This window comes from Enterobacter cloacae complex sp. SHL021, assembly GCF_049237765.1.
Taxonomy (GTDB): domain Bacteria; phylum Pseudomonadota; class Gammaproteobacteria; order Enterobacterales; family Enterobacteriaceae; genus Enterobacter; species Enterobacter cloacae.
The window spans coordinates 1-57,671 of the sequence record NZ_JBMKJG010000012.1 but is presented as its reverse complement, the minus strand read 5'-3'; the positions used below and the strand labels follow the sequence as shown (position 1 = coordinate 57,671).

Sequence of the window (57,671 nt, the reverse complement as noted above, 5' to 3'; positions counted from 1 at the left end):
CAGACATTCTCCTTGTTTTTCATTTACCCTTTGATGTTAAAGAGCATACTCTTGCATTACCACCTGTTATTCCAGCAATTTATCTTAAGCCTCATTAGTTGGAAGAGACAGGGTTCAGCACCGACACGCCGGTCACGGTCAGCGTGGAGCAGGAACGACTGGTGATCGAGCCGGTTAAGGGCTGACGGGTAAAAAGAAGATCCCGCTACTAAAGGCGGGATCTTCTTTTACTGATTTAACAATTTTCTCTTAGCCTCATTTAACGCATTCTGAAGCCAGTCAAAGTTTACTGAATTAATATTAGATGCAAATTCAACCTTTAGATCATCCACACCATTTTCTTGTTGTAAAAGAGCAATAAACTCGTCATTCAGATAAATCTCAGCTATTAGATTCTCATAATCGACATCACTCGCAATTACTATTTTTAAACGATCTTTACTATTCATAATTAAGGCTCCAAAAATCCACGGAAGTTACCTTGAGGGTCGAATCTGGCGCCACGCCCATCAGGGGCGATGACATCAAACCCTCCAAAACGATTTCCTTCTTTTACAGAAGCTCCTGGCGCTTTAACTATCTCATCTAATATTTTCTGCCCCTGCTCATTCATTTGAGCAGGAGTGCCTTTAGCAGCAGGATAAGCACTTCCTTCGCGGCTACCGTGTTTTTGTAATGCCCTGCCTGCAACGGTGAAATTGCCAGACTTAGCTGCTGAGTCAATATTAGCTCCAGTTTTAGAAAGCGAATTTAATTCAAGCTGACCAAACTTACCGGCATTAATTTTTCCAATATCTGATGAGAGATTTTTCGCTGCATTAGCCGCTAACGCTTCGGCTTTCGCCGCCGTCGCCTCCGCTACCGACTTACCGATGCCTACCGCACCGCCAGCACCAACACCACCCGGTACGATAGCTTCTGATACCTGTATTCCGGCGCTGTTCAGACACAGCACAACATTTCCAGCGCAGGCCTGTATTGCAGCCTGAGCCGCTGCCGCTATTTCCGGCGTTGCTGCTGCCAGTACTCCACCGCCAAGACCTGCCGGAAGTGCCACCATCAGCGCATCATTCATCGCCAGGCCTTTTTGACAGGATGCTGAACCGGGATCAGTGCTACAGGATGCTATATTCTTGCCATGCTCCTGCACAAACTTCGTCTGGGTATCTTCGTTACCACCCAGAAGATTATTCTCAGACGAGTTCTTCCCGGCCTGCCCCCCCGCCATCGCCGACGCCGTGCTGTTTCCAGCAAGCCCGCCAGCCATCCCGGCCGATATCGTTGCCAGTGCACTGACCGTCTGCTTCTGCTCCTCGCTCAGGTCGCTGACCGCTTTACCCGGATACAGCATACCCGCTATCGCGTTCGCCGCAAGCTCTCCCGTCGCCGCGCCCGCAGCCCCCGCTGCTGCATTGTTCCCCTGCAGCGCCGCAACCGCACCGCCCAGGATGGCATGCGCAATGGTTTTCGCTGCCGTATTGTCATCGATCCCCATGCCGTGACCAATACGGTATGCCAGCTCCGGTGCCGAGGCCCCCGCCAGCGCTGCCTTCAGGTCGCTGCCCGCCAGCCCCTGAAGCGCTGCCGTCGCCGCCTGGATACCCCGCTGCAGGTCGCTGCCCGTGCCGTATTTTGCCGTCGTGGTCTTGTACGCATCGCTCCCGCGCAGCGCATCCTGATAGGCTTTTTTCAGGGCGTCGCTGGCATCCGCGTCCGGCTCAGTCACGCCCTCTTTCGCCAGCGCATCCCGCGCCGCCTTAAGCCCTTCTGTCTCTCCATAAGTGTTCGCGATATCCACCGCCTGCGAGCCAATCTCACCAATCAACTGCACTTCCTGCAGGCGCTGCTGCTCCTTCTCCTTGTCAAATATCGGGCTGATGCTGCCGTTCGCATGCTCCGCATCGCGGCTCAGGTCAGCCACATCCTGCTTCTGGTTCTCCTTATCACGGATGATGAGCGTCCCTTCGCTCACCGCCGCCTGTGTTGTCCCTTCCGCGTGACCGCTGTTACCGCCTCCGGCCAGCAGAGCGTTCGCCATATTCCCGGCAAACTGCTTGCCGATGCTGCCGCCCGAACTGATACCCGCGCCCTGATGCTCCGTCTTAAAATCCGCCTGGTTGTGGATATCGCTAAAGCCCAGCGTGCCCGTATCTAGACGGTTTTTATCCGCCGTCGCCGTGGAGGCAATCACCCCGCCGTCGAGCTGCGTATGGTTGCCCACCGTCACGTCAAACCCGCCGTTGCCTGCAAACAGCCCGCTCTGCTCCTGCACCGAGTCGTAGTCGCTGGTCATTTTGTCGCGGCTGACATTGATGCTGCCGGAGAAACCGCCTGCACCAAAGGTGTAACCCGCACCGCCGCTGACGCTGTTCTGCTTGCTGTTGTAGTGATCGCTGTCCTGGGTACTGGCAATCGTCAGGTCGCGCCCGATATCCGCCACCACGGTTTCGCCGCTCACCTGCGCCCCGGCGATCGTCGCGTCGCGCCCGGTGTTGATGGTCACGCGGTTACCCGCATCCACCGTGGTCTCGTTCTGCCAGACACCGTTGCCCTTCTCGTGCCCCTTGCTGCTGTTTGCGTTCGCCGAGATGCTGATGCCCGCCCCACCGGAACCGACACCCACTCCAACACCCAGGCTGCCACCGCTGCTGCTGTTTTTACCCGTTGTCTGCTGCGTGTCCTGCGAGGCAATCAGGTTGACGTCCCGTGCTGCATCAAGCGTCACGTCCTTCCCGGCCTTAATCTGGCTTCCCGCCACGGTGATGTCGCTTCCGGTGGCTTTTATCGTGACGTTATTGCCTGCACTCAGGGAGCTGCCCGTGGTCGTTTCGCTCTCCATGTGCGATGAGGATTTGGACGACTGTGACCCAATCGACGCGCTGACGCCGATGGTGTTGTTATTGCGTTTGTCAGAGTCGCCCTTCACCTGGTCCAGCGCCACGGCCTGTCCGGCCTGTACGCCTGACAGCGCCGCCTGCGTACCCTGCAGTGCCGCCAGACGTGAGTCGCTGCTCTGCTTCGCGCTCTGGGCCGTGGTGACCGCGTTATTCACCGCGCTCCCCGCCGCCCCGGACAGCGCCACCGTCAGTCCGCTGCTCTTCTGCTCAAATTTCTCATCGCGGGTGCGTTTGTCATGCCCCGGATCAATCACCACGCTGTCACCGGTCAGGCTGATATCCTTCTGCGCGATGATATCTGCCCCGCCGATATGCGCCTGTTTGCCCGCTGCAATGCTGACGTTGCCGCCCGTCGAGCCGACGGTGCTGAAGCTCTCGCTCTGGGTGGTACCCTGCTCGCGAAGATCGTGGGTGGACTTGCTGCTGCCGATGGTGAAGCCAATGCCGCCCGTGCCCATCAGGCCGGACTTTTTGGTCTCCTTAAAGCGCCAGGCCGTGTCGGTGTTGGTCGCCGCCACGATGTCCACATTGTTGCCTGCGGAAAGGGCCACATCGCCGTCGCCAGCGACCGCAGAACCTAACACCCGCAGGTTGTTACCCGCCGACACCGTCACATTATCGCCGCTCAGCAGCGAGCCTTTCTCCCGTGTCGCGCTGTCTTCCTCGATGGTGTGGGTGGTCTTTTTGCTCAGGAAGCCGCTACTGGTTTTAGTTTGTTCCCGATAGCGGTAATCGCTCTCCGTCGCCGTCGTCAGATTTACGTCGCGGCCTGCCGCCACGCCAATATCGCCCTGCGCTGTCACGTCAGCCGCCTGCGCGGTTACGTCGCGCCCTGCGAGGATCACCGTATTCCCCCCGCTGGCAATCTCCGTACCCTGCTGACGTATAGATTCGTCAATGGCGGTTTTTTTCTTCGCCTGGCTGCTGGAGCGTTCCATCGACGCTTCCGCCAGCAGGTTCACATCCCGACCGGCCTGAATGCCCACATCCCCTTCCGCCGCTATCGCTGCCGCACGGGCATTCACATCGTTACCTGCCTGCAGGGTGAGGTCATCGCCCGCGCTCAGGGTGCTGCCCTGATGCGTGACGGACGCCGTCTCCGTGGTCGCGCGGTTGCGCCCGGCGCGTCCTTCGCTGGTCGCGATCTCGTTGGCGGTGATGTTGATATCATTCCCCGCCGCCATACCCAGGCGGCCACCCGCCGACACGTTTGCGCCGGTCACGTTGATATCCTGTCCGGCGCGCATCGTCAGCCCGTCGGTGGCGGTGATGGAGGCCGTCTTGCCGACATCGGTGCCACTGAAATGCACATTTCCCGCATCGACATTCCACTGCTGTGCGCGGGTGATGTTGTTAATGCTGCCCGCGACGCTCTCCAGCCCTACCGTTTTGCCGCTGATGGTGGATCCGATGTTATTGATATCCCCCAGCGCGCTCAGGTTAAGCCCGCCGCCTGCGCTCAGCAGTCCGGCGTTGAGGTTGCTCAGGCTGTTGCTGCTGTCGATTGAGAGCCCATTCTGCGCCGCAATTGTGCTGCCGCTGTTAATGACGTTCCCGCCCGCCAGCTGGACGTTATTGCCGCTAATCACGCTGCCGCTGTGAACGGTGACATCCTTCGGCGACAGATAGACTTTCGGGATCATCACCGTCTGACCATTGATGGTCGCTGACTCCCACCAGAGCATGCTTTTATCGAGTGCAGCAACCTGCTCAGCCGTGAGCGCCACGCCGAATTTCAGCCCCAGCGTTTTTTGTTGCTCTGCGGCGCTGTCCATCAGGTAGCGCATCTGATCGAGATCGGAGCCGATGCCGTTGATATAGCGGCTGCCGGTCTGGTTCAGAATCGCGTTGCTGACGTAACGGGTATCAAACGCCGCGTCGCCGAGGAACCGGTAGTCGCGGTCCGGGTTCAGCCCCAGACGGTCAAGGAAATAGGCCGAGCCAAGGAACTGGTTCCGATCGGTATACGCGCTGTTGGTTTCACGCGGTGTGGCATCGGGTGTTATGCCAAGCAGGTCATACAGTCCATTAAACAGGCTGTCGTCCATGTTGCCGAGGTCATCGAGCTTTGGGTTCACCGTAATCAGATACGGGCTATCGGGATCGGTGGAGGGAACAAAATAGCCGTTGTTGCCGGACGGCAGTGGATAGTTACCGCTGCTGCCGTTTTGGTCGGAGAGCGATGAACCGCCGGAGATATCTTTCAGGGCGTCACTCACCGCATCACGCCATTGCGGGGTGGTGATGTCCTGCGCATCCGCTTCGACAAGGGACTGCGCCTGCTCGCCGCTGATAATGGACTGGTTGCTGAGCGGGGTCAGCGTAGGGGCGGCAATCGTATTGCTAAAGCCATCCGTGTTGGCGGTGACGAGAGTGTTGCTGATGTCGTTGGTGAAGGTGGCAGAGACATTACCGCCTGCCTGTATTACAGCTCTGACAACATTAGCGGTATTTTCTGATTCGGCCTCACGCCCAGTCAGAATATAGGTTACACCACCGGCATTAATGGTTGATGCCGTGTAGACAAGATATTCAGTCTCAGAACTCGCCTGGTAGCTTTGGTTGTTGAGCTGCTCACCTTGTAGGCTAATATCGCGATTAGCAAGTATATTGCTACCGCTATTGTCGAGATAATTGGCAGTGATATTGAGATTATTAGCTGATGCGATGCGCGCTGCATGGCCAGTACTGGTTACATCAACCTCAGTTCTTTTAATCGCAAAACGTTTGGTTTGACCCGAATCATTAATCCGATAAGAAGTGGTAAAGAAAGGCTCATCCATGCTGCACGCACCTGGATAGGTTGGAAAACTCATGCAGCTTCCTACCCAGACATCCGTACGATTTTTTACTGTTGAATAACTTCCTTCCTCCATATCATCCAGGCTTACGACAAAGGATGATTCACCAACCCAGGAAGGGTTATCCAAATCAGTTATCTGTGTATTCGAATTACTTCCATCCCGCTCATTTAATAAGTGGGCTGTATTGATCGTAATATCACCCTTCTGCGTCTCTATATTCCCGGACGTATTCACCACTTCACTGTTCGCCGCACCCGCCGCATTTTTCTGCATCCACAGGCTATTCCCTGCCAGAATATCGCCGTAGACGTTATGAATACGGACGGCAAAGAGCTGCATATTATTCGCGGCATAAATCAGTGCGGTATTGAGCAAGGTGCCCACAGCATTCATCGTCAGGCTGCCAGCCGTACCGGTAAAGCCATTTACGGTTATGTCACTCAGGCTGTTAAATACCACGTCGCCGCCTGCAGAGAAGCTACCGGCTGCATTGAGCACAATACGTTGCGCGCTGAACGTGCTGTCACCCTTACCTGCAGTGAACTGGCCGTTGTTGGTTAATACTCCACCCGTGCTCAGAACGAGGCTGTTTCCCTGTAAGGTGCCATTATTGGTGATATCCCCCTGAGCGGTGAGAGACAGGGTGTTGCTGGCGGCCAGCGTTCCACTGAACTCAAGCGCATTTAACAGATGAAGCGTGACGTCTCCCAGCGCCACAATCTGTCCGGAGTTTTTCAGCGTGCCGCTGTTGAGCGTGAGGTTACCCGCGCTGAACAACTTACCGCTGATGGTATGGGTAATCTCATCGCCCTTCACCGTAAGCGAACGGGTACCGAGAGCCGTACCGTTGTTACTCAGTTTTTGATAATTAACCAGCAGGTCTGCACCCTGCAGCATGCCGTCGTTGGTCAGCGTCGTTCCCCGTAGCTCAGCGTTGTCAGTGGCGAGTATCCGCCCACTATTTGCCGCGTTCACCACATCCAGCAGCAACCTCACCGCCTGAACCAGCCCGCTGCTGCTGTTCGCCAGTTCCGGTGCGGTCAGTGTGAGTTTGCCACCGGAGAGCATTTTGCCGTCGTTCTGTACGCGGGTGGTGGCCTTCACCGAAGATTCCCCACCGCCCTGCAGCGTGCCCTGATTGTTCAGCGTGGCTGTCGATACAGTCAGCGCATTCTCGCTCAGCAGCACACCGCTGGCGGTATTGTTCAGCGCGCCCGAGGCATTCAGCGTCAGCGCTTCTCCCTGAAGCCGTCCGCTGTTAATGAGTTGACCGGCGGTAACCGTGGTCGCTTTCCCCTGGATTTGCCCGGCGTTCGTTGCATTTTCCACATCAAGCGTCAGCGCGCCTGCGCTGAGCAGTTTTCCTCCGGCCTGGTTATTCAGCTGCGTAAGGGCGACCGAAAGCGCAACAACGCCGGTGATCTCACCGCTGTTGTTCAGGGTACTGGCCCCCAGCGTGAGGTGTTTTGCAATCCACTGCCCGCTGTTTGCCAGCGTCAGCGCTGAGAGCGCCAGTTCTCCATTGGAGGTGATTTTGCTGCCCGCTGTCCCGGTAAAGGTGCTGTCGATTTGCGCATCCAGTAAATTTTCTGCCTGGATCGCACCGCCGTTCGTAAGCGCCTGCGCATGAATAAGAACCCGTTTCCCCTGCCATTGCCCTGCGTTACGCAGATCGCCGCCTGTCACGGACAACTCACCCGCGGTCAGCAACGATCCCGACGCGTCATTCACCAGCGTCAGTAATGGCGCCGCCATCTCCAGGCGGGCGGCCAGCGTCAGGGCGGCAATCCCGGTCAGCGTTCCGCTGTTCGTGATGGTGTCCTGATGCGCGGTGACGCGATTCCCCTGAAGCGTACCGCTGTTGCGCAGCGTCTTTCCGTTAAGCGAAAGGTCACCGGCCGACAACATATTGCCGCTGTTAACGGTATTGACCGCATTCAGCGTCCCGTTGCCCTGGCTCATCAGTTCGCCGGTATTACTGAGTGTTCCGGCGGTCGTAACATCAAGTGAGCCGGTCGCGAGGGAACTTCCGCGGTTAGTCCAGTCGTGGGAGCGGATACTGACATCCTGTCCCTGGATCTGCCCTGCGGTAGTCAGCGTGGTACCTGAAAGGCCGAGCGCTCCGCCCGTCAGCGTGCGGGAGCCTGTCAGTAAATTCAGGATTCCGGCGGTCAGTGATAATGCGCTATCGCCCTGTAACAGACCGGCACTTTCCAGGCGATCGGCATTCAGCGTCAGGGTGTTGCCCACCATGCTGCCCGCACTGGACACCGACTGTGCCGTGATGCGGTTTGCCCCTTGAGCCAGCAGCATCCCCTCCGCGCTGTTCTTCAGCGTCTTGTAATCAATTGCCAGTGAAGTCCCGCTCAGCTCGCCGCTGTTGGTCAGATTTGAACCAGAGAGGGAAAGCGCCGCGTCGCTGGTGATAATACCGGCGTTGTTCAGTTCAGAGAGGGAAAGTGACAGTGCCGCCGGGCTGTACAGCACGCCGCTGCTGCGGTTATCCAGCAGACGGGTAACCAGCGACAGCGTTTGTCCGGCGTGGATCAGACCACCGTTAATGACCTGAGGGCTGTCGATTACAAGCGCGGAGGCCGTCAGGGTTCCACCGTTGCTGAGATGGCCGGTTTCAACCTTAAGTCCTGAAGCTGATGATTTCCCCGTATGGTTGAGACTGCTGTCAGCCTTCAACGTCATGTTGCCTTTGGCAGCCTGAGTTCCTTCAAGTTTTGCGTTTTGCACGGCCACGCCGACGCTGTTGCCCTGTGTCTGTGCCGTGGCCGTGGTGTTGAGGCTGCGGCCCTGCACGGTAACGGCTCCACCGGCACTGGTTTCACCTGCAAGCGTGGTATCGGTATTGTTCAGCGCCACATCCCCGTCGCTGTGGGTCACTGACGTTGCGCTGGCGGTGAACGTCTCCGCTGAGGTGGTGAGCCCCCGGACACCGGAAAGCGTACCGCTGTTGTCGATCTGCGCCGCGTTCAGCGTGAGCGTGTCATCGCTGATAAGCGTGCCGCTGTTGTTCAGATTGCCGCTCGCGGTTACGGTGGTTTTCCCTTTCGCACCGGTCTCACCGGAAAGCGTGGCATTGTCTGCGCGGATATCCAGCGTGGAGGCGCTCTTCAGCGCGCCGGAGCTGGTGATATCCGTCCCGGAGACGGTCAGGCTGTTGCCCTGAACGGTGCCGGTATTGCTGAATATACCGGTGTTAATCCGGGTATCCGCCACGGCGGCTAATGCGCCATGGTTCGCGAGGCTGCCCGCGCTGACGGCGAGAGATTGCCCGGCGGTTGTGCTGCCTTTCAGTTGGCTGTGGCCAGACGTGGTGAGCGTGATGTTCCCGCTGGCATTTGTTGTGCTGCGGCTCTCCTGCGTCAGCGTCTGCGCGTTGAGGGCAATCTCGGAAGCACTGAGATTTCCCTGCTGCACCAGCTCGCCTCCTTTGACCAACAGCTGCTGACCCGCCACAACAGAACCGTTAAGCGCCGCGTTTTTCTCAGCATTTACGGCAAGATGACGACCCGCGCTTGCCTGGGCATCTGCACTCTGGATCAGGGTGGTCGCGGCAAGCGTAGCGTCATTTGCTGCCGTGAACGCACCGCCGTTTTGCGTCAGCGTGCCGCGGGTTGTTAACTGAAGGTTGTTATCGGCGGCAACGTGAGCCTGGTCAAGCGTCAGCGCCGTCTGGCCGGAGACCGTGACGTTGCCACCCGCTTTATGGTCCCCGCGTAACGTTACGTCCGCCGCGCTGACCGTGGTGCTACCGCTGGCAAGGGTATTTTTCAGCACCACTTTTCCCGCGCTGCTGAGCGCAATATCCCCCTGTCGCGCATTAAGGTTGCCCAGGTTTACGCCCACCCCCGTTTCACTGGAGACCAGACGGATCCGGTTTGCGTACATGCCGCCCAGCGCGCCGGTGTCTACCGCGACCTTCGGGGCTGTACCTTCACCTTTTAACGCACTAACGCTGCCATCCGCCGCTACGCGGTTCGCCCCTGCAACGACACGTAAATCTTTCGCATGCAGTTGCGCGTTGATCTCCGTCGCACGGGAGATGATCGACACCGCATCGCTCTGCGAGCCATTGAGGCCCGCGCCCTCGATGGTGACCGCCCCCTGGGTTACATCAAGAGATTGCAGCTTACCGCTGGCATCAAGCACCGGTTTACCTGTGGTGAGGGTCACATTCGGCGTGTTGATAAATCCGCAGCCGTTACAGGTGATACCGTAGGGATTCGCCACGATGACGTTCGCCGCCTTGCCGGCCACTTCGGTATAGCCCTGCAAATTTGAGCGGTTAGCGCCGGTGACTTCGTTGATGATGCCTTTGGCTTCCTGCCCGGCCTTCAGGTTGGGGTTATTCTGGATAAGCCCGCCAAGCTGAGTCTGGTTAAGCTGCCCGGTCGCGTTATTGAGGATCAGCCCCTCTTTCCCGACGTTGTAGTCGTTGTATTTGTTATGGGAAATACCGGACTGGTTCGGCGTGGCGATATTCACCACCGGCACGCCGTTAGCCGCCTTATCCATCTGCGTATTGCCGGACGGGGTGATGGATGCCGCCACCGCGGGTAACAGCGGCTGCGTCGCCAGCAGAACGCTCAGTAACGCGCTCAGCGCGCGCTGTGAAAAACGAACCTGATCCTGTTTCATCATCCCTGTCCCTTAGAAAGCCACTGATACGCGGTAGTAAATCGTGAGGTGATCCGGTGCCAGCCAGTCCGGATACGCCATCGGTGTGCCAACGGTAAACTGGCTTGAATAGCCGCGATGAGCCGTCGTCAGACCAAACGCGGCGCCCCACAGCGTGCCGGAGGCGTAACGGTCAAATCCGTCCTTCTTCAGCCAGCCACCGTCAACTGCTGCCAACAGGCCAACATCCCCCACCCACGGCAGCGTAAAGAGCGAATAATTGAGTTCATTTCGCCAGTAACCGCCGTTATCACCGGAGAGGTACTGCTCTTTGAAGCCGCGCACGGAGGTCTCGCCCCCCAGCGTCAGGCGCTCGCTGCCGTACAGCCGGTCCGGCGACCACTGAAAATAGACGCTGGTCAACCACCACAGCCCGTCAGCAACCGGGCGCTGAAAACTGCCGTTGACGCTCCATTTGCGGAACTCGGCTTTCGGCACATCGCCATGTTTGTCGTTATCATCTTCGGCGCCAAACCACGGCACACCCTGAGTGAAGGTCGGGTTCAGGGTCGCCACGCCGGAGGCAATTTTTTGCGTGTGGTTAAGGCCCAGGGAGAAACTTGAAAGTTTGCGGCTGCTGGTAGCCAGCAGAACATCGTCGAGATAGTTATGGTTGATGCGGTGGGTGATGCCCGCCGACACGCCGGTTTTGATATCGCCATTGCGGAACAGGACCCAGGAGCCATTCAGACGGTGGGTTTCGGTGTCGCCCGTCGAACGCCAGAGCCAGCCGTTATTATTGATGGTGCTGAGGTAGTTGCTCCAGCTGTAGCTGTAGTCCAGCAAGCCGTAGCCGTAAGGCACGCTGACCCCGGCGGCAAAATTCTGAGCATCATGGCTGTTCGAAAAATCGCTGCTGCGCCCGCCGCTGATAAACCACTTATCCGCCAGCCCCAGCAGGTTATTGCCGTACAGCGCGCCATTGAGCTGTCCGGTACCGGTACTCTTTTGCCCGCTGTTATCGAAACTCACTGAACCGCTGAGCGGGAATTCAGGCGAAGCCGTCAGATTGACGATTGAATAGCCCTGCCTGTCACCAGGCAAAATTTCTATTTCAACCGGCGTCTGGCGCACGCGATTAAGCTGCTCCATGCCCTGTTCGATATCGCGCAGGTTAAGAATTTTCCCTTCGAGGCCAGGGAAGGTCATGCTCAGCGTGCGGGTGGGAACCCCTTCAAGCCGGATTTGCTGGAGTTTGCCTTCCAGTACCGCGAGATGCAGTACGCCACCAGAGAGATCCTGCTCGGTTAAAAATGCGCGGCTGGTGATATACCCCCGGATGATATACCAGTCAGAGACGGCGTTGGTCAGGGCGTTGAGACGCGCCATATCAAGACACTGGTTCACCCACGGCGCAACCAGGCGATCTTTGGCTAACGGAGAAAGAAGGGTGGTACCCGTCAGCTCAATGCGCGAGATAACAAAACAGGGACCTTGCGGAGTCGCAGCACTGTCGGGCTGAACAGGACGCGGTAATACCACGCTGCGCTCCAGCTCTTCACGCTGGCGCTGGTTTTCATCCAGCAGCTGCTGCTGTTGCTGCTGAATAGTATTACGGTCGGCCGGAGACAGGGGGGCCGCCTGCGCAGCACCTGCCAGCAAGGCCATGCCAGCCAGCACCTGTAGTATCGACGTTTTCCCTGTCATCACTGCCACTCCTTGCTAAAAGTCCGTTTTCAGACTTGCCTGTCAAAAAACGCGCAACTTATGTCAAAAAGTAAACAGTGTAAATACACACATTTAATTTAAGGTCTATTTTGCTGCATTTTCAGAATTTAGCGGGTGACACTGCGTAAATCTAAAGAAATCCCCCATCGCGCCGATCATCATCCGTGTGTATTATTTCCTGTAGCGTTTCCAACAACTAACCTTAACTCAAATACTTAAGCGCCAAAGCGAAAGGCATCATGAGCACACCGATCAAACGGCTAGAAATCATTAAAAATGCCATTGAACTGGAAGATGACGACATCATTCAGAGCCAGCTAACCCGGCTGAAAAATGAAGCGTTTGACGATGAGCTACAGGCAATCGTCGTGGCGCTTGAGCAGAAAAACTACACTGCGGCCATCGCCGCGATCGTCGCGTGGCTACAAAGCCAGCGTGCCGTGACGCCATGGCGCGATCCGCAGGTCGCCGCGAGTAAACTGGAACTGAAAGCGCTGGAAGAGCGACTGCGCGATCTGATTGACCGCCGTAACGCGCGCGTACAGCAGCTTGATGAGTTCAACGATCTCTATTTCTCCCGCCTGGGCCCGCTGATGCAGCAGATCCTCGCCCTGCGTAAAACGCTGGCTGAGCTGAACCTGCGCCGCCAGCAGGCTGAGGCGCGTCGTCGCGAGGAAGACTACCGCCGCTGTCAGCGCTACATGGCCCAGGCCGTGGAGGTGCTGGCAACACTCACCCAGCGCTGGCGCGAACTTCCTGCCGATTCCGTACAGGCAGCCGAGGCGCGTAAGCATCTGCAGCAGCAAAGTAACCTGATTGCCAACCTGCTTGCCGAGGCGCTGGAGCTGGAGAGCGGCTTAACGCGTGAGGAAGAGCCTGCGCGTCAGGCGCGTGACGAGGCCAACGAAGAGTATGAGAAATACCGCGAGCAGCATCAGGATGCCGAAGTGCGTCTGCGTAAAGGGAAAGATCTTTCACAGGAGGATCGGGACGAGCTGAAACGGCTCTGGCGGCAGGCGAGCAAGCTGTGTCACCCGGATCTGGTGGCGGACGATTTGAAAGAAGAAGCCAACGCGATGATGGTGCAGCTCAACCAGGCTAAACAGCGTGGAGACGTCAAAGCCATTCGTTCTCTGGTGGCGCGCCTGCAGCAGGGCTTCGAGCCGCTGATGGCCAGCGACAGGCTGAACGATCTGGAGCGCATCCGCAAAAAAATGGCTCAGGTTCGCGAGCAGATCGACACCTTAGTGAACGAGCTGGCAGAACTGGAGAAAGAAGAATCCTGGCTGCTGGTGTCGTCGCTCAGCAATATGGAAGCGTACTTCGCTCAGCAGGAAAAGGCGCTGAACGAGGTCCGCGCCTCGCTCGAACATCAGGTGAGCGAAGCGCAGCTCGATTCAGCAGCGTAATTATTTCGCGTGCCAGTACGCGCTGGCACGCACCAGCTGCTGATCGATAACCTCAGTCTCAAACAGTCGGCTCAGGTTTTTAACTACCTTCCCTTCCCCGGTCAGCCAGATAAAGTAATCTTCCGCCGGAACGTTCAGCGACGCCAGCTGCTCAACCACCGCCTGCTCGCTGTGGCCGATCACCCAGGTGATGTTGAACGCGCTCAGGTGCGCCAGATAATCCTTGTATGATTCATCCCCGACGGTGACCACCGCGTGAAGTTCCGGGCGTTTCGGCAAGCTGGCGATGCCTTCCAGGCGGCGACGCAACGCCGGCATCCCGGACTCATCGCACACATACAGCTGCCAGGCGTAATCCTCCGGTACCACCAGCGAACCGCGCGGGCCACCAATCGTCAGCCTGTCGCCCACTTTCGCCTCTAGCGCCCACTGGCTGGCAACGCCACCGTCATGCACGAAGAAATCGAGTGCCAGCTCATGCTTCGCGGCGTCGTACAGCGGCGTGTAATCCCGGCTTTGCGGGCGCACGCCGTCGCCCCAGTCAATGCCCTCGTCGGTGACCACCGGTGGCACAAACGTCGTTCCCGGGGCCGGGAAAAACACTTTGGTGTGATCGTCGAAACCGCGGGAGCTAAAGCCCTCCAGCGCTTCGCCGCCTAAAACTATGCGCTGAAAACCAGCGCTTACGCGCTCAACACGGAGCACGGTCAGTTCACGAAAACGCAGTTCGTTACGCACGCGTTGTGGATAGCGGGTGGTTGCCATGTTAAGACCCTTCTCAGGTGAATACGATATATCTAAATTGATTTTAAATGATAATGATTGCTAATCAGCAAGAATGCAAGATCTTTTAGATTGCATCTGAATATATCTTAGATATAGTTTAGATATATCAATTTACGAGGCACACTATGCGACACGAACATGATGGCGGCGGACGTCGACCACGCTTTTTTGGTCACGGCGATCTGCGGCTGGTGATTCTGGATATTCTGACCCGCAACGCGAGCCACGGTTACGAGCTGATCAAAGAGATTGAGAACCTGACCCAGGGGAACTACACCCCGAGTCCTGGCGTGATTTACCCGACGCTGGATTATCTTCAGGATCAGGCGTTTATCACCATTACGGAAGAAGAGAATGGGCGTAAGCGCATTGCCATCAATGCGGCAGGACAGCAGTGGCTGGAGGAAAACCAGGAACAGCTTGAGCAGATTCAGGCGCGTATCAAAGCCCGCGCGGTCGGTTTCCAGCTACGCAAAAACCCGCAGATGAAGCGGGCACTGGATAACTTCAAAGCGGTGTTAGATCTGAAGGTGAATCAGGGAGCGCTCAGCGACGCGCAGCTTAAGCAGATCGTTGGCGTGATCGACCGCGCGGCGCTGGAGATCTCCCAGCTGGATTAAGCCGGTGCGTGCGCGCTCACGCGGAAGACGCGTACCAGCTCTTTCAGGTGCATCGCCTGCTCGTTGAGGGAGGCCGCCGCGGCAACAGACTCCTCCACCAGCGCGGAGTTTTGCTGGGTGGTGGCATCAATCAGGCCAATCGCGCTGTTAATCTGCGAGATCCCCTCCGTCTGCTCGTGGCTGGCCTGGCGGATCTCACGCAGGATCACATCCATCTCTTCCACGTTGCCCACCATGCCGTTGATAAGCTCGCTCGCCTTCTCGACCAGGTTCATCCCGTCCTGCGTCTGGCTGGTGGAGCTTTCAATCAGCTCACGGATCTCACTGGCTGACGAAGCACTCTTCTGCGCGAGCTGGCGCACTTCACCAGCCACTACCGCAAATCCACGACCGTGCTCGCCCGCCCGGGCCGCTTCCACCGCCGCGTTCAGCGCCAGAATATTGGTCTGGAAGGCAATGGCATCGATCAGGTCGATGATGTCGGACATCCGGTTCGAGGTCTCGTTAATCAGGCGCATTTTGCTGGTCACCTGCTTCATCATCTCACCGTTGTTTTTGACCACCTTCGCGGCATCTGCCGACAGGTTGGTCGCTTCTCCGGTATGCGAAGCGGTGTTTTTCACCGTCGCGGTGATCTGCTCCATCGAGGCGGCGGTCTGTTCCACAGAGCTGGCCTGCTCTTCCGTGCGCGCAGCCAGATCCTGGTTCCCGGCGACAATCTGCGCGGCGGCGCTGGAGATATTCTCCGAGCCGGTCTGCACCTGCTGCACAATGTCCAGCAGACGCGTTTTCATCTCCATCAGGGCATGCAGCAACAGGCCGGTTTCGTCTTTACCGTGCGAGGTGATACTGCCGGTGAGATCGCCATCCGCAATCGCCGCCGCAAAGTCCACGGCCTGGCCCAGCGGACGGGTAATGGAACGCACGATAAACCAGCCAATCAGGCTGCCTGCCGCCACGCTGAAGAGGGAGATGAGGATGAGCAGCAGACGGTTGCTCCTGAAATCACTTTCCACCTGCACCCCGGCGTTCTGCATCTCAGTGTTCTGAATCGCAATCAGCTGCTGCACTTTGGCTTTATAGGCCTGCTGCAGTTTGAGGGTGTTGGTCATCATCTCCTGAAGCGCCCCGGCGCGATCGTGATTCTGCACCGCCTGCAAAATACGATAGCGCGAGTCCAGATACTGCTGGCGCACGCCGCGTATCTCGGCGAGCACCTGCTGCGATTGCTGATCCTGCAGCACGTTGTTCAGCTCACCGAGGAGCACCGTGATGTGCTCACTAATCTCTTTAAGATGCTGCTGCGACTGCGCCGTGTACGTTCCCTGTTCATCCAGCAGCATGAGCTGCTGAGTGCTAATAAATTCCTGGAAGTTATCGATTAACTGGTTCGCTTTTACCGTGGTTGGATAATCACTGGTAATAATGGATTGCATCCCGTTGTTTGCCCGGTTCAGACTCATTAAAGACAAACTCGCGCTCACCACCATCAGGACAATAAAGAATCCAAACGCCAGAAATAATTTCGTGCCGATTTTTACGTCATGTAAGAACATATTTACTCCATCGATGTGATTATTTCTCAGACGATCACCGTTATCGGTAACGAAACCGCTAACTTTATGACTTTGATCGTTTTTTTATTTCATAACCATCACAATGGATAGGCAGAGGCTATTAATATAGCCGTATCGATCGTTACTCAACCACCAGACGGGGCATTTATGAAATAGCATCGGGGAAAAATGACTTAGGCAGGGATAAATAACTGAGGCACTTTCTTTAGTTACTTAATATAAAATTAACAATAAATCGCAGGAATAATTACAAATGAAGCGACGAAAGCCGTTTACGCCTGGCAGAATAAACGGCTTTTCTGGAACATTACAGACTCAATGGAGAACCGTCACTGCATCCTGAAGACGTCCGGCCCGGTGTTTTACCATCGCGGAGATCTGCGCACTCTCTTCAACCAGATCGGCGTTTTTCTGCGTGATGCTGTCCAGTTCAGCCACCGCGCGGGTTAACTCCGAAAGCCCGGTAGCCTGTTCAGAGGTGGCATGGCTAATCTGCGCAATCAGCTGAGTGACGTTTTTCACCTGCTCAACGATATCATCCATGGTGCGTCCTGCGGCGTGTACCTGCTCGGAGCCGGACTGTACCTTGCTGGCGCTGGCATCAATCAGCTTACGGATATCATTGGCGGCGTTAGCGCTGCGGCTGGCAAGATGGCGAACTTCCCCTGCCACCACCGCAAAGCCTTTGCCCTGCTCACCGGCCCGTGCCGCTTCTACCGCCGCATTCAGGGCGAGGATATTGGTCTGGAAGGCAATATCGTTGATCAGGGTGGTAATGGAGCCGATACGCTGGGTACTGTCGGCGATATCGTCCATGGTTTTGACTACCGTCTGCATCGCGTTCCCGCCTTTGGTCGCCGCACTGCTGGCGGCTACGGAGAGCTTATCGACCTCGGTGGCGGTTTCAGAGTTACTCTGAACGGAGGCCGCCATCTGGTTCATCGTCGCCACGGTCTGCTGCACGTTTGCAACGGTCTGACGCGTGCGGTCGTTCAGATCCTCATTACCCTGTGCCAGCTTGTCGCTGCCGTCGCGCACGCTCACCACCTGGCTTGATACGTCATTGATTAGCCAGCGACACATCAGCCCCAGTTGCCCCACCGCGCGAAGGGTCAGGCCCAGTTCGTCGCTGCGGTTCAGGTGCTGCACGCTATTGCGCTCGCCGGTTGCCACCTTCAGCGCCTGTCGCGCCACGTTCTCTACCGGCCGGACAATCTGCTGTTCAAACAACAACGTGCCCAGCAGCATCATTATCGCTGCTGCGACCAACGACACCCAGCCTGCTGAGGTTGCCACCAGCGTAGCGGCGAGCGCGCCAAAGAGCACCGCCATCACGCCGCGTACCCGCCAGCGCAGCGGCATTGCCGGTAGTTTTCCGAACCAGCCCTGACGCACCACCAGCCCTTTATGGATCCGTTTAGTACAGCGTCCGGCATTCAGGGCCTTATAGAGTGGCTCCACGGTAGCGATCTCTTCTGCCGTCGCTTTGGTGCGAATCGACATATAGCCGGTGACCTTCCCGTGGCGCACCATCGGCACCGCGTTGGCGCGCACCCAGTAGTGATCGCCATTTTTACGGCGGTTTTTGACAATTCCGCTCCACGGCTCGCCCTGTTGCAGGGTGTACCACATATCGGCAAAAGCGGCTTTAGGCATATCAGGATGGCGCACCAGATTATGCGGCTGACCCATCAGCTCATTAAGCTGATAGCCACTCACCTGAACAAAGGTGTCGTTAGCATGAGTCAGATAGCTGTGGACGTCTGTGGTAGACATTAAGGTGGTGTCATCGTCCAGAAGATATTCATTCTGGGTGACATAGGTTGGAGAGGACATCGTGAGCATCCCTTGCAGGTTATTTGAATGTTAATTTTGTGGTTTATTGTTTTTTCGGCGGTAAACAATTTATCTTTAGTTGTTAAACTTGATGGAGATCGCAGATTTCACTTAAACCGCACTTTTTGTGAGATTTTATAATTGATTGATTTTAAATACTTTCACAATGAAATTACCTGCAAAGGATGATCTGTTAACGCCCACTTAAGTCGCACCGCCTGCACCCCCCTGGTGCAATTGACCCCATCCACGTCTTCCTGCCCCCGTTTTCCGTACCGCTAAATCCCGTCTGGAAAACATCGGCATGATTAAATATTGCGCAACATTATTTTAACCTGGCGTTTATCCCGATTTTCGTTAAGTCCGCTGAAGTGGCGTAATCCCTGCAATACTTAACGCAGTATCATGTGATACGCGATCCCCGGGAGCATATTTTGAACAGGTTACCTTCCAGCGCCTCGGCTCTTGCCTGTACCGCGCACGCACTGAATCTCATTGAGAAGCGAACGCTTGATCATGAGGAGATGAAACAACTTAACCGAGAGGTCATCGATTACTTTAAAGAGCACGTCAATCCAGGTTTTCTGGAGTATCGCAAATCTGTTACCGCCGGCGGGGATTACGGAGCCGTAGAGTGGCAAGCGGGAAGTCTGAATACGCTTGTCGACACCCAGGGACAGGAGTTTATTGATTGCCTGGGTGGTTTTGGCATTTTCAACGTGGGGCACCGTAATCCAGTAGTGGTTTCCGCCGTACAGAATCAACTCGCGAAACAACCTCTTCATAGCCAGGAACTGCTCGACCCGCTTCGCGCCATGCTCGCGAAAACGCTGGCAGCCTTAACACCCGGCAAACTGAAATACAGCTTCTTCAGCAACAGCGGCACGGAATCGGTCGAAGCGGCGCTTAAGCTCGCCAAAGCGTACCAGTCGCCGCGCGGGAAATTCACTTTTGTCGCCACCAGCGGCGCGTTCCATGGTAAATCCCTGGGCGCCCTGTCTGCGACCGCCAAATCCACCTTCCGCAAACCGTTTATGCCGCTGCTGCCGGGCTTCCGCCACGTGCCGTTCGGCGACATTAATGCCATGCGCACCGTGCTCAGCGAATGCCGTAAAACCGGCGATGACGTAGCTGCGGTGATCCTGGAGCCAATTCAGGGCGAAGGCGGCGTGATCCTGCCTCCACAGGGCTATCTGCCTGCCGTACGTCAGTTGTGCGATGAGTTTGGTGCGCTGCTGATCTTCGACGAAGTGCAGACCGGCATGGGACGTACCGGCAAGATGTTCGCCTGCGAGCACGAGAATGTTCAGCCGGACATTTTGTGTCTGGCGAAAGCGCTCGGCGGCGGCGTAATGCCGATTGGTGCGACGGTTGCCACCGAAGAGGTCTTCTCGGTGCTGTTCGACAACCCGTTCCTGCATACCACCACCTTTGGCGGTAACCCGCTGGCCTGTGCGGCCGCGCTGGCCACCATCAACGTGCTGCTGGAGCAAAACCTGCCTGCGCAGGCGGAGCAGAAAGGCGACATGCTGCTGGACGGTTTCCGTCAGCTGGGACGTGAATACCCGGATCTGATCCAGGAGGCACGAGGTAAAGGGATGCTGATGGCCATTGAGTTTGTTGATAACGAAATCGGCTATAGCTTCGCGAGCGAGATGTTCCGCCAGCGGGTGCTGGTGGCCGGCACGCTCAACAATTCCAAAACCATCCGCATTGAGCCACCGCTGACGCTGACCATTGAGCAGTGTGAGCAGGTGCTGAAGGCGGCACGTAAAGCGCTGGCGGCACTGCGCGTGAGTGTGGAAGAGGCGTAAAAAAACGCCGGGTGGCGCTGCGCTTACCCGGCCTACAACACCAGCCCGGTAAGCGTTGCGCCACCGGGCTGCTTTTTATCGGTGAAACTCCGCCACCGTCATGGTAAAGCGCAGCACCTTTTTTCCCTCATTGGCATAGCCGTGCGCGGCTTCCGTTTTCGCCACCGCCGATGCCCCGGCAGCAACCTGCGTAACCGTCTCGTCCACCGTCAGGGTTAATATGCCTTCGTTCACGTGCAGCAGCTCAAAGGTACCCGCCGGATGCCCCGAAGAGGTAAAACGCTCTCCCGGCTGCATCTCCCACTGCCATAGCTCAATCATATCCGGGCCCGCGGTTCCTGCCAGCAGTCTGGCACGTCCGCCCTTTTCCCCCTGCCACAGCACCGGGATCGCGGCTTCTTCGATAACGTGCACCAGCGGCTCGCTGGAGACGTTAACGATATCCGCCACTGAGATACCGAGCGCGGCGGCCAGCTTGCACAAAATGGCGATGCTGGGGTTGGCTGCGCCCTTTTCGATCTCCACCAGCATGCCTTTGCTGACGCTGGCACGCCGCGAGAGTTCATCCAGCGACAGTTTTTTCTCTTTACGCCAGTTGCGTATGCGGTTCGCTACGGCCAGGCTTACCTGGGCGATATCGGCACCCTGTTCAGTCATTATATTGACTTTTTCAGTCATTGGTCACTACCATGGTATAAAACAGTCAATACAGGATTATTTATGTCTCTCGTTACGCCGTCAATAGACCCGCGCCTTGCCGCAATTGCCCCGGGCTTTCGGGCGCTGAGCATTCTGGTTGAAGCTGCGCCGATTACCCACCCGGAAGTCGCTCCGGCCGTGCTCACGCAAGCCTGCCAGCAGATGCTTAATGATGATGTGCCGTGGGCTGACGCGCACCTTTCCGGCTGGGATGAGGTATTTAAGGCCTTCGGCGCAAAACCGAAACGTACGCCCTGCTCGGCATCCGCCTTACGTAAGCGGGTCTTAAAAGACGGCTCGCTGCCACCGCTCGATCCGGTGGTGGATATCTACAACGCGGTGAGCATTCGCTACGCCATCCCGGTTGGTGGAGAAAATCTTGCGACTTATTCAGGCGCGCCGCGCCTGACGCTGGCGGACGGCAGCGAGCCGTTTGATACCTTCAAAGAGGGGCAGCCGGTGGTGGAATACCCGGAGCCGGGCGAGGTTATCTGGCGCGACGACCTCGGTGTTACCTGCCGTCGCTGGAACTGGCGCCAGGGTATACGGACGCGTCTTGACAGTCAGGCGCAAACCATGTGGTTTATTCTGGAAAGTCTGCCGTCAATGCCGCTTACGGCACTGGAAGAAGCCGGAGCGGATCTGATTGATAACCTGCAACGTCTGATGCCGGGTGCAGTGGTGCACAGGCAGTTACTGACCCTGTAAGAGGATAAAAAATGTTTCGTGGAGTCAGCGCATTTCCGTTAACGCCCCTGAAAAACGGCACGTTTGATGAGCAGGCCTTTACGCATCTGCTCTCTCCTGTGGTTGAGGCAGGCGTGGATTCACTGGGCATTCTTGGCTCGACCGGGAGCTATGCCTATCTGACCGTTGAAGAGCGTGCCCGGGTGACACGCTGTGCGGTGGAACATGCCGGTAACATACCGGTTATCGTCAGCATCGGCGCAATGCGGCTGGACGATATTCAGCGTCTGGCTGACGACGCGCAAACGGCCGGAGTCTCCGGCGTGCTGATGGCACCCGTGTCGTACCAGCGATTAACGGATGAGGAAGTATTCAAGCTCTATGAAACGGTGACCCGCCAGCTCTCCGTACCGCTGTGCATTTACGATAACCCTGCCACGACCGGTTTTGCGTTTAGCGATGAATTGCTGTTTGCCGTCGCGTCTCTGCAAAATGTGGGCTCCATCAAGCTTGGCCGCGTGCCGGAGGACCTGTCGCAGGTACGTGCCCGGCTTCCTGATACGGTCACACTGGGTATCGCCGGTGACTGGCGGGCAGCCTCAGCCTTGCAGGCCGGGTTTGACGTCTGGTATTCGGTTCTCGCGGGGTTGTTCCCAAAAGCGGCGCTGGCGATAGCGCGTTCGGGGAAAAGTACAGAGTCAGAACGGTTAGAGCCGCTATGGGATCTGTTCCGTCGTTACGGTAGCGTAAGGGTCATCGCGGCAGCGGCGGAAATGAGGGGAAAAGTGGCAACACCCGGCTTGCCGTTCCCGTTGCAGGCAATTCAGGGAGAGCCGCGCGAGGCGCTTTCAGCGATCCTTGCGGAATTGGAACTGGCCTGAAAAACGCCGGGTGGCGCTGCGCTTACCCGGCCACACCGCATCATTCATAAAGTAATTATTCTCAGGGATGGTTGAGAAAGCAACGTCCCCACCCTCGCAGTTTGTCCCTCTGTCTACGTGTAATTATCCCGGTAAAAATACGTCTTCTCGACTCTTAATAGAAATCAGAAGATTGAATAATAGTAGCGCTAAAATTATAATGCTTAGATTCATTTGCGAGGACGTTTAAGCTATGCAGTACCTACTTGACGGGATAGTGCATTATAATGATGAATCGCGCATTTTAACCGATAATAAACGCGAAGTTGAGCTTTCACTGGCGACGTCGCGATTATTAAATGCACTTATTGACGCCAATAATTCTCAGGTCAGCCGTACTGAACTCCTTGAAAAAGTCTGGGAAGAACATGGTCTGGTTGCTTCTGATAACAACCTGAACCGAAACATATCTCTGTTGCGAAAAGCATTTCTTGAATTCTCGCTTGAAGACAAAATCGAAACAATACCAAAGCAAGGATTTGTACTGCACTGTCAGTGTACTCGTGTTAGTACTACACGTAGTAGCACGTACGAAAAATTTAAAAAAATCTGTTCCTCGCACAAAGGTTTTTACATTAGCACAATAGCATTAACCGTTTTAATGGTGAGCACCATCACTGCCTTTTATTTGTACCATTTAAACGATAGCTCTATGCATAAATATAAGTCAGTCGGATTATGCGATGTCTATACTGACGAAAATGGCGTCAAACAAGAGAATATTGACTCATTTTTTAATACAAATTTAGGGCAAAGAATCGCATTAAAATGCCAGCAATATCCCAAAAATATCTATTTTGATGACAACAGAGCGCCTTTAAAAAGCAAGGTGTACTCAACTCACATTGCCCTGTGTGGCAAACAAAATACAGGGAAAGGACATGAATGCGAAAACTTCGTCAATATTAACAACAATTAATATTGTTTTATGCCTGTTGATGCTTCCCTTGCTTGCAATGGGAATATACAAGCTTGTTGGTGTTTATGATTACCTACAGATGAACTGTATGTCGACGGTACATATCAACTATGAAGATTCAAAAAATGTCCAGCAAGGGATTAATGGAAATATCAAAATTGTTTTCCACATTACCAACGATGGTCTCGTCACGGTCAGCGAATACGGCACGTTGAACTATTATGGTAAAGAGTTCCTTGTCGATCGTACAGGAAACATGACCATCGACACAGACGTGCAAAACGGATTCCACAAAGTCACAAAAGGTAAATTTCTTGCTAATCCGCAGGATAATGCACCTTCTTTGCTGATTGAAAAACTCACCACCAGCCAACCTGTCCTGCACTATAAGATCCAGAAGCTTGACCCCAAAACCTGGAGAATAAGCGATTTGCAGCGTGCCATATTTATTTGCCGAAAATGAGTTTATTGACGCAAGCACATGGCTCATTGTGCTAATGTTATGAATGCAAGACAGATGTATAGATTGTTAAATCAAGAAATAAAACTCGCACTTAACTTTTAACAAAAACCCAACCAGAAAGCAATTGGAGCAACCATACGTTCATCTAAACAAACACCCTACCTGCCAAAAAAAGCAGAACAAAAACCTTATTAAAGGTGATTCTTCTTGATTAAATTCTACTTCCTCTGCTTTTCTCATACTCTTCCCTTCACTTCTTTTATTCTGCATTTTTTTATTTTGTATTTCTAATATCCTTCATAAAAGAATTGTTTGAATTTATTTCAAAAGTATTATTTAGCCAACTTTTTGGTGACGATGCTTTTATCTTAAAGCATAGAAATCCATTTCATAAAATGTCATTAACCCTAACAGGCGAAGCAACAAAGTGAGAGGAAGATATGCGCGTGTTAATATTAGATCCTAACATTATAAACCAGCATTATTTGAAAACCCAAATTGAAGAAGCAGGTATTTTAACTGATGTATCTTCGAGTATTGAGGAAGTGGAAATGTTTATGTTTTCAAATAAAGCTGAACTCCTGATTATGGCATCTGAAACGCTTTCCACTGCTGAGTTACAGGCGATTCGTAAGTGGCGACGCGAAGGGCGCACTATCCGCATCATGATCCTTAACAGCAGCAACAATATTGAACATAAGGTGAAAGCGTTTGAAAGCGGCGCTGACGATTATGTTGTCAAGTCTAGTCATATTGAAGAGATTATCATCAGAATTTGGGTTTTAGTACGCCGGAATTATCTCACCCCTTCCAGCCGTATTACTGCAGGTAATTTAGAGCTCGATTTAAACAGTAAAGTACTCTTCATCAACAAGCAAAAAATTCGACTGACCCGTTTTGAATTTGAAATTATGAAGCTACTGGTGAAGAACAAAGGCAAGGCGCTGAGCAAACGTAAAATCATGAAACATCTCTACCACGACTGGATGGGTAAAGAAAACAATACCGTCGAGGTGCTTATTGGTCGTCTGAGAAAGAAACTGGCGCCCTACAACAGCGGGCAAATCAGAAATCAAAGAGAAGAGGGTTATTATTACGATCTAAACGGTGCGATCTGAGTTACACCCAGCCCCTGTGCAGCCTTGATGGCATAAAAATTAACTTCATTTAAGTACGGTATATTTAACGCTTTTAAACTCACACTTCATCAATCACAGCTTCATTGTTAAGAAAATTATATGAACAAATCTACGACCAATACGCTATCGCTTTGGTCTTTAACGACGCTTGTCGTCGGAGCGATGATCGGAGCGGGTATATTTTCATTACCTGCTGCATTCGGACGAGCAACCGGTGGGCTTGGTGCAATTATTGCCTGGGTGATTGCCGGTGGCGGTATGCTGATGCTGGCATTTGTATTCCAGAACCTTGCGCAAAGAAAGCCTGAACTCAATGCGGGCGTCTTTAGCTACGCTAAAGCCGGTTTCGGCGAATATCCGGGCTTCATTTCGGCACTCGGTTTCTGGGCGGGTACATGTATCGGCAACGTATCCTATTTTATTTTAATTAAATCAACATTAGGCGCTTTTTTCCCTGCATTTGGCGAAGGTAATACGCTGCTGGCAATCGCTGTCTCATCAGTTGTTTTATGGTCTTTTCATCTCCTGGTATTGCGGGGTATTAAAGAAGCGGCCTTTATCAATACCCTGGCCACCTGTGCCAAGATCATCCCTATTTTTGTATTTATCGCCATTCTGATAATGGCATTCAAAAAAGAGATGTTTATGCTTAATTTCTGGGGCGGGGCCGCCGGAGAGCCACCTCTCTTCAGATCAATCTTTTCCCAGGTCAGAAGCACCATGTTGGTGACCGTATTCGTATTCCTTGGAATCGAAGGGGCAAGTATTTACTCGCGTTATGCAACTAACCGGAAAGACGTTGGCCTGGCGACCGTATTCGGCTTCATCGGGGTGCTGTGCTTACTGATGTTAGTCACCATGCTTTCTTATGGCGTTATGCCCCAGGCCGAGCTGGGAGCCTTACGGCAACCCTCAATGGCCGGTGTTCTCGAAAGCATAGTGGGACGCTGGGGCATGATTTTCATCAGCGTGGGGTTAATTATCTCTGTCCTCGGAGCCTATCTTTCCTGGTCATTGCTCGCCGCTGAGGTTATTTATTCCGCGGCGTTGAAAAAGAGCATGCCTGCCGTTTTTGCACGCGAGAATCGCTGGCGCGTTCCCTCATCAGCCGTATGGTTGACGAATATCTCGATACAGCTGTTCTTAATTATCACTTTTTTCAGCGATTACGCATTCCTGTTAGCCCTTGAGCTAACCAGCGCGATGACGCTTATCCCCTATCTTCTGGTTGCCGCGTATAGCCTGAAGCTGGTTATTACACGAGAAACCTACGAACAGTGCACAAAGGGATATTATAAAGACCTGGTGATCTCTGTCATTGCCACTGCCTATGCCTCGTTGATGATTTATGCCGGCGGATTAACGTATGTGCTGCTATCCGCCGTTATTTATGCGCCTGGCACACTGCTTTATTACATTGCTAAGCGTGAGCAAAACAAAAAAATATTCTCTGGTACGGAACGAATATTATTTACCGCCATCGTGCTCGCGGCTTTGGCCTGTATTTATGGAATTATAAACGGAAATATTACCATTTAATTACTCTCTTAAGGAGACACTATGCAAGATATACCACTGGGTGTTCACTCCGAGGTCGGCCAGTTACGCAAAGTGATGGTGTGCGCCCCTGGGTTAGCACATAGCCGTCTTACGCCGGGCAATTGCGACCGACTGTTATTTGATGATGTCATGTGGGTAGAGCGTGCCCGTCAGGATCATCTCGATTTTATTAACAAAATGCGCGGATGCGGTGTTGACGTTGTTGAGATGCATGATCTGCTCTCCGAAACGCTGGCTAACCGTCAGGCACGCAACTGGCTCATCGAACAGCAGATTACTGCTGATGAAATCCCGTTGGGTTTGCTTAATGAAACACGCTCGTTCCTGGATTCGTTACCCGCAGATCGGCTGGCTGAGTTTATGATCGGCGGACTTTCAACCTATGATTTGCTGAACAGACACAGGGGCGATAAAGAAGAACTTGAACTCGTCGGAAGAGCGACAGGGCTGCGTGAATATTTGCTCCCGCCGTTGCCGAATACGCTTTATACGCGAGATACCACCAGCTGGATTTATAACGGGGTTACGCTTAATCCCCTTTACTGGCAGGCTCGTCGTGAAGAAACGTTACTGACCACTGCTATCTATAAGTTCCATCCGGACTTCACCCGTCAGACGATCAATACATGGTGGGGAGATCCAACGCGTTATCACGGATCCGCCACCCTTGAAGGCGGCGATGTTATGCCTATTGGCAACAAGACCGTTTTAATCGGTATGAGCGAACGAACGTCCTATCAGGCCATTGCCCAGCTTGCATCTGCCCTGTTTTCGAACCCGTTTAGCCATGTCGAGCGCGTTATTATTGCCGCGATGCCGAAGCTCAGAGCGGCGATGCACCTGGATACCGTATTCACCTTTTGTGACAGAGATTTAGTGACGCTTTATCCCGCCATTGTTGATCAAATCGAAGTCTTTTCACTGATTAAGGACGACTCCCCAGGCGGAATGCGTCTGGAGCATTATTCAGAGCCGTTAACAGAGGTGGTAGCCAGGGCACTCAATTTACGCTCGCTCAGGGTCGTTGAAACCGAAGGCAATGTCTACGACACCGAGCGTCAGCAATGGGATAGCGGAAATAACGTGGTCGCCATGTCTCCAGGTGTCGTTATCGCCTATGACCGCAATACCAAAACAAACGACCGTTTGCGTAAAGAAGGCGTTGAGGTCATTGAAATTGTTGGGAGTGAATTAGGGCGTGGACGCGGTGGCGGCCACTGTATGACATGTCCATTAATTCGTGATGCCGTTGATTACTCATAAGGAAGAGAGATGTTTACACGTTCTGTTTTAATGTTGGCCGGTTTGCTGGCATTGGCTGGCTGTACTGAAAAACCCGTTGGTTCTGCCCATCATGCAAGTGCTGCGCTTTCCGGTCAGGTGATGGCACTGTCGCACGGCACAATCACAGGGGTGAGATACATCACAACCCAAAACGACACCGGAAGCAGCGCTGCCGGTACAGTCGGGGGCGCGTTGATTGGCGGTGCTGCCGGTAATGCTATTGGTGGCGGAAGCGGCCGTCTGCTGGCGACGGCTGGCGGTACCGTTGCTGGCGCGATGGCAGGACAGTCGATACAACGAGGAATGGCGCGACATAATGCGGCTGAACTCTTTATTCGTCCTGATAACGGGCAAGAGTTCGTCACCGTGCAGCCTGCCCGTGAAGGTGAATTTGTCGTAGGGCAACGTGTAAATATTACCTCGCATCGCGGTCAGGTAACGATCTCTCCAGCTCAATAACACGCTTTATCATATCTGCCACACCAGGATGATTGTCCTTTTCATTAAGGATGAAAATTTTTTGTGGCAGGTTTTTATCTTTTATTCATTCCATGTGACCATTTATATCCTTAAGAGGGCATCATTGTGACGACTCATCTATTACAATTTTGGAATATGGCAGCCACCCTGTTTTCTATATTCTTTTTTATTGCGTATCTGTTTGTTATTTTCCAGATCGTTACTGATTTATTCCGTGACAATACACTCAACGGCTTCTTTAAATCGCTCTGGATAATGCTGTTACTTTTCATCCCGCTGATCACCTCTATTTTTTATCTCATTCTGAGAGGTAAGGGAATGGCCAAAAGACAACGTGCTTACAGACTGGATGCGAATGCCGCAGCACAATATAGTCTTTGTAAATCACCAGCGGAACAAATATCAGACGCCAAAAAACTATTAGACCAGGACGTTATTAGCCAGGAGGAGTTCGAACTCCTTAAAAAGAAAGCCATAAATTAAATCACAATGACTAAGGATGGCGTAATATCCAACCTTAGTCATTTCGTTTTAGAAAATCAGTCATCTCTGGCGCTATTAACAATTCGTCTCATGTTTTGTTAATGCGCTGGCCTATTTATTATTTTTAATTACTTTTATCCACTGGAGTGTTCGCAATGAAAAGCACTACCCCCTGGCAGCCCTGTAAGGAAAAAATCGACTTTATCGGCGGCTTTTATCATTTATTTTTGTTGATTTGCTCTGTTTTACTCTGGAGCGGGTTACTTCTTTTTGCCACACGTGCCTATGGCCAGACTCATGCTGATGAAAATGCAGCAAGCTGGGGCAGCAGGATTGTTTCCGATATTACGCAAACCTGGACAGATTATGATAGCCACGATATTTATCTTCCTTTTATCAGCTGGCATAACCGGTTCATGTACGATAAAGAAAAGACCGATCGCTATAACGAAATGCCCTGGGGTGCAGGAGTGGGGGTTTCTCGTCATCACAGCAATGGCAACTGGAGTGCACTGTATGGAATGGTGTTTAAAGACTCACATAATGAGTGGCAACCGGTCACCGGCTATGCATGGGAGAAAGGATGGCATCCAGGCCAACAAAAAGATTTCAGGTTGGGATTAGGGGTGACCGCCGGGATAACGGCGCGTAAAGATATGGGCAACTACATTCCCTTACCGATTATATTCCCGCTTTTTTCAGTGAGTTATAAAAATGTGAACATCCAGTTCACCTATATTCCTGGCACCTATAATAACGGAAACGTACTCTTCGGGTGGTTACGTTACAACCTGTAGCAGGGCTCAGCCCTGCATTACACTCTCGGTCTTTTTACTATCAGCGCAGGAAAGGAAATGTTTTAAGAGAAGAAGGAAGAAGAGTCTCTGGATAAAAAGGAGGGTAAAGAAAAATGACTGGATTATATGCAACGACTCACCGCGAGCGTAGGGCTCGCGGTGAGTGTTTGTTTAGAATTGAAGCGCGGCGCCCAGGTAAGCACCATCAAGCAGCGTATGATTAGGCGTACCGGATTTACCATGAACGCTAATATGACGGTAACCCGCTTTGAGTTTCACCTCATCTCGTACCTGCCAGGCCAACCCTGCATCAACTTCAACATAGTTTTCGACGGCATTGTTCAGGCCACGTGGCGCGGTATAACCTTCACCATAGGCATACACCTCATCGCTGAAATGGACACGAACCCCGCCACCAATCGGTGCCGCAAATCCATTATCACCTTTCTTAGGCGCCATATAGATGGCCTTGGCACCTGCGTATAGATCGGCTTTACCCAGAGACACCTGATAACCCAGGCCGACACCGCCAGAATTACGGCCATCATTATAATTGTTAGCCCAGTTTGCAGTATAAAAAATACCGGTCGGCTCTGGCGCAATCAGTGCATTTAACTCCGTATGTTGTGTACCTAACTGAGCGCCAATTTCAGCGGCGTTAGCACCAACAGAAAGAGTTGAAAGAATTGCCACTACTGTGAGTGTTTTTTTAAACATTTGTTATCACCTAATCTACATTAAAAAAAAGAAGTCAGAACCTTAAACAAGCTCTGTCTGGTGGCTTATTTTAGGGGGCGATGTTATATGAAGTTCAAACAAACAAGAGATCCTCACTCACCATACTCTCATTCATTAATCATCGAGGTGACAGCTGCGTACGCTATAAAATGACGTGTGTTTAAGTTCCATCTATCTTTTCGCACTAGAATGCCTCTTTATTTTCACCGAAACCAGTGAGGAAACCATGTTCCCGGAAGAAAATATCAGACGGCCCAAAAAACCAAACTTTATCCGTTATCTTTTTCTGTTCAACCTTTTATTGCTGCCCCTTTTCATGATTGTGGCACGCCTGGTCTGGGGACAGGATTTCTTTTCTGTTTCCCCCAATGGCGCTTTGTTCTGGCCGGGTGCTGTCTCGCACGTTTTGTTGCTGGGCGGGGTTTGGTTGTTTTTAGATGTTCTGTTTATGATTTGGTTTTACCTTACCAACAAAAAAAACTGAGGAGCAACGCTTATGCTGCTATTTATTTCATGGCTTTTTGCATTAGTTGGCAGTTAATTACTGCTGTTACAGATCAATTCAGTAAGCATTATCATGCCTCTCTTATATTTATCTATGGGGATAATGTATTTATATCAAAAGAATAAAATAAGAAATATGTTATGGCTGGATGCAAACTTAAAAAAAACACGCATCCTCAACCTCAAGGTTCTGTTTGTGGCAGCGCTTAGTATTATGTTATCTATCGTCGCGCATATCAATTTCGCCATTAACTCCTTGCTGATCATGCAATGGTTAAAAGCATAGTTTATGCGATGTCCATATCTTTATTCTGTGCCCCCATCATCAACCACGCTGCGCTTTAAAACCTAAATACAGCAGATATCAGGTTGAATATCTATGTTTAGAGGATTTATGCGCAAGAAAAGTATTAGAGTGTTGAAGCGTTGTATTTTTATCCTTTTGGGCTTCACGCTTTGTGCAATGACAGGCCTGTTTTATTGGGTACAGCGTAGCGGCGAACTCCAGCCCTGGCACACTTTTGTCCCTAATGAATTACGCGAACACGAGATCGATCGGGCCGACTGGGATGACTATATCAATGCTGAAAACACCCTCTTTATGGAGGTGCATAACAATGTCGTTATGAAGCAAACCGATCAGGATACAACGAGTTTAAATCGTTATAACCCGTCAAGCCCGGTATTTCCGGACACCCTTCCCACAGACTGGAATCGATCCTACATCATGCGCCCACAGGCGGAACCGAGAGGGGCTGTCGTGTTACTGCACGGACTTACGGACTCCCCTTACAGCCTGCAGCATATTGCCCGGCTCTATCAAAAAGAAGGGTTTGTCGCCATCGGGATCCGTCTACCTGCCCATGGTACCGTACCCGGGGCATTAACGGATGTAAAATGGCAGGACTGGCTGGCAGCAACGCGTCTTGCGGTGCGCGAGGCAACAAAAATGACCCATGCGGATGCGCCGCTGCATATTGTTGGTTTTTCCAATGGTGGGGCGCTGGCCATGAAATATGCCATCGATGCCCTTGATGATGAGAGCCTGAAGAAGCCACAACAAATTGTCCTGATTTCTCCCATGATAGGCATAAGCCGCTTTGCTCGGTTTTCGGGAATGGCCGAATGGACAGCCTTTCTCCCGGCCTTTTCTCGTGCGGCCTGGTTAGGTCTGGTACCAGAATTTAATCCTTTTAAATATAACTCTTTTCCCGTGAATGGTGCGCGGCAGGCTTATCTTCTGACTGAAACATTGAAACGGGATCTTACGCGGCGCAAGTCATCGGCTGGCTGGAAAGATCTTCCTCATGTGCTTACGTTTCAGTCCGTTCTTGATTCCACAGTCAGTACCCGGGCAGTGCTGGACGTGCTCCATCACAATCTACCGGATAACGGTAGCGAACTGGTGTTGTTTGATATTAATCGTGCGGTCAATTTTCGTGCACTGTTTCGCCACTCTTCGGATCGCGCGCTATCACACTTACTGGCAACACCACAGCGTACTTACACGACGACTATCGTCAAAAACGCCTCTTCAGAGAGTATGAACATGGTCGCTTCGACACACTTAGCGCACTCAACAACAGCAGACGTGCAGCCCCTTAATGTGCGCTATCCGAGAGATGTTTTTTCACTCTCTCATGTCGCCCTCCCGTTTCCTGTCCATGACTCCTTATATGGAAGTGAACCCTATGAACCAAATCACTATGGTCTGAGTCTGGGTGTTTTACGCGTCAGAGGGGAGCGAGCGGTACTGCTGGCAGATATGGACTCCTTAATGCGTATCACCTCGAATCCGTTCTATCCCTATCTGATTGAAAGGATTGCTGGCGTCATAAGATAAAGGAAGAGGCGTTTTTTAACGTCAGCTCATCGTTGGGGATAGATGAAATAAAAGACAACCGGCGCCAGAGTATAACATCCGTTATTCTTCGCCTCTTTCACCACTATCCCCATTGAATCGCTGGCTGCCGGTTAATTTGTCACTCCGGCAGCAGCCCCACAAAACTGCGTTTTTTGCGCGGCTCCGACATCAGCTCTTCGAGTTTATCCACGCAGGCCAGGTAGTGCGGCGTTTTTTTATGCGCCAGCACCGCCTCTTCGTCTTTATAGGCCTCGTAGATAAAGAACCGGGTTTTCACCCGGGGGTCCTGCAACACGTCAAAACGCAGGTTTCCCGGCTCCTGAATCGCGCCCTCGTGGTTGGCGCGAAACACCTCCAGAAACTCGTCCACCCGCTCGGGTTTGATGTTGATCTCCACTAACGTCACGTTCATTTCGCTTCTCCCTGTTTCTCTTCCTGCCAGAACTGGAACGCCTCCCGGGCGCTCATGTTCTCGTGAACCACTTTCTTCACCGCCTTCAGCATGGCGAGCGGCGCGCTGGACTGGAAGATGTTGCGCCCCATGTCCACGCCGGAGGCTCCCTGGTCAATCGCGCGCCAGCACATCTCCAGTGCCTCGTGCTCCGGCAGCTTTTTCCCCCCGGCGATGACGATCGGCACCGGGCAGCTGGCGGTCACTTTTTCGAATCCTTCATCCACATAGTAGGTTTTGACAAACTGCGCCCCCATTTCGGCGGCAATACGGCTGGCGAGCGAGAAGTACCGCGCATCGCGCGCCATCTCCTTGCCGACGCCCGTCACCGCCAGCACGGGCATCCCGTAGCGTGCCCCCGCATCCACCAGCTTGATGATGTTGTTGATCGACTGATGCTCGAATTCACTGCCAATGTACACCTGCGCCGCCACCGCACAGACGTTCAGGCGCAGCGCGTCTTCCATTGCCACTGCCACGCACTCGTTCGACAGCTCGCCCAGAATTGAGTTACCGCCGGAGGCGCGCAGGACCACCGGTTTATTGGTGGCGGCCGGTACGGTGCTGCGCAAAATACCGCGGGTACACATCAACACGTCGGTTTCGGCGAACAGCGGCGCGATAGAGAGATCGATACGCTCAAGACCGGTGGTCGGCCCCTGGAAGTAACCGTGGTCAAAGGCCAGCATCACCGTGCGGTTGCTTTTTGGGTTGAAGATGCGCGAAAGCCGGGACTGCATGCCCCAGTCCAGCGAGCCACAGCCCTTCAGGGTGAACGGTACATTTTGCTGCGGTGTACCGATGCCAAAATCCTTACCGTCTTTGATGTCGTCTAAATCAGCCATTTGCTCCCCCGTCAGAAATCGTATTTGTTGATGTTCTCTTTGGTGAACACCACGCGCTCTGGCAGCAGCACGATGCCGTTGCCTTTTGCTTCATACTGGTAGCCCTGGACGCTGTTCGGCTCGACCTTCAGCGTACCGATATCTTTTACCTCCACGCTGTCGCCGACGTTAAGATCGCCTTTTTTCAACAAACGATCGGCGACATTGACCGCAATTTTGCCCTGTTGCACCACATCCCACAGGCCGAAGGCTTTAACCGTGCCGCGCTCCACGTACGGACGCATGACGTTAGGCGTACTGAATCCGACAATCGCCACCCCTTCCCGCTTCAGGTTTTCCGCCGCCTGCGCCGCGGCAGGCAGAGCGTTGGCATCCGGGGCGATGATCGCATCCAGATCCGGGTACGCTTTTAAGATCCCTTCGGCGGTTTGCAGGGATTTGGTGGCGTCGTTATAGCCAAACTGGGTGGTCACAATCTGCCACTGGGGATGATCTTTTTCGATTTTGGCCTTCGCCTCTTTCACCCACTGGTTCTGGTCGGTGACGGTCGGGCTGGAGTAGAAGAACGCCACTTTGGCATTCGGTTTTGTCACCTGCTTCCCGGCCATCTCCACCAGCAGGCCACCGAGCTGCTCCGGGGTACCCTGGTTAATGTAAATGCTGCGGCACTCCGGTTTGGTGTCGGAATCCCAGGTCAGCACTTTGACGCCGCGCTGCATGGCGCGCTTCAGCGCCGGGCAGAGGCCATCCGGCGACACGGCGGAGACGATAATGGCGTTATAGCCCTGGTTGACGAAATTATTGATGAGCTGCACCTGGCCGGAGACGCTCGGCTCGGTGGGGCCGTCGTAGGTGACGTCCACGCCGAGGTCTTTCCCCGCCTCTTTCGCGCCATTGCCGCCGCTGGTGAAGAAGCCCACCCCCACCAGCTTCGGGATAAAGGCGATGCGGTCCGCCGCCTGCGCCGAGGCGAAGCTGAGGGCCATTGCCAGGACTATCAGTTTTGTTTTCATCTTACGCTCCGGATAGTTTTCTAAAGAGAGAACGCACCCATTCACGGTGCAGACTCAGCGAACGTCCCATCACCACCACAACCAACAGCGCCCCTGACAGCGCGCTCGACACCTGGTTGGGGATGCCGACCATCTGTAACCCCTGCTGCAGGTACCCCACCAGCAGCGCTGCCAGTGCCGTACCGATAACTGAACCTGACCCGCCATAAATATTCGCCCCGCCGAGTACGGCAGCGGTGAGGGCTGGCATCAGCAGATCGCGCCCCAGATCCGAGCGCGCGGAACCGAAATAGGAGACCATCACCAGGGCGGCAATGGCCGAGGCGACGCCCACCAGGCCATACAGCGCGTAGGGCATGCCGTTAACCGACAGCGCCGCATAGCGCGCGGCGCGCGGGTTCTGGCCGATTAAGAACAGATGCCGCCCAAAGCGCCCGCGGTGGGTAATCAGCCAGAAGAAGAGCGTAATGAGCGCAAACAGCACCAGCGGAATGGGCAGACCTGACACGGTCAGGTTAGCGAACGCGGTAAAGCTGTCCGGGAAGCCGCCGATGCCCTCATAGCCCGTCGCGCCCGCCATGCCGGAGAGCAGCAGCGCCCCGCCGCCGTAGAGGTAGAGCGTGCCGAGAGTGATAACTAAAGGGCTGATACCCGTGTAGTGGATCAGCGCCGCATTCACCAGCCCGCACAGCAGGCCCAGCAGCAGTGTCAGAGGAATGGCGACCGCCATCGGCCAGCCCGATTGCATCATCACCCCCAGCGCAATGGCGCACAGGCCAATGGTTGAACCGAGGGAGATATCGATCCCGCCGCTGATAATCACCAGCGTCAGCGGCAGCGCCACAATGCCGATGCAGATAAAATCGCTGGTGCTGAACAGCAGCATGTTGATGTCGAGCATCCGCGGGTTGATGGCGCCAAAGAGCAGGATCTCCAGCACCAGTAAGATCAGCAGCGCGCTTTCCCAGTTAAGCTTCATTTACGCCACCTCTTTTTTGCGTTTGGGAAATGGGGTGACGTGCTTTCCCCCTCTGTTACCCGGCTGGAAGCGACCGTATTTCAGCGCCCGCTGATGACGCGCCAGCGCCTGGCGCAGACGCCCGTCGAGCACCAGCACGCCCAGTAGCACCAGCCCGGCGATAAAGTCATTCCACCACGCCGGGAGCTTAAACAGCACCAGTACGGTGTCGATTTGCGTCAGGAAAAAGGCCCCAAGCAGTGCGCCAATCAGCGTGCCCGTCCCGCCCAGCAGCGAAATGCCGCCGAGCACGCAGGCGGCGATGGCTTTCATCTCCAGCCCGCTCCCGGTCTGGTTTGGCACAAAGCCAATCTGCGCGGCAAAGACAATCCCGGCGCAGGCCGCCAGCATGCCGTTGAGAGTAAAGGCGATCATCCGCGTGCGGTTAACCGCCACGCCCAGCTGGCGCGCGGCGGCAAGGTTATCGCCCACGGCATAGAAATCGCGTCCAAACGCGGTACGCGAGAGCGTCCACGCGCCGACGGCGGCCAAAAACAGCACCACCATGCCGAGCGGCGAAATGCCCACGGCTACGGGTTCAGAGAGGGATTTCAGCCCCGGCGGTAACCCTTCAATCCACTTTCCACCGGTCCAGAGCAGCATCGCCCCGCGATACAGCCCCAGCGTGCCGAGGGTGGCGACAATCGCCGGGATGCGCAGCGCCACCACCAGAAACCCGTTGAACGCCCCTGCCAGCGCACCGACAGACAGCGCGAACAGCATCGATACCGGCAGGCTGTAGCCATTGTTCAGCGCCACGCCGACGGCGATGGCTGAGAGCCCCACGGTGGAGCCCACGGAGACGTCAATATTGCGGGTCAGCATCACCAGCGCGGCGCCAAGCGCCAGCAGGATCAGGATTTGCGCGCTGGCGAAGATCATCCCCAGCGTCTGAAGGCTCAGGTACGCCGGATTAAGCGCCACCAGCACGGCAAACAGCGCAAGAATGGCGAGAAACGCGCTCAGCTCGCGGTTTTTCAGTAACGTCTTCATGATTGTCCTCCGAACGCCAGCGCCATCATCCGATCGAGGCTGACGGCATGGCGCGGCAACTCGCCGCTGAGCACGCCCTGGTGCATGACCAGCACGCGATCGGCAAGGCCAGGAAACTCATCGAGATCGCTTGAGATCATCAGCACTGCCACGTTCTGCGCGGCCACGCTTTTGATGAGCTGGTAGATATCGGCACGTGCCGACACGTCCACGCCGCGCGTCGGTTCATCGACGATCAGCAATAACGGGTTGGCTTCCAGACAGCGGGCCAGCAGCACTTTCTGTTGATTCCCGCCGGAGAGGGTGCGCACGGTTTGATCCGCATGGTTGAGTTTGATCCCCAGCGCGCGGTGGTAACGCTCCACCACCGCGGACTCCCGCTTGCGCTGCTGCCAGAGAGACGGCTCGTTCAGCGCCACGGTGTTCCAGCGGATGGGTGCATCCAGGAACAGGCCGGACACCTGCCTGTCTTCCGGCAGATAAACCAGGCCTTTGTCCAGCCGGGCGCCCACGCTCTCGTGAGTGATCTCCTGATTCTCCAGCCAGACCCGTCCCCCACGCACCGGACGCAGGCCGTAGAGCGTCTCGGCAAATTCGGTGCGCCCGGATCCGACCAGCCCGGCCAGACCGACGATCTCGCCTGCGTAGATCTCAAGCGAGAGATCGATAAACCCCTCCCCGGTAAGATCGTCCACGCGCAATACCGGAAAATCCTGCGGCTGGGTGCGACGGTTTCCCGGCAGCGCCAGCCACAGTTTTTGCGCATCGCTTAAGCCTTTCTCCCGGCTCACCGGCGTCATGGCGGCAATCAGCGCGTTATCGTCGAACTGCGCGGTTTCCCCGCTGAGCACTACGGCACCGTCGCGCATCACCGAGACGTGGCTTGCCAGCTGGCGGATCTCCGGCAATTTATGCGAGATAAAGACGATGCCGACGCCCAGATCCTGCAGGGCGCGGATCTGGCGAAACAGACGTTCGGTTTCACCCGGCGTAAGGGAGGCCGTGGGCTCGTCGAGGATCAGGATCGTTGCGTTACGCATCAGACCGCGCAGGATCTCCACCATCTGCTGATCCGCCACTTCCAGCGTACTGGCGGTGGCGTCGAGATTTAGCTGGCACTGAAGCTGCTGCAGCTTCTCCGTCAGCCGATTCTCTCTTTCCCGTTCACGCGGCAGGCGGAAAAGGATGTTTTCCCGCACCGTCAGATTGGGGAACAGGAGCGGTTCCTGGGGCACCAGATAGATACCTAACTTATGGGCCTGCACGGGCGTGAGCCGCGCATATGAATGACCTGCTACGGAAAGTTCACCGCTGTCCGGCGTCTCCACCCCGGCGATGATCTTCATCAGCGTCGATTTACCCGCGCCGTTCCCGCCCATCAGCGCATGCACCTGGCCCGCAAGCAGCGTGAAATCAATGCCTTTCAAAACCGGCACCCCGGAAAACTGCTTGCAGATGGCTCGTGCTTCGATAAGTGGGGTCATCATCGCTCCGCTATTGAACAAATGATTTTTAGATTTAATAATGTTCAAAAGCGTAGACGGTGAACTATATTTACAACCGTGCAGGGATCACAGTTTTATCGATTAAGATCCATCTGAGAAAGAAACTATCTAAATGATCCGTTTTGCCGCGTGGCTCACACTTTCGACCTGCGCCGTCACGAACATATGATCTAAATTTTTATAAGAGTTCAATTATGAGCGATAAACGCACTGCGGAAGAAGGTCGGTTTGCCGGGCTGGCACTGGCGGAAGAGGAGCTGGTTGCCCGCGTGGCCTGGTGTTACTACCACGACGGATTGACGCAAAACGACATTGGCGAACGGCTCGGCCTGCCGCGCCTGAAGATCTCTCGCCTGCTGGAGAAAGGTCGCCAGTCAGGGGTGATCCGCGTGCAGATCAACTCCCGCTATGAGGGCTGTCTGGCACTGGAAACCGAACTGCAGCAGCGCTTTGGGCTAAAGCTGGTGCGCGTGCTGCCAGCACTGAATACCCCGCCAATGAACGTGCGGTTAGGCATTGGTGCCGCGCAGTCGTTAATGGGCGTGCTGGAACCCGGCCAGCTGTTAGCGGTGGGATTTGGTGAAACCACCATGAGCAGCCTGCAACATTTAAGCGGCTTTATCAGCTCGCAGCAGATCCGTCTGGTCACCCTTTCCGGCGGCGTGGGGCCGTATATGACCGGTATCGGCCAGCTGGACGCGGCATGCAGCGTCAGCATGATCCCCGCCCCGCTTCGCGTCTCCTCCGCCGAGGTGGCTGGGATCTTAAAACGTGAAACCAGCGTGCGGGACGTGATCCTCGCCGCAACGGCGGCCGACGTGGCGGTGGTCGGGATTGGGTCCGTGAACCAGCGTCGTGATGCAACGATATTGCGCTCAGGCTACATCAGCGAAGGTGAACAGCTGATGTATGCCCGTAAAGGGGCCGTCGGCGACATTCTCGGTTATTTCCTCACTGCCGAAGGAGAGTGCGTTGAAGAGCTGGAGATCCACAAAGAACTGCTGGGCGTCACGCTTGATGAACTGGCGCAGTTACCTACCATCGTCGGCGTGGCTGGCGGTGTTGAGAAAGCCGATGCGATTTACGCCGCACTGAAAGGTCGCCGTATCAATGGCCTGGTGACGGAAGAGACAACAGCCCGCGCGGTGCTGGCCCTGACGTAACGGGGTAAGCCCTGCGCTAACAACGAGGCAAACTCATGAGTTACCTTTTAGCGTTAGATGCAGGGACAGGCAGCGTGCGTGCCGTTATTTTCGATCTGCAGGGCAACCAGGTTGCCGTGGGTCAGGCCGAGTGGCAGCACCTGAGCGTGGAAAATGTGCCGGGCTCGATGGAGTTCGACCTCAATACCAACTGGCGGCTTACCTGCCAGTGCATCCACCAGGCGCTGGATCGCGCGCACCTGAGCGCGGCGGATATCCAGTCCGTCGCCTGCTGCTCCATGCGCGAAGGGATCGTGCTGTATGACCGCAACGGTGAGGCCATCTGGGCCTGCGCCAACGTCGACGCCCGCGCCAGCCGCGAGGTGGCCGAACTCAAAGAGATCCACGACAACCAGTTTGAATCCGAAGTGTACGACGTTTCCGGCCAGACCCTGGCCCTGAGCGCCATGCCGCGTCTGCTGTGGCTGGCGCACCATCGCCCGGATATCTATCGCAAGGCTGCCACTATTACCATGATCAGCGACTGGCTGGCGGCGAAGCTCTCCGGCGAGCTGGCGGTCGATCCATCAAATGCGGGCACTACGGGGATGCTGGATCTCTTCTCCCGCGACTGGCGGCCAGCGCTGCTGGATATGGCCGGGCTGCGCGCCGATATCCTCTCTCCGGTGAAAGAGACCGGCACCGTGCTGGGCGCTATCACCCATGATGCCGCACAGCAGAGCGGCCTGCGTGAAGGCACCCCTGTGGTGATGGGCGGCGGCGACGTGCAGCTGGGCTGTCTGGGGCTGGGCGTGGTCCGCGCCGGGCAAACGGCAGTGCTGGGTGGTACCTTCTGGCAACAGGTGGTCAATCTGCCGCAGGTGCGCACCGATCCTGAGATGAATATTCGCGTGAACCCACACGTCATCCCCGGTATGGCGCAGGCGGAATCGATCAGCTTCTTCACCGGCCTGACCATGCGCTGGTTCCGCGACGCCTTCTGCGCGGAAGAGAAGCTGATCGCCGAACGTATGGGGATGGACACCTATTCCCTGCTCGAGGAGATGGCGAGCCGGGTGCCCGCGGGTTCGCATGGCGTGATGCCCATCTTCTCCGACGCGATGCATTTTAAGCAGTGGTACCACGCCGCCCCGTCGTTTATTAACCTCTCCATCGACCCGGAAAAGTGCAACAAAGCGACGCTGTTCCGCGCGCTGGAAGAGAACGCAGCGATTGTCTCGGCCTGTAACCTGGCGCAAATCTCACGTTTCTCCGGCGTTAACTTCGAGAGCCTGGTGTTTGCCGGAGGCGGTTCGAAGGGGGCGCTATGGAGCCAGATTTTAAGTGACGTCACCGGTTTGCCGGTGCGCGTACCGGAAGTGAAAGAGGCGACGGCGCTGGGTTGCGCCATTGCCGCCGGAGCCGGGGCCGGACTGTTTGCGGATATGGCCACCACCGGCGAGCGGCTGGTGAAATGGAGCCGCGAGTTTACCCCGAACCCGCAGCACCGGGCGCTGTACGATGGCATGATGCAGAAGTGGCAGGCGGTGTACGCCGACCAGCTCGGTCTGGTGGACAGCGGGCTGACGACGTCAATGTGGCAGGCACCTGGGCTGGTGCGAGCATCCCCCTCACCCCGGCCCTCTCCCTAAGGGAGAGGGAGATTAAGTCCCCTCTCCCTGTGGGAGAGGGTTAGGGTGAGGGCATTATTTGAATCCCATCACAATCACTGCATTCCCCTTTTCCCTTTTACTTTCTGCTGGCTAAATTAGTAACTCATCCGACCACATAACAATAATTTTACACTGGAAGAGACTATGAGCCGCTACCCGTCGCTATTCGCCCCCCTCGATCTGGGGTTCACAACGCTCAAAAACCGCGTGTTGATGGGCTCAATGCATACCGGGCTGGAGGAGCATCCGGACGGGGCCGAGCGTCTGGCGGCCTTTTATGCCGAGCGCGCGCGCCACGGGGTGGCGCTGATCGTCACCGGGGGTGTGGCTCCCGCGCCATCAGGCGTGGGGATGGAAGGCGGAGCGGTGCTTAATGATGCGTCACAGCTGCCGCACCATCGCATTGTGACCGATGCCGTTCACAGCGAAGGCGGTAAAATTGCCCTGCAGATCCTGCATACCGGGCGTTATAGCTATCAGCCCAATCTGGTGGCACCGTCGGCCATTCAGGCACCGATTAACCGCTTCAAGCCGCATGCCCTCAGCCACGATGAAGTGCTGGCGCTGATTGACGACTTCGCCCGCTGTGCGGCGCTGGCGCGTGAAGCGGGCTATGACGGCGTCGAGGTAATGGGCTCCGAGGGCTATCTGATTAACGAATTTCTCGCCGCCCGCACTAACCAGCGTGACGACGAATGGGGCGGCGATTATGCGCGACGCATGCGCTTTGCCGTCGAAGTGGTACGCGCCGTGCGCGAACGTGCGGGCGCTGACTTTATTATCATCTTCCGCCTGTCGATGCTGGATCTGGTGGAAGGCGGCGGGACGTTTGACGAGACCGTCCAGCTGGCGCAGGCGATTGAAGCCGCCGGTGCCACCCTCATCAATACCGGGATTGGCTGGCACGAGGCGCGCATCCCGACTATCGCCACGCCGGTACCGCGCGCGGCATTCACCTGGGTTACGCGCAAGCTGAAAGGCAAAGTGTCTGTTCCGCTCGTGACCACTAACCGTATTAACGATCCGCAGGTGGCGGATGATGTCATCTCACGCGGCGATGCCGATATGGTGTCGATGGCGCGTCCGTTCCTGGCAGATGCAGAACTGCTTTCCAAAGCGCAAAGCGGGCTTGCGGATGAGATCAACACCTGCATCGGCTGTAATCAGGCCTGTCTGGATCAGATCTTCGTCGGGAAAGTGACCTCCTGCCTGGTTAACCCCCGCGCCTGCCATGAAACCAAAATGCCGGTGCTCCCGGTAGACAAATCAAAACGCCTGGCGGTTGTCGGGGCGGGCCCCGCGGGGCTGGCGTTTGCGGTAAATGCGGCGTCGCGCGGGCACAGCGTGACGCTGTTCGATGCCGCAGGCGAAATTGGCGGGCAGTTTAATATTGCCAAACAGATCCCCGGCAAAGAGGAGTTCTATGAAACGCTGCGCTACTACCGCCGGATGATCGAGCTCACGGGTGTGGATCTGCGGCTCAACCAGTGGGTGAGTGCGCCAGATCTGCTGGATTACGACGAGGTGATCCTGGCAAGCGGGATCGCACCGCGCACGCCTGCGATCGAGGGTATCGATCATCCTAAAGTGCTGAGCTATCTCGATGTGCTGCGCGATAAAGCGCCGGTTGGGGAAAACGTCGCCATTATCGGCTGTGGCGGGATCGGCTTTGATACCGCCATGTATTTAAGCCAGCCGGGCGAGGCCACCAGCCAGAACATTGCCGAATTTTGCGTGGAATGGGGCATCGACACCAGCCTGAGCCAGTCCGGCGGCCTGCGCCCGGAAGGGCCACAGCTGCCAAAAAGCCCACGGCAGATCGTCATGCTGCAGCGCAAAGCGAGTAAGCCGGGTGAAGGACTGGGGAAAACAACCGGCTGGATCCACCGCGCCACCCTGCTTTCGCGCGGCGTGAAGATGATCCCGGCGGTGAGCTATCAGAAGATCGACGACGACGGCCTGCACGTCACGATCGGCGGTGAGCCACAGCTGCTGCGCGTGGATCATGTGATTTTATGTGCCGGGCAGGAGCCGAAGCGCGATCTGGCGGATCCGCTGCGTGAGGCAGGTAAAACGGTGCATTTGATCGGCGGGTGCGATGTGGCATTGGAGCTGGATGCGCGGCGGGCCATTGCGCAGGGCACCCAGCTTGCACTGGTTATTTAGCGACGACGTCCCAGCTTCACCGCTTTCAGCACCACGAACTTGTTGTTGGTGGCGATGGTGACGCAGTTACCGAAAATCTTCTTCAGCTTGTGGAAGTAGTCCAGGTGACGGTTCGCCACAATATACAGCTCGCCGTTGATTTTCAGGCAGCGGCGCGCATGGTGGAACATCTCCCACGCGACGTTATCCGTCAGGGCGTGCTTCTGGTGGAACGGCGGGTTGCAGAACACGGCGTTGAAGCGGAATGGCTCCACGCCGGACAGCGCGTTGTTGATCATGAACTCGCAGCGGTCCAGCGCCTCAGGCATGTTGGTTTCCACGTTCAGACGGCTCGACGCCACCGCCATCGGCGATTCGTCGCTGAACACCACGCTGGCGTCCGGGTTCTTCGCCAGCAGCGTCAGGCCAATCACGCCGTTGCCGCAGCCCAGGTCGACAATTTCCCCTTCCAGATTTTCCGGCAGGTGTTCCATAAAGAAACGCGCGCCGATGTCCAGACCGGTGCGGGAGAAGACGTTCGCGTGGTTATGGATGGTCCAGTCTGTGCCTTCCAGCTTCCAGCTCAGCGTCTCTGGCGCGTCAGCCAGTTCCGGCGCGCTGAAGGTACAGTTGATCAGGCGCGCTTTTTTCCAGGCCAGCGTCGTGGTGGTCGGGCCCAGCACTTTCTCGAACAGCTCCAGCGTTGAGGTATGAATATCACGCGCCTTCGCGCCCGCGATGATGCGCGTCTCTGGCGTGACGACTTTCCGTAATGCACGCAGTTGCTGCTCCAGCAACGCCATGGTTTTTGGCACTTTGATCAGCACCACGCCCGGCGCCTGCGGGTAGTCTGCGGTGCTGTCGAGGAACTTCACGCTGGATTCATCGAGATCGTTGTGACGCAGGTTTTCACGCGTCGCCAGCTCGCTTAAGTATGAATCGCCAATGCTATAAGGCGTGTGCGCCGCAAGGGCGCAGCCCAGCGCACCGAAGGCATCATTCAGGATCAGAACCGGGCCGCGAATTTCAGTGTCATCCAACTGTTGCAGCAGATATTCATCCGCCGCTTCCCACGCCTGAAGCGGGTTAACGTCGTCCGTCTCCGGGAAACGTTTAAGGTTGAGTGAACGGAAACCGTTGTCTAAGTGGCTCATCGGCCCTCCTGAATGGTAAAATTTGGCGTTATCCCTGAAAAGGGTGCGTGAGTATACCCGTTTTCAACTTATTTTGGGGTTTTGATGAACCAGCTGACTTATCTCCAGGGCTACCCGGAGCATTTGCTCTCCCAGGTACGCACGTTAATTGCCGAGCAAAAACTGGGGACGGTGCTGGAAAAACGTTATCCCGGCACGCACGATGTCGCGACCGATAAGGCCCTCTGGCAGTATACGCAGGATCTCAAAAACCGGTATCTGAAGAGTGCCCCACCCATCAATAAAGTGATGTACGACAACAAGATCCACGTGCTGAAAAACGCGCTCGGCCTGCATACGGCCATTTCACGCGTACAGGGCGGTAAGCTAAAAGCAAAAGCCGAGATCCGCGTCGCCACCGTCTTTCGCAACGCACCGGAAGCCTTTCTGCGGATGATCGTGGTGCACGAGCTGGCGCACCTGAAGGAAAAAGAGCATGACAAGGCGTTCTATTCCCTGTGCTGCCATATGGAGCCACAGTACCATCAGCTGGAGTTTGATACCCGTTTGTGGCTTACGCATTTATCGTTAAAGAGTAATGCGCAGTAGCGCACTGGTTTTGCAACAATCACGTGCTACAGTGGCTAAAGGTTCCCCGCTATGGAGTACGTAAACGTTTATGATACGTTTCGCAGTCATTGGTACGAACTGGATCACGCGCCAGTTCGTCGACGCCGCCCACGAAACCGGCAAACTTAAGCTCACCGCCGTCTATTCCCGCAGCCTTGAACAGGCGCAGGCCTTCGCGAACGATTATCTGGTTGAACATCTGTTCACCTCGCTTGATGAGATGGCGCAAAGCGACGCCATTGACGCGGTCTATATCGCCAGCCCGAACGCCCTGCACTTCCCGCAAACCCGGCTCTTCCTCAGCCACAAAAAACATGTCATTTGCGAGAAGCCGTTGGCCTCGAATATCGAGGAAGTGGAAGCCGCCATTCAGTGCGCCCGCGACAACCAGGTGGTGCTGTTCGAAGCGTTCAAAACCGCCAGCCTGCCGAACTTCCTGCTGCTACAGCAGTCTTTGCCGAAGGTGGGCAAAGTGCGCAAAGCCTTTATTAACTACTGCCAGTACTCGTCGCGCTACCAGCGTTATCTGGACGGCGAGAACCCGAACACCTTTAATCCGGCCTTCTCCAACGGCTCGATTATGGACATCGGTTTCTATTGTCTGGCCTCTGCGGTTGCCCTGTGGGGCGAGCCGCACGGCGTAACGGCCACTGCCAGCCTGCTGGAAAGCGGTGTGGATGCGCACGGTGTCGTGGTGCTGGATTACGGTGATTTCAGCGTCACGCTGCAGCACTCCAAAGTGAGTGACTCCGTCCTGCCAAGTGAAATTCAGGGTGAAAACGGATCGCTGGTTATCGAGAAGATCTCCGAATGCCAGAAACTGAGCTTTGTGCCACGCGGCGGTAAAGCGCAGGAGCTGACGCAGCCTCAGCATATTAACACTATGCTCTATGAGGCAGAGGTCTTCGCCCGTCTGGTGGAAGACAACGAAGTGAATCACCCGGGGCTTGCGATAAGCCGCACCACGGCGAAGCTGCAAACGGAAATCCGTCGCCAGACCGGCGTGGTTTTCCCGGCTGACGGCGTGAGCACAGAAGCTATCGCGTAAAGCTGTGTAATGAATGGCTGAGGACCATTGACGAAACTGATGGTCTGACATATTTTGTTACGAGCAAAGGGGAGTAACTTCCTTGCCGGTGGATCGTCATTACGATGCGTGCAAAACCGCATCCGGTCGCCGGGCAACCTTCGTGGTTGTAAGTGAGACCTTGCCGGAAGGCGAGGTCTATGCATAAAAAGCTAACGGCTATCGTCTTCTGACCATGGCCGTTTTTGTTTTTTATGTGTAAGGAAAATAGTATGCATTCTGTCGGCACTCCAATGTTGTGGGGCGGATTCGCGGTTGTCGTGCTCATCATGCTGGCAATCGACCTCTTTTTGCAGGGCCGTCGCGGCGAGCACGGTATGAGCGTCAAGCAAGCCGCCGTCTGGTCGCTGGTGTGGGTATCCCTCTCACTCCTTTTCTGCGCCGCCTTCTGGTGGTATCTGGCCTCGACCGAAGGCCGTGCGGTGGCTGATCCTCAGGCGCTCGCCTTCCTCACCGGTTATCTGATTGAAAAAGCGCTGGCGGTTGATAACGTCTTCGTCTGGCTGATGCTGTTCAGCTACTTTGCCGTGCCTGCTGCCCTGCAGCGTCGCGTGCTGGTTTACGGCGTGCTGGGGGCAATCGTCCTGCGTACCATCATGATCTTCGCCGGAAGCTGGCTGATAACCCAGTTCGAATGGCTGCTGTACGTCTTTGGCGCGTTCCTGCTGTTCACTGGGGTTAAAATGGCGCTGGCGAAAGAAGACGAAACCGGTATTGGTGATAAGCCGCTGGTGAAGTGGATCCGTGGTCATCTGCGCATGACGGACAAAATCGAGAGCGAGCATTTCTTTGTCCGCAAGAATGGCCTGCTGTTCGCCACCCCGCTGCTGCTGGTGCTGATTCTGGTGGAGCTGAGCGATGTGATCTTCGCCGTGGACAGTATCCCGGCTATCTTCGCCGTCACTACCGACCCGTTCATTGTGCTGACCTCTAACCTGTTCGCTATTCTCGGTCTGCGTGCGATGTATTTCCTGCTGGCAGGCGCGGCTGAGCGCTTCTCAATGCTGAAGTACGGTCTGTCGGTGATCCTGGTGTTTATCGGTATCAAGATGCTGATTGTCGATTTCTACCATATCCCGATTGCCATCTCGCTCGGCGTGGTGTTTGGCATTCTGCTGGTAACGCTGATTATCAATACCTGGGTTAACCGCCAGCACGATAAAAAGCAGCAGGCGTAGTGCGTTTTGCCGGGTGGCGCAGCGCCACCCGGCGCTTTCGTTAATCAATAGTTAAAAAACATGACGCAACACGTAAAATCCAGCATTTTACTCTTCCGCCTTTCCTCGCTTTCCCTGATACTCAACCAGGCAAACAAATACTTACATCCGGACATAAATGTGCCTTAGAGCACAGCCAGGATGGAACGCAATTTCACTCAGGAATAACGTATGAGCACACAATCACGCGGTCTGTTCGCGCGCCTGGCGCAGGGCAGCCTTGTAAAACAAATTCTGGTCGGGTTGGTACTGGGTATTCTGCTGGCTATGGTGTCAAAACCTGCTGCAGAAGCCACGGGGCTGCTTGGAACCCTTTTCGTTGGCGCACTGAAAGCCGTGGCACCGGTACTGGTTCTGATGCTGGTCATGGCGTCGATTGCCAACCACCAACACGGACAAAAAACCAACATTCGGCCGATCCTCTTCCTGTATCTTCTGGGCACCTTCTCCGCTGCCTTAACCGCCGTGGTATTTAGCTTCCTGTTCCCGTCTACGCTGCACCTGACCAGCGCGGCCGGTGATGTCACGCCGCCATCCGGGATTGTGGAAGTGCTGCGTGGCCTGCTGATGAGCATGGTCTCTAACCCAATCACGGCGCTGATGAACGCAAACTACATTGGCATCCTGGTCTGGGCAATTGGGCTGGGCTTCGCGCTGCGTCATGGTAATGAGACCACGAAAAACCTGGTTAACGATGTCTCGAACGCCGTGACCTTCATGGTGAAAATCGTTATTCGCTTCGCCCCAATCGGTATTTTTGGTCTGGTCTCCTCTACGCTGGCAACCACCGGTTTTGACGCGCTGTGGGGCTACGCACAGCTGCTGATCGTCCTGGTTGGCTGCATGCTGCTGGTGGCGCTGGTAGTTAACCCCCTGCTGGTGTTCTGGCAGATCCGCCGCAACCCGTATCCACTGGTAATGACCTGCCTGCGTGAAAGCGGCGTGTACGCCTTCTTTACCCGCAGCTCTGCAGCTAACATTCCGGTTAACATGGCGCTGGCGGAAAAACTGAATCTGGATCGTGATACTTACTCCGTGTCTATCCCGCTGGGTGCAACCGTGAACATGGCGGGCGCGGCGATCACCGTCACCGTGCTGACCCTGGCGGCAGTGCATACGCTGGGTATCGCGGTGGATCTGCCTACGGCGCTGCTGTTGAGCGTGGTGGCCTCGCTGTGTGCCTGTGGCGCATCCGGCGTGGCGGGCGGCTCTCTGCTGTTGATCCCGCTGGCGTGCAATATGTTTGGTATCCCGAACGAAATTGCCATGCAGGTGGTCGCAGTCGGCTTCATTATCGGTGTGCTGCAGGATTCCTGTGAGACGGCGCTGAACTCTTCTACCGACGTGCTGTTCACCGCTGCGGCCTGTCAGGCGGAAGATGCGCGTTTAGCGAAGAACGCATTACGAGGTTAACAGCAAAACGGCAACCCTGAGGTTGCCGTTTTTAGTGTTTGTCCCCTCTCCCGTGGGAGAGGGTCAGGGTGAGGGCACCGGCCCGCACCCAACTTACAACGTCACCCCACTCTTAAAGATCGCCAGCTCACGGAAGTCGTTTTTCTCGTTGCAGGTCTGCTTGCCGTTGGCAAATTCCACAATACTGTCCACAAACTCCGTCAGCAATTCAGGCATTGCTTTACCGTGAATGAGCTGACCGGCATCAAAGTCGATCCAGTGCTTTTTCTTCGCCGCCAGTTCACTGTTGGTGGCAATTTTGACCGTCGGGACAAACCCGCCGTACGGCGTACCGCGGCCGGTGCTGAACAGCACCATGTGGCAGCCGGCACCGGCCAGCGCGCTGGTGGCAACCGCATCGTTCCCCGGGGCGCTCAGGAGATTCAGTCCGTGGGTTTTCAGGCGTTCGCCGTAGCGCAGGACATCCACCACCTGGCTGGCGCCCGCTTTCTGGGTACAACCCAGTGACTTCTCTTCAAGCGTGGTGATCCCACCCGCTTTGTTACCCGGCGACGGGTTCTCATAAATCGGCTGGTTGTGAGCGATGAAGTACTGTTTGAAATCATTCACCATGGTGACCGTTTTCTCAAACGTCGCTTCATCACGGCAGTGGCTCATCAGGATACGCTCGGCACCGAACATCTCCGGCACTTCCGTCAGCACCGTCGTTCCCCCGTTGGCGATCACATAGTCCGAGAAGCGGCCCAGCATCGGGTTCGCGGTGATGCCGGAAAGACCGTCCGAGCCACCACACTCCAGCCCAAACTTAAGCTCGCTAAGCTTGCCCGGCTCACGTTTATCGTGACGCATCGCCTCATACAGCTGGTGCAGTTGCTCAACGCCCGCTTCCACTTCATCATCCTGATGCTGACACACCATAAAGTGCACGCGCTCAGGGTCAAACTCGCCCAGCGTCTCCCGGAAGGCATCCACCTGGTTGTTCTCGCAGCCCAGGCCAATCACCAGCACCGCCCCCGCGTTCGGATGACGCACCATGTTTTGCAGCATGGTACGGGTGTTGATGTGATCGTCACCCAGCTGTGAACAGCCGTAGGTGTGGCTGAACAGGTGCACGCCGTCAATGCCTTCGGCATCGTGAGTCTCTTTCAGGAAACGCGTCTGGATTTGACGCGCGATCCCGTTCACGCAACCGACTGTCGGGAGGATCCAGAGTTCGTTGCGGATCCCTACCTCACCGTTGGCGCGGCGGTAGATCTGCACCTCACGATCTGCCGCCTGCTCCTCTTGCGCATGGAAATCAGGTTGATAGCTGTACTCGTCCAGATCGCTCAGATTGGTGCGGGTATTGTGGGAATGAATGTATTCACCCGGCGCAATATCCGCCAGCGCATGGCCAATCGGTAAACCGTACTTCACCACGTTCTCCCCTTTCATAATGGGGATCAGGGCAAACTTATGTCCACGTCCAATGGCCTGGCGCAACGTGACCGATTGATTACCGAAAGTGACCTCTGTTCCTTCGGTCAGATCTGCCAGCGCGACGCCGACGTTATCCAGCGAATGGATTTTGATGTAGTGCATATCAACCTCAAACGGGCTTAGTTCAGTTCAATGGCGAAGTAGTCACGCGCATTGTTAAAGCAGATGTTTCTCACCATCTCGCCAAGCAGCTGGATATCCGCCGGTGCTTCGCCCGCGTGCACCCAGCGGCCAATCATCTGGCACAGAATGCGGCGGAAGTATTCGTGGCGGGTGTAGGAGAGGAAACTGCGGCTATCGGTCAGCATGCCGACAAAGCGGCTTAACAGACCCAACTGCGCCAGTTGCGTCATCTGACGCTCCATGCCATCTTTCTGGTCATTGAACCACCAGCCGGAGCCGAACTGCATCTTGCCCGGCATCCCTTCACCCTGGAAGTTGCCGATCATGGTGCCCAGCACTTCGTTATCGCGCGGGTTCAGGCAGTAGAGAATGGTTTTGGGCAGCAGGTTTTGCTCGTTCTGTTTGCTCAGCAGTTTAGAGAGCGCTTCGGCCAGCGGACGGTCGTTGATGGAGTCAAAGCCCACGTCCGCGCCCAGCAGTTTGAATTGACGCTGGTTGTTATTACGCAGCGCGCCAATGTGGTACTGCTGCACCCAGCCGCGACGGGCATATTCAGCGCCAAGGAAGACCAGTACCGCAGTTTTGAACTGGGCAACTTCATGCTCGCTCAGGGCTTCACCGGAGAGACGGCGCGCCAGAATGCTATCCAGTTCGGCTTCGTTAGATTCTGCAAACAGCACCACGTCCAGGGCATGGTCAGAGACTTTACAGCCGTGTGCCGCAAAGTGATCCAGACGTTTGATCAGCGCGCTCTGCAGGTCCGCAAAACGACGGATGTCGGTGTCAGAAACCTCGCCCAGCTTCGCCATATAGTCGCTAAAGGTGTCGAGTTCGATGTTAAAGGCTTTATCCGGACGCCAGCTTGGCAGCACTTTGATATCAAACGCGGTGTCTTTTGCAATGACCGCGTGATGTTCAAGCGAGTCGATCGGGTCGTCAGTGGTGCCCACCATCTTCACGTTCATCTGCTTCATGATGCCGCGCGCGGAGAAGTTATCCTGTGCCAGCAAGTCGTTGCACTGCTCCCAGATCTCATCTGCCGTAGCCGGTGAAAGCAGCTTACCGGTAATGCCAAACGGACGGCGCAGTTCGAGGTGCGTCCAGTGATAGAGCGGGTTACCGATGGTCTGCGGCACGGTAGCCGCCCAGGCATCAAATTTCTCGCGGTCGCTTGCGTCGCCGGTACACAGGCGTTCAGCGACGCCGTTGGTGCGCATGGCGCGCCATTTATAGTGATCGCCCTTCAGCCAGATGTCATACAGGTTTTTAAAACGGTAATTGTCGGCAACCTGCTGCGGCGGTAAATGGCAGTGGTAATCAAAAATGGGCTGGTCTTTTGCGTAGTCGTGATACAGGCGGCGGGCAAATTCAGTGTCTAACAGAAAATCGTCGGTCATAAACGGTGTCATTATCGTCTTCCTCGTAACGGGAGCGGCAGAAAGCTTATGTTCAGATGCTGCAAAGTTATCACACCAATTTCCAGAGCCTGAGGTTTTTTTCGTGAGTTGGATCAATAAACCTGGACAAAAAAATTACCCCGAATGAGGTAAACCCTTCTGCAGACCGCGTCAGGACTGGCTTCGCCTGCGCCAGATAATGCCCCTACAAAGAATCATACATTTGTGATGTCACTCACCTTTTAAAGTTGTATGACAAGTTATCTTTTCGCCGTCGCAAACACGCAGCCGACGGAATGCATTACCGGTGTCAGACATCGGATTTAACGGTACGGAAACCGACTTATGCACGCTTATTTATGGCAAGGTTCGGGCCGTTCCGGGACGTTCTCCCGGTTACGCCCCTCCCGTTACACAGCCCTCCCCCAAACCGGTGAGAGGTTGCCGTGCCCTGGCACGGAAATAACATAACGATGAGGTTTTAGATGCGTAAAATTAAAGGGTTACGTTGGTATATGATCGCACTGGTGACGCTCGGCACCGTGCTGGGCTACCTGACGCGTAACACCGTGGCAGCCGCCGCGCCCACGTTGATGGAAGAGCTGCACATCTCCACGCAGCAATACTCCTACATCATTGCCGCCTACTCCGCGGCTTATACCATCATGCAGCCTGTTGCAGGCTATGTGCTGGACATTCTCGGTACCAAAATCGGTTATGCCTTCTTCGCCATCGCCTGGGCGGTGTTCTGCGGTGCAACGGCGCTGGCAGGCAGTTGGGGTGGCCTGGCGCTGGCACGCGGCGCGGTAGGTGCGGCGGAAGCGGCGATGATCCCGGCAGGGCTGAAAGCCAGCTCTGAGTGGTTCCCGGCAAAAGAGCGTTCCATTGCGGTCGGTTACTTCAACGTCGGCTCGTCCATCGGGGCGATGATTGCCCCTCCTCTGGTAGTGTGGGCCATCGTCATGCACAGCTGGCAGATGGCGTTTATTATCTCTGGCGTACTGAGCTTTGCCTGGGCCATGGCGTGGCTGGTGTTCTATAAACACCCGCGTGACCAGAAAAAACTGTCTGAAGAAGAACGCGAGTACATCATTGGCGGTCAGGAAGCGCAGCACCAGACCAACAACGGCAAAAAAATGTCCGTCTGGCAGATCCTGGGGACCCGTCAGTTCTGGGGTATCGCTCTGCCACGTTTCCTGGCTGAACCGGCCTGGGGCACCTTTAACGCCTGGATCCCGCTGTTCATGTTTAAGGTCTATGGCTTTAACCTGAAAGAGATCGCCATGTTCGCCTGGATGCCCATGCTGTTCGCTGACCTGGGCTGTATCGTGGGTGGTTACCTGCCGCCACTGTTCCAGCGCTGGTTTGGGGTGAACCTGATTGTTTCCCGTAAGATGGTGGTGACCATGGGCGCACTGCTGATGATTGGCCCGGGGATGATCGGCCTGTTCACCAGCCCGTACGTGGCTATCGCCCTGCTGTGCATCGGTGGTTTTGCACACCAGTCGCTCTCCGGTGCGCTGATTACCCTCTCGTCTGACGTGTTCGGCCGTAACGAAGTGGCAACGGCCAACGGCCTGACCGGGATGGCCGCCTGGACCGCAAGTACCCTGTTTGCGCTGGTGGTGGGTGCGCTGGCGGATACCATCGGTTTCAGCCCGCTGTTCGCGGTACTGGCTATCTTCGACCTGATGGGGGCAGCCGTTATCTGGACGGTGCTGAAAAGCAAATCTGCCGACGAACTGGCGAAAGAGTCCCTCGGGAAACCGGCGACGCAGAGTTAGCATTGCTGTCCCGGGTGGCGCTGCGCTTACCCGACCTATAAAACCAGCCGCCTCCGGGCGGCTTTTTTAATGGCAAAATCTGGAGAGTGGCATGCAAAAGTGGTATAACAAATCATCCGCCGTACCCTGCCTGGAGCGCATATGGAAATCACCGAACCACGTCGTTTATATCAACAACTTGCTGCCGAGCTGAAAGATCGCATCGAGCAAGGGGTCTATCTTGTCGGTGACAAACTCCCCGCTGAGCGCTTCATAGCCGATGAAAAAAACGTGAGCCGCACCGTGGTGCGTGAAGCGATCATCATGCTGGAAGTGGAAGGTTACGTTGAGGTTCGCAAAGGTTCCGGCATTCATGTGATTTCTAATCAGCCTAAACACTCGCCTGTTGCGGACGAAAGCCTGGAATTTGCCAGCTATGGTCCGTTTGAGCTGCTCCAGGCCCGCCAGCTCATTGAAAGCAACATTGCGGAATTTGCGGCAACCCAGGTGACCAAGCAGGACATCATGAAACTGATGGAGATCCAGGAGAACGCCCGCAAGGAAAAATGTTTCCGCGATTCGGAGTGGGATCTGCAGTTCCACGTTCAGGTGGCACTGGCAACGCAAAATACGGCGCTGGCCGCAATTGTAGAAAAAATGTGGACTCAGCGCGTTCACAACCCGTACTGGAAAAAACTGCACGATCATATCGATTCACGTACGGTGGATAACTGGTGTGACGATCACGACCAAATCCTCAAGGCGCTGATTCGTAAAGATCCCCACGCCGCGAAACTGGCCATGTGGCAGCACCTCGAGAACACCAAGCAGATGCTGTTCAATGAGACCAGTGACGACTTCGAATTTAACGCCGACCGTTATCTTTTTGCGGATAATCCTGTCGTTCACCTCGATACCGCGTCAAGTCAGGCAAAATAGTTTGCCTCCGTGCTGGCAGGCGCTTCGCTGCGCCTTCCCGCGCTTATGGGTAAGCAAAACATATATAGTGTCAGCCTTTGTAAATCCCCTCGCTCACTTCCAGGGCTTACGCCAAAATCATCACACCCTGCAAATTCTGTGACGCAGAACGTTGGGCTTTGTTACAATTGGATTCAATTCCTTATTTTGTAAGTTAGTGCTTGCTAACCAGCCAATTAACAGGGAACAGTGTTGGCCACACCGCAATGTGTCCGCGAGCGACCATAATGAAATCACAACAATGTCGCCGTGCTGTTTGTCCCGGATAACAGGCGTGACGTTAACCGATTTCCAGGAACACTGAATGGAACTTTTGACCCAACTACTGAATGCCCTCTGGGCTCAGGATTTCGAAACGCTGGCCAACCCTTCCATGATTGGCATGCTCTATTTTGTCCTGTTTATGATCCTGTTCCTTGAGAACGGTCTGCTGCCTGCGGCCTTTTTGCCCGGCGACAGTTTGCTGGTGCTCGTCGGCGTGCTGTGTGCCAAAGGGGCGATGGCGTTTCCGCAAACCATTTTTTTACTGACCGTCGCCGCCAGCCTCGGCTGCTGGGTGAGCTACATCCAGGGACGATGGCTTGGCAATACGCGGATCGTGCAGAACTGGCTTTCGCACCTTCCGGCGCATTATCACCAGCGGGCGCACCATCTTTTCCATAAGCACGGCCTTTCCGCACTGCTGATTGGCCGCTTTATTGCGTTTGTACGTACTTTGTTGCCGACCATCGCGGGTCTGTCAGGTCTCAGCAGCACTCGCTTCCAGTTCTTTAACTGGATGAGCGGCCTGCTGTGGGTGCTGATCCTCACCACGCTGGGCTATGCGCTGGGTAAAACGCCGGTCTTCATGAAGTATGAAGATCAGCTGATGTCATGCCTGATGCTGCTGCCTGTCGTCCTGCTGGTCTTCGGCCTGATCGGTTCGCTGGTTGTCCTGTGGAAGAAAAAATACGGAGCCAGGAGCTAACCATGGTTATATCAGCGCTCTCCCTGCGTCGTAGTGCGTACGCACTGATCGCCCTGGTGCTTATCAGCGCCATGCTTCTGATCTGGAGCGCGCTTTCGCATCAGGAATCTACGCTGGCCATTCGCCCGGTTAATCAGGGTGTCAGCGTACCGGATGGGTTTTCTGTCTGGCACCATCTGGATGCCAACGGGATCCGCTTTAAAAGTATCACCCCACAAAACGATGTGTTACTGATCAAGTTTGACTCTCGTGCACAGAGCGCGGCCGCGAAAGTGGTGCTTGACCGCACGCTGCCGCAGGGATACATCATTGCCCAGCAGGACGATGACAGCCGTCAAGCGGCCTGGCTGTCGCTGATTCGCGATACGTCGCACCGATTTGGATAATTACCAGGATTCCGAATCTTTTCACCCACTTTGGTGAATCCCCCGTTTACTTACTATGCTTAAGTACGCGGAGCACCCCTCAAATGTTCTCCGCTTAGTCTGGATAGCGGCGTATGCCGCAACACAATGGAAGGTTTCGATAATGAAATTCCGCATTACTCTGGCTTTGGCCCTTTTATCTTTAAGCACTGCCTCCTTCGCCACTTCTCTCTGTCAGGAGAAAGAGCAGGATATTCAGCGCGAGATCGGTTATGCCGAAAAGCACAACAATCAGCATCGTGTTGAGGGGCTGAAAAAAGCGCTGAGCGAAGTGAAAGCGAACTGTTCAGACAGCCAACTGCGTGCCGATCACCAGAAAAAAATCGCTGAACAGAAGGACGAGATAGCCGAGCGTCGTCACGACCTGCAGGAAGCGAAAGAGAAAGGGGATGCGGAAAAAATTGCCAAGCGCGAGAGAAAGCTGAAAGAAGCGCAGGACGACCTGAAAGCGCTGGAAGCTCGCGATTATTGAGTTAACGGAAATCTCAACAGGAGAAAATCATGTCAAAAGATACGACGTCTGAACATCTGCGCGCTGAACTGAAATCCCTGGCTGACACCCTTGAAGAGGTGCTGAACTCCTCCGCCGATAAGTCAAAAGAAGAGGTCAGCAAACTGCGCAGTAAAGCGGAGCAAGCGCTGAAAGAGAGCCGTTATCGCCTGGGTGAAACCGGTGATGCGCTGGCAAAACAGACCCGTGAAGCCGCAGCGCGTGCTGACGAATATGTTCGCGATAATCCGTGGACGGGTGTCGGTATTGGTGCCGCAATCGGTGTGGTACTGGGCGTACTGCTGACGCGTCGTTGATATGGAAGATCCTCGTCACGCACAAGGGCCTGCTAACAACGTCCTCGGCATCGGCCAGCGTATCTTAACGACGCTGGTCGGGATTGCCGAAACGCGCGTCCGGCTGGCAGTGGTAGAGCTGGAAGAGGAGAAAGCCAACCTCTTCCAGATGCTGCTGATGCTTGGACTGACCATGCTCTTCGCCGCGTTTGGTCTGATGAGCCTGATGGTACTCATCATCTGGGCCATCGATCCGCAATATCGACTCAACGCGATGATTGCCACCACCGTCGTTTTGCTGGTTGCAGCACTGATTGGCGGTATCTGGACGATGCGCAAAGCGCGTAAGTCCACTTTCCTGCGCCATACGCGCCAGGAGCTGGCGAACGATCGCGCTCTGCTGGAGGATGACAAGCCGTGAGCGATAAAGCCGAACGTGAAAAGCGAAAAGCCTTTCTGTTAAGTCAGATCCAGCAGCAACGGCTGGATCTGTCTGCCAGCCGTCGCGACTGGATTGACGCGACGCGTCGGTTTGACCGTGGCTGGAACACCTTCCTGAGCCTGCGTTCCTGGGCTCTGGTTGGCAGCAGTGTGATGGCAATCTGGACGATCCGTCATCCGAATATGCTGATCCGTTGGGCCCGACGCGGCTTTGGTGCCTGGAGCGCCTGGCGCCTGGTGAAAGCGACGATTCGCCAGCAGCAGCTTCGGTGATAAAAGCAAAACGGTAACCCTGGTTACCGTTTTTTATTTTTACGCCCTCTCCCTGTGGGCTGAGGGTTCCCCAGAAAAATGAAAAGCACGATGAAGTGTGATCTACTGGTTGCGCTAACAAATCAGAAGAGACCTCA

The 57,671-nt window shown here is 55.1% G+C and carries 48 protein-coding genes; 31 read left to right on the top strand and 17 right to left on the bottom strand.

Annotated features, from left to right (window positions below; all coding sequences use genetic code 11):
- Positions 1-98: 98 nt before the first annotated feature.
- Complete coding sequence (locus tag ACOTZF_RS13685) at positions 99-185, top strand: SymE family type I addiction module toxin (RefSeq protein WP_072052086.1); 87 nt, start codon at positions 99-101, stop codon at positions 183-185.
- Positions 186-227: 42 nt separating this feature from the next.
- Here ACOTZF_RS13685 and ACOTZF_RS13680 read toward each other — a convergent pair whose 3' ends face one another.
- From ACOTZF_RS13680 to ACOTZF_RS13670, 3 genes are read right to left on the bottom strand one after another with little or no spacing between them, the layout of a single operon-like run.
- A complete protein-coding gene (locus ACOTZF_RS13680; protein ID WP_023619976.1) occupies positions 228-449 on the bottom strand; it encodes a hypothetical protein in 222 nt (73 codons plus the stop codon).
- 2 nt (positions 450-451) lie between these two features.
- On the bottom strand, positions 452-10,354 hold the full coding sequence (locus ACOTZF_RS13675; RefSeq protein WP_230210019.1) for a hemagglutinin repeat-containing protein: 9,903 nt from the start codon (positions 10,352-10,354) through the stop codon (positions 452-454).
- Positions 10,355-10,363: 9 nt separating this feature from the next.
- The gene (locus tag ACOTZF_RS13670; protein WP_129251581.1) at positions 10,364-12,037 is read right to left on the bottom strand and encodes a ShlB/FhaC/HecB family hemolysin secretion/activation protein; all 1,674 of its coding nucleotides are present in this window, start codon (positions 12,035-12,037) and stop codon (positions 10,364-10,366) included.
- A 260-nt stretch (positions 12,038-12,297) separates the two neighbouring features.
- Between ACOTZF_RS13670 and ACOTZF_RS13665 the strand changes: the two genes are divergently transcribed.
- Positions 12,298-13,467 (top strand): DNA repair ATPase, encoded by a 1,170-nt coding sequence (locus ACOTZF_RS13665; protein ID WP_013098822.1) that lies wholly within the window; start codon positions 12,298-12,300, stop codon positions 13,465-13,467.
- Here ACOTZF_RS13665 and ACOTZF_RS13660 read toward each other — a convergent pair whose 3' ends face one another.
- Positions 13,468-14,232: a siderophore-interacting protein gene (locus ACOTZF_RS13660; RefSeq protein ID WP_129251575.1), complete on the bottom strand. Its 765-nt coding sequence runs from the start codon at positions 14,230-14,232 to the stop codon at positions 13,468-13,470.
- 146 nt (positions 14,233-14,378) lie between these two features.
- On the opposite strand from ACOTZF_RS13660, the gene ACOTZF_RS13655 reads away from it, so the two are divergent.
- Complete coding sequence (locus ACOTZF_RS13655) at positions 14,379-14,873, top strand: PadR family transcriptional regulator (RefSeq protein ID WP_013098824.1); 495 nt, start codon at positions 14,379-14,381, stop codon at positions 14,871-14,873.
- On the opposite strand, the gene ACOTZF_RS13650 is transcribed toward ACOTZF_RS13655, so the two are convergent.
- Both ACOTZF_RS13650 and ACOTZF_RS13645 read right to left on the bottom strand, forming a co-directional pair.
- On the bottom strand, positions 14,870-16,429 hold the full coding sequence (locus tag ACOTZF_RS13650; RefSeq protein WP_058651393.1) for a methyl-accepting chemotaxis protein: 1,560 nt from the start codon (positions 16,427-16,429) through the stop codon (positions 14,870-14,872). The two genes, ACOTZF_RS13655 and ACOTZF_RS13650, sit on opposite strands and share 4 nt — an antisense overlap.
- Positions 16,430-16,765: 336 nt before the next feature.
- Positions 16,766-18,286 (bottom strand): methyl-accepting chemotaxis protein, encoded by a 1,521-nt coding sequence (locus tag ACOTZF_RS13645; RefSeq protein WP_013098826.1) that lies wholly within the window; start codon positions 18,284-18,286, stop codon positions 16,766-16,768.
- Between the two features lie 434 nt (positions 18,287-18,720).
- On the opposite strand from ACOTZF_RS13645, the gene ygjG reads away from it, so the two are divergent.
- Positions 18,721-20,100, top strand: a complete 1,380-nt coding sequence (gene ygjG, locus ACOTZF_RS13640) for a putrescine aminotransferase (RefSeq protein WP_013098827.1) — start codon at positions 18,721-18,723, stop codon at positions 20,098-20,100.
- A 75-nt stretch (positions 20,101-20,175) separates the two neighbouring features.
- Here ygjG and ACOTZF_RS13635 read toward each other — a convergent pair whose 3' ends face one another.
- Positions 20,176-20,778, bottom strand: a complete 603-nt coding sequence (locus ACOTZF_RS13635; protein ID WP_013098828.1) for a helix-turn-helix domain-containing protein — start codon at positions 20,776-20,778, stop codon at positions 20,176-20,178.
- 42 nt (positions 20,779-20,820) lie between these two features.
- On the opposite strand from ACOTZF_RS13635, the gene ACOTZF_RS13630 reads away from it, so the two are divergent.
- The 10 genes from ACOTZF_RS13630 (at position 20,821) to pagP (ending at position 29,531) form a co-directional block, all read left to right on the top strand.
- Positions 20,821-21,507, top strand: coding sequence for a B3/4 domain-containing protein (locus tag ACOTZF_RS13630; RefSeq protein ID WP_038420663.1), 687 nt, complete (start codon positions 20,821-20,823; stop codon positions 21,505-21,507).
- Positions 21,508-21,518: 11 nt separating this feature from the next.
- Positions 21,519-22,367: a dihydrodipicolinate synthase family protein gene (locus tag ACOTZF_RS13625; RefSeq protein ID WP_058651394.1), complete on the top strand. Its 849-nt coding sequence runs from the start codon at positions 21,519-21,521 to the stop codon at positions 22,365-22,367.
- 232 nt (positions 22,368-22,599) lie between these two features.
- Positions 22,600-23,325, top strand: a complete 726-nt coding sequence (locus tag ACOTZF_RS13620) for a winged helix-turn-helix domain-containing protein (protein ID WP_058651395.1) — start codon at positions 22,600-22,602, stop codon at positions 23,323-23,325.
- A complete protein-coding gene (locus ACOTZF_RS13615; protein WP_241692341.1) occupies positions 23,288-23,788 on the top strand; it encodes a hypothetical protein in 501 nt (166 codons plus the stop codon). The genes ACOTZF_RS13620 and ACOTZF_RS13615 overlap by 38 nt, the downstream gene beginning before the upstream one ends.
- Positions 23,789-24,228: 440 nt before the next feature.
- Positions 24,229-24,906: a winged helix-turn-helix domain-containing protein gene (locus ACOTZF_RS13610; protein WP_029882949.1), complete on the top strand. Its 678-nt coding sequence runs from the start codon at positions 24,229-24,231 to the stop codon at positions 24,904-24,906.
- Between the two features lie 120 nt (positions 24,907-25,026).
- Positions 25,027-26,466 carry a basic amino acid/polyamine antiporter gene (locus ACOTZF_RS13605; protein WP_038420667.1) on the top strand — a complete coding sequence of 480 codons (1,440 nt, stop codon included), beginning with the start codon at positions 25,027-25,029 and terminating at the stop codon, positions 26,464-26,466.
- A gap of 21 nt (positions 26,467-26,487) precedes the next feature.
- Positions 26,488-27,750: an arginine deiminase gene (locus ACOTZF_RS13600; protein ID WP_045293622.1), complete on the top strand. Its 1,263-nt coding sequence runs from the start codon at positions 26,488-26,490 to the stop codon at positions 27,748-27,750.
- A 9-nt stretch (positions 27,751-27,759) separates the two neighbouring features.
- Positions 27,760-28,230, top strand: coding sequence for a glycine zipper 2TM domain-containing protein (locus ACOTZF_RS13595; RefSeq protein WP_062935493.1), 471 nt, complete (start codon positions 27,760-27,762; stop codon positions 28,228-28,230).
- Between the two features lie 126 nt (positions 28,231-28,356).
- Positions 28,357-28,734, top strand: coding sequence for a zinc metalloprotease HtpX family protein (locus ACOTZF_RS13590; RefSeq protein WP_047023550.1), 378 nt, complete (start codon positions 28,357-28,359; stop codon positions 28,732-28,734).
- Positions 28,735-28,889: 155 nt separating this feature from the next.
- Positions 28,890-29,531, top strand: coding sequence for a lipid IV(A) palmitoyltransferase PagP (gene pagP, locus ACOTZF_RS13585; RefSeq protein WP_129251577.1), 642 nt, complete (start codon positions 28,890-28,892; stop codon positions 29,529-29,531).
- Positions 29,532-29,702: 171 nt separating this feature from the next.
- On the opposite strand, the gene ACOTZF_RS13580 is transcribed toward pagP, so the two are convergent.
- A complete protein-coding gene (locus ACOTZF_RS13580) occupies positions 29,703-30,248 on the bottom strand; it encodes a YfaZ family outer membrane protein (RefSeq protein WP_013098838.1) in 546 nt (181 codons plus the stop codon).
- 247 nt (positions 30,249-30,495) lie between these two features.
- Between ACOTZF_RS13580 and ACOTZF_RS13575 the strand changes: the two genes are divergently transcribed.
- Together ACOTZF_RS13575 and ACOTZF_RS13570 are read left to right on the top strand one after the other, a co-directional pair.
- Positions 30,496-30,753 (top strand): hypothetical protein, encoded by a 258-nt coding sequence (locus ACOTZF_RS13575; RefSeq protein ID WP_023622126.1) that lies wholly within the window; start codon positions 30,496-30,498, stop codon positions 30,751-30,753.
- Positions 30,754-31,167: 414 nt separating this feature from the next.
- On the top strand, positions 31,168-32,616 hold the full coding sequence (locus ACOTZF_RS13570) for an alpha/beta hydrolase (RefSeq protein WP_062935496.1): 1,449 nt from the start codon (positions 31,168-31,170) through the stop codon (positions 32,614-32,616).
- Positions 32,617-32,755: 139 nt separating this feature from the next.
- On the opposite strand, the gene lsrG is transcribed toward ACOTZF_RS13570, so the two are convergent.
- From lsrG to lsrA, 6 genes are read right to left on the bottom strand one after another with little or no spacing between them, the layout of a single operon-like run.
- Positions 32,756-33,049, bottom strand: a complete 294-nt coding sequence (lsrG, locus tag ACOTZF_RS13565) for a (4S)-4-hydroxy-5-phosphonooxypentane-2,3-dione isomerase (protein WP_013098845.1) — start codon at positions 33,047-33,049, stop codon at positions 32,756-32,758.
- Positions 33,046-33,933 carry a 3-hydroxy-5-phosphonooxypentane-2,4-dione thiolase gene (lsrF, locus tag ACOTZF_RS13560; RefSeq protein WP_029883832.1) on the bottom strand — a complete coding sequence of 296 codons (888 nt, stop codon included), beginning with the start codon at positions 33,931-33,933 and terminating at the stop codon, positions 33,046-33,048. The genes lsrG and lsrF overlap by 4 nt, the downstream gene beginning before the upstream one ends.
- Positions 33,934-33,944: 11 nt before the next feature.
- Entirely contained in the window at positions 33,945-34,946 is a 1,002-nt protein-coding gene (gene lsrB, locus ACOTZF_RS13555; RefSeq protein WP_020689399.1) for an autoinducer 2 ABC transporter substrate-binding protein LsrB, read from the bottom strand.
- A gap of 1 nt (position 34,947) precedes the next feature.
- On the bottom strand, positions 34,948-35,925 hold the full coding sequence (gene lsrD, locus ACOTZF_RS13550; RefSeq protein WP_014833377.1) for an autoinducer 2 ABC transporter permease LsrD: 978 nt from the start codon (positions 35,923-35,925) through the stop codon (positions 34,948-34,950).
- Positions 35,926-36,957 carry an autoinducer 2 ABC transporter permease LsrC gene (gene lsrC / locus ACOTZF_RS13545; protein WP_013098849.1) on the bottom strand — a complete coding sequence of 344 codons (1,032 nt, stop codon included), beginning with the start codon at positions 36,955-36,957 and terminating at the stop codon, positions 35,926-35,928.
- Positions 36,954-38,441, bottom strand: coding sequence for an autoinducer 2 ABC transporter ATP-binding protein LsrA (gene lsrA, locus ACOTZF_RS13540; protein WP_013098850.1), 1,488 nt, complete (start codon positions 38,439-38,441; stop codon positions 36,954-36,956). The genes lsrC and lsrA overlap by 4 nt, the downstream gene beginning before the upstream one ends.
- 215 nt (positions 38,442-38,656) lie before the next feature.
- On the opposite strand from lsrA, the gene lsrR reads away from it, so the two are divergent.
- From lsrR to ACOTZF_RS13525, 3 genes are all read left to right on the top strand, one after another.
- Entirely contained in the window at positions 38,657-39,625 is a 969-nt protein-coding gene (gene lsrR / locus ACOTZF_RS13535) for a transcriptional regulator LsrR (RefSeq protein WP_013098851.1), read from the top strand.
- Positions 39,626-39,660: 35 nt separating this feature from the next.
- Complete coding sequence (gene lsrK, locus ACOTZF_RS13530; RefSeq protein ID WP_058651399.1) at positions 39,661-41,256, top strand: autoinducer-2 kinase; 1,596 nt, start codon at positions 39,661-39,663, stop codon at positions 41,254-41,256.
- A 165-nt stretch (positions 41,257-41,421) separates the two neighbouring features.
- Positions 41,422-43,443: an NADPH-dependent 2,4-dienoyl-CoA reductase gene (locus ACOTZF_RS13525; protein ID WP_129317971.1), complete on the top strand. Its 2,022-nt coding sequence runs from the start codon at positions 41,422-41,424 to the stop codon at positions 43,441-43,443.
- Here ACOTZF_RS13525 and rlmG read toward each other — a convergent pair.
- The gene (gene rlmG / locus ACOTZF_RS13520) at positions 43,440-44,576 is read right to left on the bottom strand and encodes a 23S rRNA (guanine(1835)-N(2))-methyltransferase RlmG (RefSeq protein WP_058651401.1); all 1,137 of its coding nucleotides are present in this window, start codon (positions 44,574-44,576) and stop codon (positions 43,440-43,442) included. The two genes, ACOTZF_RS13525 and rlmG, sit on opposite strands and share 4 nt — an antisense overlap.
- A gap of 84 nt (positions 44,577-44,660) precedes the next feature.
- Between rlmG and ACOTZF_RS13515 the strand changes: the two genes are divergently transcribed.
- The 4 genes from ACOTZF_RS13515 (at position 44,661) to sstT (ending at position 48,902) form a co-directional block, all read left to right on the top strand.
- Complete coding sequence (locus ACOTZF_RS13515) at positions 44,661-45,164, top strand: YgjP-like metallopeptidase domain-containing protein (RefSeq protein ID WP_038985775.1); 504 nt, start codon at positions 44,661-44,663, stop codon at positions 45,162-45,164.
- A 70-nt stretch (positions 45,165-45,234) separates the two neighbouring features.
- Positions 45,235-46,233: a Gfo/Idh/MocA family protein gene (locus ACOTZF_RS13510; RefSeq protein ID WP_013098856.1), complete on the top strand. Its 999-nt coding sequence runs from the start codon at positions 45,235-45,237 to the stop codon at positions 46,231-46,233.
- A 251-nt stretch (positions 46,234-46,484) separates the two neighbouring features.
- Positions 46,485-47,450 (top strand): TerC family protein, encoded by a 966-nt coding sequence (locus ACOTZF_RS13505; protein ID WP_013098857.1) that lies wholly within the window; start codon positions 46,485-46,487, stop codon positions 47,448-47,450.
- A 210-nt stretch (positions 47,451-47,660) separates the two neighbouring features.
- Positions 47,661-48,902, top strand: a complete 1,242-nt coding sequence (sstT, locus tag ACOTZF_RS13500; RefSeq protein WP_013098858.1) for a serine/threonine transporter SstT — start codon at positions 47,661-47,663, stop codon at positions 48,900-48,902.
- 93 nt (positions 48,903-48,995) lie between these two features.
- Here the strand turns inward: sstT and ACOTZF_RS13495 are convergent, their stop codons facing one another.
- Positions 48,996-50,483: a UxaA family hydrolase gene (locus tag ACOTZF_RS13495; protein WP_013098859.1), complete on the bottom strand. Its 1,488-nt coding sequence runs from the start codon at positions 50,481-50,483 to the stop codon at positions 48,996-48,998.
- 17 nt (positions 50,484-50,500) lie between these two features.
- Positions 50,501-51,913 carry a glucuronate isomerase gene (gene uxaC, locus ACOTZF_RS13490; protein ID WP_038420676.1) on the bottom strand — a complete coding sequence of 471 codons (1,413 nt, stop codon included), beginning with the start codon at positions 51,911-51,913 and terminating at the stop codon, positions 50,501-50,503.
- Between the two features lie 473 nt (positions 51,914-52,386).
- Between uxaC and ACOTZF_RS13485 the strand changes: the two genes are divergently transcribed.
- The 8 genes from ACOTZF_RS13485 to ACOTZF_RS13450 all read left to right on the top strand — a co-directional run bounded on the left by ACOTZF_RS13485 (position 52,387) and on the right by ACOTZF_RS13450 (position 57,534).
- Positions 52,387-53,685: an MFS transporter gene (locus tag ACOTZF_RS13485; RefSeq protein ID WP_129251579.1), complete on the top strand. Its 1,299-nt coding sequence runs from the start codon at positions 52,387-52,389 to the stop codon at positions 53,683-53,685.
- Positions 53,686-53,826: 141 nt separating this feature from the next.
- The gene (gene exuR / locus ACOTZF_RS13480) at positions 53,827-54,603 is read left to right on the top strand and encodes a transcriptional regulator ExuR (protein ID WP_013098862.1); all 777 of its coding nucleotides are present in this window, start codon (positions 53,827-53,829) and stop codon (positions 54,601-54,603) included.
- Between the two features lie 343 nt (positions 54,604-54,946).
- Positions 54,947-55,609 carry a DedA family general envelope maintenance protein YqjA gene (gene yqjA / locus ACOTZF_RS13475; protein ID WP_013098863.1) on the top strand — a complete coding sequence of 221 codons (663 nt, stop codon included), beginning with the start codon at positions 54,947-54,949 and terminating at the stop codon, positions 55,607-55,609.
- Between the two features lie 2 nt (positions 55,610-55,611).
- Positions 55,612-55,995: an EnvZ/OmpR regulon moderator MzrA gene (gene mzrA / locus ACOTZF_RS13470; protein WP_129317972.1), complete on the top strand. Its 384-nt coding sequence runs from the start codon at positions 55,612-55,614 to the stop codon at positions 55,993-55,995.
- 142 nt (positions 55,996-56,137) lie between these two features.
- Positions 56,138-56,506 (top strand): DUF1090 domain-containing protein, encoded by a 369-nt coding sequence (locus ACOTZF_RS13465; protein WP_020689388.1) that lies wholly within the window; start codon positions 56,138-56,140, stop codon positions 56,504-56,506.
- A 29-nt stretch (positions 56,507-56,535) separates the two neighbouring features.
- Positions 56,536-56,841: a DUF883 family protein gene (locus ACOTZF_RS13460; RefSeq protein WP_013098866.1), complete on the top strand. Its 306-nt coding sequence runs from the start codon at positions 56,536-56,538 to the stop codon at positions 56,839-56,841.
- A 1-nt stretch (position 56,842) separates the two neighbouring features.
- Positions 56,843-57,241 carry a phage holin family protein gene (locus tag ACOTZF_RS13455; protein ID WP_013098867.1) on the top strand — a complete coding sequence of 133 codons (399 nt, stop codon included), beginning with the start codon at positions 56,843-56,845 and terminating at the stop codon, positions 57,239-57,241.
- Positions 57,238-57,534 carry a YqjK-like family protein gene (locus ACOTZF_RS13450; protein WP_013098868.1) on the top strand — a complete coding sequence of 99 codons (297 nt, stop codon included), beginning with the start codon at positions 57,238-57,240 and terminating at the stop codon, positions 57,532-57,534. The genes ACOTZF_RS13455 and ACOTZF_RS13450 overlap by 4 nt, the downstream gene beginning before the upstream one ends.
- Positions 57,535-57,671 lie beyond the last annotated feature (137 nt).

Coding starts and splice junctions, on each gene's coding strand:
- ACOTZF_RS13605 (WP_038420667.1), top strand. CDS start 25,027: ATGAACAAATCTACGACCAATACGCTATCGCTTTGGTCTTTAACGACG.
- ACOTZF_RS13635 (WP_013098828.1), bottom strand. CDS start 20,778: ATGACTGAAAAAGTCAATATAATGACTGAACAGGGTGCCGATATCGCC.
- ACOTZF_RS13680 (WP_023619976.1), bottom strand. CDS start 449: ATGAATAGTAAAGATCGTTTAAAAATAGTAATTGCGAGTGATGTCGAT.
- ACOTZF_RS13465 (WP_020689388.1), top strand. CDS start 56,138: ATGAAATTCCGCATTACTCTGGCTTTGGCCCTTTTATCTTTAAGCACT.
- ACOTZF_RS13525 (WP_129317971.1), top strand. CDS start 41,422: ATGAGCCGCTACCCGTCGCTATTCGCCCCCCTCGATCTGGGGTTCACA.
- ACOTZF_RS13675 (WP_230210019.1), bottom strand. CDS start 10,354: ATGATGAAACAGGATCAGGTTCGTTTTTCACAGCGCGCGCTGAGCGCG.
- yqjA (WP_013098863.1), top strand. CDS start 54,947: ATGGAACTTTTGACCCAACTACTGAATGCCCTCTGGGCTCAGGATTTC.
- lsrA (WP_013098850.1), bottom strand. CDS start 38,441: ATGACCCCACTTATCGAAGCACGAGCCATCTGCAAGCAGTTTTCCGGG.
- lsrR (WP_013098851.1), top strand. CDS start 38,657: ATGAGCGATAAACGCACTGCGGAAGAAGGTCGGTTTGCCGGGCTGGCA.
- ACOTZF_RS13650 (WP_058651393.1), bottom strand. CDS start 16,429: ATGTTCTTACATGACGTAAAAATCGGCACGAAATTATTTCTGGCGTTT.
- pagP (WP_129251577.1), top strand. CDS start 28,890: ATGAAAAGCACTACCCCCTGGCAGCCCTGTAAGGAAAAAATCGACTTT.
- ACOTZF_RS13655 (WP_013098824.1), top strand. CDS start 14,379: ATGCGACACGAACATGATGGCGGCGGACGTCGACCACGCTTTTTTGGT.
- lsrB (WP_020689399.1), bottom strand. CDS start 34,946: ATGAAAACAAAACTGATAGTCCTGGCAATGGCCCTCAGCTTCGCCTCG.
- ACOTZF_RS13485 (WP_129251579.1), top strand. CDS start 52,387: ATGCGTAAAATTAAAGGGTTACGTTGGTATATGATCGCACTGGTGACG.
- ACOTZF_RS13645 (WP_013098826.1), bottom strand. CDS start 18,286: ATGTCCTCTCCAACCTATGTCACCCAGAATGAATATCTTCTGGACGAT.
- sstT (WP_013098858.1), top strand. CDS start 47,661: ATGAGCACACAATCACGCGGTCTGTTCGCGCGCCTGGCGCAGGGCAGC.
- mzrA (WP_129317972.1), top strand. CDS start 55,612: ATGGTTATATCAGCGCTCTCCCTGCGTCGTAGTGCGTACGCACTGATC.
- ACOTZF_RS13460 (WP_013098866.1), top strand. CDS start 56,536: ATGTCAAAAGATACGACGTCTGAACATCTGCGCGCTGAACTGAAATCC.
- ACOTZF_RS13570 (WP_062935496.1), top strand. CDS start 31,168: ATGCGCAAGAAAAGTATTAGAGTGTTGAAGCGTTGTATTTTTATCCTT.
- lsrK (WP_058651399.1), top strand. CDS start 39,661: ATGAGTTACCTTTTAGCGTTAGATGCAGGGACAGGCAGCGTGCGTGCC.
- ACOTZF_RS13495 (WP_013098859.1), bottom strand. CDS start 50,483: ATGCACTACATCAAAATCCATTCGCTGGATAACGTCGGCGTCGCGCTG.
- ACOTZF_RS13515 (WP_038985775.1), top strand. CDS start 44,661: ATGAACCAGCTGACTTATCTCCAGGGCTACCCGGAGCATTTGCTCTCC.
- ACOTZF_RS13580 (WP_013098838.1), bottom strand. CDS start 30,248: ATGTTTAAAAAAACACTCACAGTAGTGGCAATTCTTTCAACTCTTTCT.
- rlmG (WP_058651401.1), bottom strand. CDS start 44,576: ATGAGCCACTTAGACAACGGTTTCCGTTCACTCAACCTTAAACGTTTC.
- ACOTZF_RS13595 (WP_062935493.1), top strand. CDS start 27,760: ATGTTTACACGTTCTGTTTTAATGTTGGCCGGTTTGCTGGCATTGGCT.
- ACOTZF_RS13610 (WP_029882949.1), top strand. CDS start 24,229: ATGCGCGTGTTAATATTAGATCCTAACATTATAAACCAGCATTATTTG.
- ACOTZF_RS13600 (WP_045293622.1), top strand. CDS start 26,488: ATGCAAGATATACCACTGGGTGTTCACTCCGAGGTCGGCCAGTTACGC.
- ACOTZF_RS13630 (WP_038420663.1), top strand. CDS start 20,821: ATGTCTCTCGTTACGCCGTCAATAGACCCGCGCCTTGCCGCAATTGCC.
- ACOTZF_RS13665 (WP_013098822.1), top strand. CDS start 12,298: ATGAGCACACCGATCAAACGGCTAGAAATCATTAAAAATGCCATTGAA.
- exuR (WP_013098862.1), top strand. CDS start 53,827: ATGGAAATCACCGAACCACGTCGTTTATATCAACAACTTGCTGCCGAG.
- uxaC (WP_038420676.1), bottom strand. CDS start 51,913: ATGACACCGTTTATGACCGACGATTTTCTGTTAGACACTGAATTTGCC.
- ACOTZF_RS13670 (WP_129251581.1), bottom strand. CDS start 12,037: ATGACAGGGAAAACGTCGATACTACAGGTGCTGGCTGGCATGGCCTTG.
- ACOTZF_RS13615 (WP_241692341.1), top strand. CDS start 23,288: ATGAATGCGAAAACTTCGTCAATATTAACAACAATTAATATTGTTTTA.
- ACOTZF_RS13660 (WP_129251575.1), bottom strand. CDS start 14,232: ATGGCAACCACCCGCTATCCACAACGCGTGCGTAACGAACTGCGTTTT.
- ACOTZF_RS13455 (WP_013098867.1), top strand. CDS start 56,843: ATGGAAGATCCTCGTCACGCACAAGGGCCTGCTAACAACGTCCTCGGC.
- ACOTZF_RS13575 (WP_023622126.1), top strand. CDS start 30,496: ATGTTCCCGGAAGAAAATATCAGACGGCCCAAAAAACCAAACTTTATC.
- lsrF (WP_029883832.1), bottom strand. CDS start 33,933: ATGGCTGATTTAGACGACATCAAAGACGGTAAGGATTTTGGCATCGGT.
- lsrD (WP_014833377.1), bottom strand. CDS start 35,925: ATGAAGCTTAACTGGGAAAGCGCGCTGCTGATCTTACTGGTGCTGGAG.
- ACOTZF_RS13620 (WP_058651395.1), top strand. CDS start 22,600: ATGCAGTACCTACTTGACGGGATAGTGCATTATAATGATGAATCGCGC.
- ACOTZF_RS13505 (WP_013098857.1), top strand. CDS start 46,485: ATGCATTCTGTCGGCACTCCAATGTTGTGGGGCGGATTCGCGGTTGTC.
- lsrG (WP_013098845.1), bottom strand. CDS start 33,049: ATGAACGTGACGTTAGTGGAGATCAACATCAAACCCGAGCGGGTGGAC.
- ACOTZF_RS13625 (WP_058651394.1), top strand. CDS start 21,519: ATGTTTCGTGGAGTCAGCGCATTTCCGTTAACGCCCCTGAAAAACGGC.
- ACOTZF_RS13510 (WP_013098856.1), top strand. CDS start 45,235: ATGATACGTTTCGCAGTCATTGGTACGAACTGGATCACGCGCCAGTTC.
- lsrC (WP_013098849.1), bottom strand. CDS start 36,957: ATGAAGACGTTACTGAAAAACCGCGAGCTGAGCGCGTTTCTCGCCATT.